Consider the following 56177-nt stretch of genomic DNA (forward strand, 5'->3'; position numbering starts at 1 on the left):
ACGAGGAAATCGCGGAGCTGCGTTCGGAGCTGCAGCGCCTCGGCCGCTTCGGCCGCATGCTCGGCAGCTCCCCCGCGATGCAGGCCGTGTACGACGCGATCGGTCGCGTCGCGCGTACCGAAGCGTCGGTGCTGCTCACCGGCGAATCGGGCACCGGCAAGGAGCTCGCCGCGCAGACGGTGCACGACCTCAGCCTGCGCCGCCGCGGGCCGTTCCTCGCGGTCAACTGCGGCGCGATCGCCGCGAACCTGGTCGAGAGCGAGATGTTCGGCCACGACCGCGGCAGCTTCACCGGCGCGGAACGCCAGCACAAGGGCTTCTTCGAACGCGCGGACGGCGGCACGCTGTTTCTCGACGAAATCACCGAAATGCCGGTCGAATCGCAGGTCAAGCTGCTGCGCGTGCTGGAAACCGGGCGCGTCACGCGGCTCGGCTCGACGCGCGAGATCGACGTCGACGTGCGCATCGTCGCCGCGACCAACCGCGACCCGGAAGCCGCGATGGCCGACGGCAAGCTGCGGCCCGACCTGTTCCACCGGATCAACGTGTTCCCGATTCCGCTGCCGGCGCTGCGCGAACGCGGCGACGACATCCCGATGCTCGCCGATGCGTTCCTGCAGCGCTACAACGAGGAGAGCGGCCGCAATCTGCGCTTCTCGCCGGCCGCGCGCGAAGCGCTGAAGACCTACGAATGGCCCGGCAACGTGCGCGAGCTGCGCAACTTCGTGCAGCGCGCGAGCATCTTCACCGATGCCGACGTGATCGACACGCTGCCGCCGCCGATCATGGACGAACTGTCGAGCATGGTCGATTCGCACGAGGATCGCGTGACGGTGCCGTTCGGCACGCCGCTCGAGGAAGTCGATCGCAAGCTGATCCTCGGCACGATCGCGCAATGCGGCGGCGTGAAGGCGCAGGCGGCCGAGGTGCTCGACGTCAGCCTGAAGACGATCTACAACCGGCTCGCGCAACTGGAAGACGAAGCGGAAAAGCCCGATTCCTGATGCCGCTACGCTCGCGTTCATGTTTCGGTTCCGGCCTCGCGGCGCGGGTCGCGCTCGAGGCGGCGACGCATGCGTTCGACGTGCGGCGGGATCGCGCGTCGTTCGCGCAGGATCCACGGCAGCCCGGCGAACGTGTGCACGATCGCGCGTTCACGGCGCAGCAGCGGCAGCATGCGCACCGTATGCAGGCACGCGGCGGCGGCCGGCCATCTGAGCCACGCGGTCCACACCGCGTTGCGGGCGGCGGTGCGCTCGCGCGTGGGCCGGTCGCGCTGCGTCGACGGGTAGTGATGGACGGTGAGGCGCGGCGCATACACGAGCCAGTGCCCCGCGCGAGTCAGGTCGAGCGCGAGCAGCGCTTCCTCGCCGCCGAGAAAGTAGCGCGGGTGGTAGCCGCCCGCGTGCACGAACGCGTCGCGCCGGAACGCGGTCGCGCCGGCCAGCAGCCCGAGAATCGGCCTGCCCGGCAGCGCGACGGGCGCGTCGAGCGGGCTGTCGGCCATCAGTCGGCAGGTCGGGTCTTCGCGCTCGCCGGGGCCGACCAGCACGCGCGCGGTGACGGCCGCGACGTGCGGATACGCGTCGAGCAGGTTCGCGGCTTCGGCGATCGAGCCGGGCGCCCACCACGTGTCGTCGTCGCAGAACGCGACGTAGCGCGTGCGGGCGACGTCGACGCCGAGATTGCGGCCGGCCGCGCCGAGGTTGCCCGGCGCATGCACGAGCGCGACATACGGAAAGCGCTCGCGGATCAGCATGGCCGTCTCGGCGTCGGCTCCGTTGTCGACGACGACGATCGCCGGCCGGTCCGGCAGCGCGCAAAGGTGGTCGAGCGTGCGTGCGAGTTCGGCGGTGCGTCGGCAGGTCAGCACGACGGCCGTCACGCGCGGCTCGGCCGGCGGCAGCGCGGCGCGCGCGGGCGTTACACGGACGGGACGTCGCATTCGAGTCGCCAGATCGTTTCGGGTTCGCGGAGCGCGGCGCGCATATGAGGCTCGAGCAGCGTCACCTGGCTGGCATACGCATCGACGGCGGCGGCTTTCGCGGCGACGCCGTCCGTCTTGCTGCCGGCCGGCGCGGCGACCGGATGCGCGATCCAGCCGCGTTCGCGCCAGCCGCTCACGCGCGTGGCCATCAGCCTTTCGATGCGGCGATAGGGCACGTCCTCGTAGAAGCGCCAGATGTGCGACGCATCGTCGTCACGCAGCAGCCACAGCATGGCTTCCTGCACCTGCAGATGATCGCGGTGGAACAGGCCGGCCGGCGCGAGCACGCCGAAGCCGGGGTGCGCGTCGATCACGTCGGCCACGCGCGCCGCGATCGCGGTCGACGTGGCCGGCACGCCGTACTGATCGTCGAGGAAGTCGAGCCACACGGGGCGTGCGTCGAGCAGCGCGAGCGCGCGGCGGTCTTCGTCGCGGCGCGCGCGCATGGCTTCGTCGGCGTGGCGAAACCCCGCGCGGCGATCCCACGGCGGCGCGGGCGTGCCGGGCGGCGGCACCCCCGCAAAGACCGTGACGACGATCGAGCCGGGCGCCTGCGCGAGCAGTTGCCCGCAACTGAAGACGGCATCGTCGAGATGCGGCGAGACGACGAGCCAGCGTGTCGGGTCGGGCATGGCGTGAAGATCTCCATCGTGAGCGGTGCCGATCGGTCAGCATGTGTCGTGCCCACTCGCGGCGCCCCCGCCGGCCGCCGTCGACTGTCCGCACAGGAGCATGTCCAATGATCGAAATTGCACGGCCGCAGGCCGGAAATTACGCAACGGCCGTGATGCTGGTCGCGATCGCGACCGTGCTGCAGACGCTCGCGATCCGGTTCGGCGGCGTGAATCTGCCGTTCGTGCTGTATTACCCGCTGCTCGCCGGCGCCGCATGGGCGACGTCGTTCGTGTTCGGCATCGTGTCCACGGTGGTCAGCGGGCTGCTCGTCTGGACGCTGTTCCTGTCCGACCCGGCCGCCTATACGGCGCCGCTGCCCGACCGGCTCGTGCAGCTGGGCACGTTCATGCTGATCGGCGCGCTGGTATGCGCGGTCGCGTCGCTGCTGCATCACACGCGGCTCACGAACGATCGCGCGCGCCGACGCGAGGCGGCCGCGCGCCGGCAGCTCGAAGCCGTGCTGCGCGCGCTGCCGCACGGCGTGATCGCGACCGATCCGAACGGGCGGCTCACCTATGTCAACGCGGCCGCGGCCGAACTCGTCGGCTGCCGGCCGGACGATGCGATCGGCCGGCCCGTGCGCGACGTGCTGCGGCTCGTCGATCGCGAAGGCCGCCGCGTGCAGACCACGCCGCTCGACCACGCGCTGGGCGGCGCCGACGCGACGTCCGACCGGCACTGGCTGCAGGCCGGCAGCGGCGATCCGGTGCCGATCGTCGCGGTCGCGTCGCCGATCGGCGATGGGGACGGCAACGTCGACGGCGCGGTGCTGCTGCTGCGCGAGGCCGGTGCGGAGCGCGCGCGCGTCGACGCGTCGCGGCTTCAGCATGCGGTCGTCGATGCGTTGCCGGACGCGATCGTCGGGATCGACGCGAGCGGCCGCATCGCCAGCTGGAACGCGGCGGCGCAACGGATCTTCGGCTACGACGAGGACGACGCGCGCGGCCGCCGGTTCGACACGCTGATCGCGCGGCGCTGGCTGCGGCTCAACCCGCTCGTCGAGTCGTTCGACACGATGCAGGAGCCGATCGGGCCGCTCGAACTGTTGTGCGTGCGACGCGACGGCCGACGTTTTCGGGCGACGGTATCGGCATGCCCGGTGCACGGCGATGCGCGGGCGTGGGTCGCGCTGTCGCTGACGCTGCGCGAAACCGGTGCGCAGCGCCGCCGCGACCTGCGGGCGCAGCGTTCGTTGCAGGGGGCGCGCGACGCGCGCGACCAGGCCGACACGTCGAACCGGCTGAAGGACGAGCTGCTGGCCACGGTATCGCACGAACTGCGCACGCCGCTGAACGTGATCTACGGGTGGATCGAGGTGCTGCGCAACACGGGCGACCACGCGTTGCAGCATCAGGCGATCGACGCGATCGATCGCAGCGCGCGCTCGCTCACGCGGATGGTCGGCGACATCCTCGACGCGTCGTCGCTCGCGACCGGCAAGCTGCGGCTCGATGCGATGCCGGTCGACGTCGTGCGGCTGTTCTCCGACCAGGTCGGCTCGTTCCAGACCGCCGCGTCGTCGGCCGGCATCCTGCTCGAATTCGACTGCGACGCGTCCGCGTGCATCGTGTCCGGCGACGCCGAGCGGTTGCGCCAGATGCTGTCGAACCTCATCTCGAATGCATTGAAATTCACGCCGACCGGCGGCAGCGTGACGGTCGCGCTCGCACGCGACGACAAGCATGCGGTGTTGACCGTCATCGATACGGGGCAGGGCATCGCGACGGAATTCGCGCCGTACGTGTTCGACATGTTCCGCCGCGCGGACGATTCGCCCGCGTCGCCGCGGCGAGGGCTCGGCCTCGGCCTGTCGATCGTGCGGCACATCGCGGAGCTGCACGGCGGCCGCGTGAGCGTCGCGAGCGCGGGCCGCGATCGCGGCACGACGTTCACGGTGACGCTGCCGGCCGGCTGGCAGCCGGGCGGTGCGATGGCGTGGAGCATCGCGCAGGCCGGCGGCCGGCGCGACGCGCTCGTGCTCGACACGCACCGCATCCTGATCGTCGACGACGATGCGACCACGCGGGCGAGCCTCACGGCCGCGCTGACCACGTTCGGCGCGGCCGTCGCGATCGCGTCGTCCGGCCGCGAGGCGCTCGCGATGATGGCCGACATCCGCCCGACGGTCGTCCTGTCCGATCTCGCGATGCCCGACGGCGACGGCTTCTGGCTGCTGGACGCATTGCGGCGCGGCGCGCTGAACGGCGACGGCGGCCCGCCCGACGTGCGCGTGCTGGCCGTCACCGCGCACGCGGGCCTCGCCGACGAACGCCGTGCGCTGGAGGCCGGTTTCGACGGCTACCTGTGCAAGCCGGTCGACGTGCGCGAACTGGCGTACAAGATCGCGCACGTGACGAAACGCGACGGCTGACGCGCGGCGCGTCGCGTCAAGTGGTCGGCGCCGGCCGGTTCTGCGTGTGGACCTGCGCGAGCAGATGCGACGCGATGCGCGTGCTGCGCACCAGGTCGCCGGGCGCGTGGTGCGTGACCTGGCGTTGAATGAAGTAGCGCGCGGTGTGCGCGAGCCCGTTCGCGAACGTCGTCGTCGCGCGCCAGCCGAGCCGCTTCTGCGCGGCGGCCAGATTCGGCCGCCGCTGGCGCGGATCGTCGGACGGCAGCGGCCGGAACTCGATCGGCACGTTCGCGCCGACGATCCGCACGACTTCGCGCGCGACGTCGATCATCGCGATCTCGACGTCGCTGCCGAGATTGACCGGCTCGCTCGCGTCGCCCGGTTCGTCCATCAGCCGGATCAGCGCGTCGATCATGTCGTCCACGTAGCAGAACGAGCGCGTCTGCTTGCCGTCGCCATAGACGGTCAGCGGCTGTTCCGCGAGCGCCTGCGTGACGAAGTTCGACACCACGCGCCCGTCGGCCGGGTGCATCCGCGGCCCGTAGGTATTGAAGATCCGCGCGATCCGCACGTCGACGCCGTACTGGCGGTGATAGTCCGAGAACAGCGTTTCCGCGCAGCGCTTGCCTTCGTCGTAGCACGCGCGAATGCCGGTCGGATTGACCCGGCCGCAATAGTGCTCGTCCTGCGGGTGGACGTCGGGGTCGCCGTACACTTCGCTCGTCGACGCCTGTAAAATCCGCGCCTTCACGCGTTTCGCGAGACCGAGCAGGTTGATCGCGCCGTGCACGCTGGTCTTCGTCGTCTGCACGGGGTCGCGCTGGTAGTGGACGGGCGACGCCGGACACGCGAGGTTGTAGATCTCGTCGACTTCGACGTAGAGCGGAAACGTCACGTCGTGCCGCATCAGCTCGAAGTTCGGCGCATCGAGCAGGTGCGCGATGTTGTCCTTCGCGCCCGTGTAGAAATTGTCGACGCACAGTACGTCGTGCCCGTCCGTCACCAGGCGCTCGCACAGATGCGAACCCAGAAAGCCGGCGCCGCCGGTGACGAGCACGCGTTTTCGATCGTAGCCCTTCATTACGTATTCTCCTTGCGGTGTGCGAGCACGCCTCGCGTGGTGGCGACCGGCGTGCGCCGGCCGGTGCCGGCCGACGTGCCGGCGCGCTGCGCGTGGCCGACGTCGCGGTAGATGTCGACGAGGCGGTCGGCGACGCCTTGCCACGTGTAGAAGCGATGCGCGCGCAGGTAGCCGGCACGGCCGAGCGCCGCGCACAGGTCCGGCTGCGCCCGCAGTTGCACGAGGCGCGTGGCCAGCGCGGCCGGGTCGCGCGGCGGCACGAGATAGCCGGTCGTGCCGTCGTCGACCGTCGTGCGGATGCCGCCGACGTCGCTGCCGATCACCGGCGCCGCGCAGGCCATCGCCTCGACCGGCGTGATGCCGAACGGCTCGTACCACGGCGTCGTCACGAACACGTCGGCCGCGCTGTAGTACAGGTGCAGCGCGTCGCGATCGCGCCGGCCGACGAAGGTCACGCGGTTCGCGATCCCGAGTTCGTGCGCGAAGGCGGCGAGGCGCGCGAGTTCCGGATCGCGCGCGGGGTCGGGCGTCGGCTGGCTGCCGCCGACGACGTACAGGTGCGTCGGCCGTTGCGGATCGCGCGGCATGCGCGCGAGCGCGTCGATCACGGTGTCGATGCCCTTGCGCGGCACGAGGCGGCCCAGTTGCAGTATGACGAATGCGTCCTGCGGCCAGCCCAGCCGCGCGCGCGCATCGACGCGCGGCACCGGCCGGAATTCCCGCGCATCGAAGCCGCACGGCACGATCTCGATGCGCGCGGTATCGGCGCGATAGTGCGTCGTCAGGTCGAGCGCATCCTGCGGGCATTCGGCGATCAGGCGGTCCGAGCGGCGCGCGAGCGTGTCCTCGATCGCGAAGCGCGCGTCGGGGAAGCCGTCGGCCGTGCCCTGGTGCAGCCGCCGCACGCGCCCGAGCGCATGGAACGTCGTGACGAGCGGGATGCCGAGCGCTTTTTTCACGCGCAGCCCGGCTTCGCCGGACATGAAGAAGTTCGCGTGCATCACGTCGACGGGGTCGGGCTCGCGCTGCATGCGCGCGATCATGTATTGCGCGAATGCGCCCATGTACGGCAGCAGCCGCTCCTTGGGCACGTCGGTCGGCGGCCCGGCCGGCACGTGGATCACACGCATGCGCGCGCCGATCGACACCACTTCCGGCAAATGGGGATTGTCGCAGCGCGTGTAGACGTCGACGTCGAGGCCGCGCTCCGCGAGCTGCTTCGCGACGTTAGCGACATAGATGTTCTGACCGCCGGCATCGATGCCGCCGATCATGCCCAGCGGCGATGCATGTTCACTGATCAACGCGATTCTCTGCATGGTATTGCTCCCGATATCGGGGCCGCGCACACGGGCCGCCGTTATCGGTCCCTCGGCAATCGGCATGCCCGCCGCATGGCGGGGAAAACCGCTTCTCCCTGTGCCGAAAAAATTACAACGCGTTGGATGAAAGGGCGTCTGATCGCGATGGCGCGCAGGCATGCGGCGCACGCGGCGCGGCACGCGATTTGCGCGACTTCCGTTCACTCGCCGGTTCGCCCGGCCCGATGAAAAGGAGGTCACGATGAAGGTATTCCAGCTGCAAGCCCACCCGCCGCGTATCCGTCGCCAGCGCGCGCTGCGCACCGGCATGGCGGTCGCGATCGCCGCGGCCACCGCGTGCATGGTGGTCGCGCCGAACGCGGTCGCCGCCGGCGACGACGGCACTGCATCGTCGTCGACGTCGTCGCATTCGAGCACCGGCACGAAGATCCGCGACGCGACGATCACCACCAAGGCGAAGGCCGAGCTGACCGGCACGAGCGGCCTGTCGACCGGCGACATCCACGTGAAGACGCGGCACGGCACCGTGACGCTCACCGGCAGCGTGCCCGACGAGCAGCAGCGCACGCAGGCCGTCAGCGTCGTGAAGCAGATCGACGGCGTGCAGGACGTGCGCGACCAGTTGACCATCCGGCCCAAATAATCGCGACGCGACCGTAACAGGAGTCCAGTGATGAACTGCATGCTCAAACCGGTCGGCGAACAGGCGATCGTGATCACCGGCGCGACGAGCGGCATCGGTCTCGTCACCGCGCGCAAGGCGGCACGGCGCGGCGCGAAGCTCGTGCTGTTCGCGCGCAACGAGGACGCGCTGAACACGCTGTGCGAGGAAATCCGCCAGCACGGCGGGCTCGCGGTGCCGGTCGCCGGCGACGTCGGCAACATCGAGGATCTGCAGCGCGCGGCCGCGGCGGCGGCCGACACGTACGGCGGCTTCGACACCTGGGTGAACAACGCGGGCGTGTCGATCTTCGGCACGGCCGCCCAGGTGCCGCTCGAGGATCAGCGCCGGCTGTTCGACACCAACTACTGGGGCGTCGTGCACGGCTCGCTCGTCGCGGCCGACCATTTCCGGCGCAAGAGCGATTTCCACGGCGGCGCCATCATCAACATGGGCAGCGAGGCGTCCGACGCGCCGCTGCCGCTGCAAAGCGCGTACGTCGCGTCGAAGCACGCGGTGAAGGGCTTCACCGATTCGCTGCGGCTCGAGATGGAAGCCGATCACCTGCCGGTGTCCGTCACGCTGATCAAGCCGGCCGCGATGGACACGATGTTCGTGATGCACGCGAAAAACTACATGAACGTCGAGGCGAAGCTGCCGCCGCCGATCTACGACCCCGATCTGGTCGCCGACGCGGTCCTGTTCTCGGCCGCGCATCCGCGCCGCACGCTGTTCGTCGGCGGCGCGGCCAAGTTCACGTCGGCGAGCGCGTATCACGCGCCGCGGCTGTTCGATCGCGTCGCGGCCACGCTGTTCTCGCGCGGCCAGCGCACGGTGCGGCCTGCGCGGCCGCGCGACGACAACGCGCTGTACGACTCGCGCCATGCGCTGCACGAGCGCGAAGGCATGGAAGGGCCGGTGCTGCGCAGCTGTGCGTACAACTCGGTGGTGCAGCGCCCGAAGGTCGCCGGCGCGGTCGCGCTCGGCGCGGCGGCGCTGGTGTTTGCCGCATTCGCGCGGGCGCGCCGGTCGTCCGCGTGATTTCGTTCATTTTCCAAGGAGGCTTTCATGACATCCCGACAACATACGGGCCACGAATACAGCCACTCGCGCGCGCACGAAGGCGAGCGCACGCAGCAGGACCACGACAAGGGCGGCCATCAGTCCGGCCACGGCAAGCCGCCGAGCCCGGTCGACGTGCAGAAGGCGCTGAAGGGGATGGACTATCCGGCGAGCAAGTCGGACGTCGTGCAGTGCGCGGAACGCTCGCATGCGGACCGCGAGGTGCTCGACATGCTGCGCCAGATTCCCGAGCGCGAATACGACACGCCGGCATCGGTATCGAAGGAACTCGGGCGGCTGATGTAAGCGTCGCCCCGTCGCGCCGCGTGCGTGCGCGCGCGGCGCACCCATCATGAGGAGCACGACCATGGCGATGATCGTCGCAGGCCGTTTCACGACGTTCGATGAAGCGGAAGGTGGGGCGCGTCACCTCTACGAGCGCGCATTCGGGCCCGACGACGTGTCGATCTTCTTCCTGAACCCCGGCGGCCAGCACGCGCGCTTCCCGATCGGCGGCGACGTGTACGCCGACACGGCGGCGAAGCCGGGCGGGCGCGGCGCGATGGTCGGCGCGATGCGTGGGCTGCTGATCGGCGTCGTGATCGGATTGATCGTGTATGCGCTCGGCCTGCGCTACTGGTTCGTGCCGGCCGCCGCCGCGCTGGCCGGCGCGTATCTCGGCGCATTCGGCGGCGCGCTCGGCCGGATGCGCGGCGAGCAGGCCGAAGGCAAGGGCACGCTCGCGCAGAGCGAAACGGGCGTGATCCTCGCCGCGCGCGTGACGCCCGACACCGCAACGGCCGCCGAAGACGTGCTGCGCGCGACCGGCGCGAAGTCGATCGAGCGCGTCGAAGGCGACTGGCGGGACGGCGAATGGCGCGATTTCGATCCGGTACGCCGGCCCGACGAAGCCGCGTCCCGCGTCCCGCGCTGAATACGCCCTTTTTTTCCAAACGCTTGCAACGCCAACCGCTCCCCCCGGCCGCCGCGTGCGGGCCGGCGTGCGCGGCACGTGGCACGCCGCTTGCGCTGCATCGGCGGCATCCGTTCAAGGAGGAATCCATGACCACCGCACAGACTCCACCGCCGCAGAAACAGGCGCAGCAGCCGGGCACCGAACGCGACATGCAGCCGAAGCCGCGCGACGAAGCGGCCGACTACGTCGGCAGCGGCAAGCTCGCGGGCAAGGTCGCGCTGGTGACGGGCGGCGACAGCGGGATCGGCCGCGCCGTCGCGATCGGTTTCGCGAAGGAGGGCGCGGACGTCGCGATCGTCTACCTGAGGGAATCCGACGACGCCGCGCATACGAAGCGATTGATCGAGCAGGCCGGCCGGCGCTGCGAGGCGATCGCCTGCGACGTCGGCGATCGCAAGCAGGCGCGCGACGCGGTCGCGCGCACGGTCGAGCGGCTCGGCCGGCTCGACGTGCTCGTCAACAATGCGGGCGAGCAGCATCCGCAGCCGGGCATCGAGGAGGTGTCCGAGGAGCAGCTCGAACGCACGTTCCGCACGAACGTGTACGGGATGTTCTTCTGCACGCAGGCCGCGCTGCCGCACATGAAGCAGGGCGGCCGCATCGTCAACACCGCGTCGGTCACCGCGTATCACGGCAGCCCGAAACTGCCCGACTACTCGGCGACCAAGGGCGCGATCGTCGCATTCACGCGGTCGCTGTCGATCGAGCTGGCCGAACGCGACATCCGCGTGAACGCGGTCGCGCCGGGGCCGATCTGGACGCCGCTGATTCCGTCGACGTTCACGCCCGAGCAGGTCGCGAAATTCGGCTCGAACGTGCCGCTCAAGCGGCCGGGCCAGCCGGACGAACTGATCGGCTGCTACGTGCTGCTCGCGTCGGAAGGCGCGAGTTACATGACCGGGCAGACACTGCATCCGAACGGCGGCTCGATCGTCGGCGGCTGATGGCCGTTTTCCACGCAAGCACAAGGAGAAAGCAATGAGACAACCCCACTGGACGATCGCGGCGTTCGCCGCCGGCGTGCTCGCCGTATCGGGGCTCGCCCGTGCGCAGATGCCGAGCGAGCCGCCCGCGTCGAATTCGCACGTGCCGGGCGGCGTGATCAACCCGTCGTCGGGCGCGGGCGGCGCAGGCGACCCCGGCATCGCCAAAGCGCCGAAGGGCGTCGACGCGGAGTTCGTCGACAAGGCCGCGATGGCCGGCAAGGCGGAAGTGCAGGCGAGCCAGCTCGCGCTGAAGCAGGCGCAGTCGGCGGACGTGCGGGCGTTCGCGAAGCGGATGGTCGCGGATCACGGCAAGGCGAACGCGAAGCTCACCGAACTCGCCGCGCGCAAGGGCATGAAGCCGCAGGTCGACCAGATCTCGGATCCGGACGTCGACGCGCTGCGCGGCAAGCGCGGGCACGACTTCGATACCGCGTATCTCGCGGCGGCCGGCCCCGATGCGCACAAGAAGGCGGTCGCGTTGTTCGAGGACGAAGCGCGCGACGGCAAGGACGCGCAGCTGCGCGCGTTCGCGAAGTCCACGCTGCCGACGCTCAGGCATCACCTGAGCATGGCGGAGACGCTCGCACGCAAGGTGGGCGCGCAATAACGCGCGCCCGGTTCCACCCCTGGGCCGCACGTGCGGCCCGCTTTTTCGGAGAAGCAGTCATGGCCCAACGGCAATCGAAGCACGAAGGTATCCTCGAACTGCTCTGCCAGGCATACGAAACCGAGCTTGGCGGCGCGAAGATCTACGAGGCCGCGCTCCAGTGCGCGACCGACGAGGACCTGCACAAGGAATGGGAGAAGTACCATCGCGAGACGATGCATCACCAGGAGGTGCTGCGCAAGGTATTCGCCACGCTCGGCCTCGATCCCGACGCGCAATCGCCGGGGCGCGCCGCGGTGGCGGCGACCGGCGAGTCGCTGGTGCGGGTGATCGAGCAGGCGAAGAAGCAGGCCGATCCGGCCGTCGCGCAGGTCGTCGCGGCCGAGTGCGTGGTGCTCGCCGAAACCAAGGACCACCTGAACTGGGAGCTGATCGGCTATGCGGCCGACCAACTGCCCGACAGCGACGCGGCGAAGGCGCTGAAGGCCGCGCACGACGAGGTGGAGGCCGACGAGGATCATCACCTGTATCACACGCGTGGCTGGGCGCGCGAGATGTGGATCGAGTCGATGGGCTTCAAGGCGGTGCTGCCGCCGCCGGAGGAAGTGAAGAAGGTGGAGTCCGCCGCCGATGCGGCGCGTGCCGAGCGTTCGCGCGGCAAGATGATGTAATGCCCGGGCGGGCGGTGTCGTGCGGCGCGGCCGCCCGCCTGCAGGCCAATCAGGTTGCGTACGCAACCGTCTGCACGTCCCCCGCTGCGATTCATCACGTCAGCACGTCGACGATCATCGTCATCACCGACACCGCCATCAGCGCGACCGCCAGCCAACCCAGCAGTTTCGATACCGGGCCGCTGCCGGGCTGGCCGGCCGCATCGCGCTTCTGCGACAGCAGCATCACGAACACGAGCATCGGCACCGCCGCGACGCCGTTGAGCACGGCGCTCCAGTACAGCGCGCGGATCGGGTCGATCGGACTGAAGCAGATCGCGATGCCGACGATCACGCACAGCGCCAGCACCGTGTAGAACGCGGGCGCGCGCCTCACCGGCTCGTTCAGCCCTTCGCGAAACCGCCACGCTTCCGCGCAACCGTAGGCGGCGCTGCCCGCGAATGCCGGAATCGCGAGCAGCCCGCAGCCGACGATGCCGAACGCGAACACCAGGAACGCGGCTTCGCCGGCGATCGGCCGCAGCGCCTCGGCGGCCTGCGCGGTGCTGCCGATGTCGTGCCGGCCGTGCGCGAAGAACACGGCCGCGCCGATCACCATGATGCAGAACGACACCGCGTTGGTGACGATCATGCCGCTCCACGTGTCGAACGTGATGCGCTGTTCGGTCTCGCGGCGCGCGCCCGGTGCGCACGACGCATCGCCGTTGCGGCGCTCCGCCTGGGTTTCCTCGACCTCGAGCGCGGCCTGCCACACGAACAGATAGGGGCTCAGCGTCGTGCCGAGCACCGCGACCGCGGTCGTCGCATAGTCGTGCGTGAACGAAATGTGCGGCAGCGCGATCGCATGCAGCAGGTTGCTCCAGTCGACGTGCACGAAGCCGAGTTCGATCACGTACGCGAGCAGGCCGAGCGTCATCCATTTGAGCCAGCGCGCGTAGCGCTCATACGACAGCAGCACCTGCAGCGCGAGCGACGCCAGGCCGTAGACCGGCGCATACCAGTAGCTGCGGCCGCCGACGACGAGCGCCGTCGCATCGCCCATCGCGGCGAGATCGGCGCCGACATTCACCACGTTGACGATCACGACCATCACGATCAGCCCTTTCGCGAGGCGCTCGGAGAACATTTCGCGGATGCCGGCCACGAGGCCTTCGCGATTGGTGCGCCCGATGAACGCCGCCGCGAGTTGCACGGCGACCATCATCGGCAGCGTGACGACGATCATCCACAGCATGTTGAAACCGAACTGGCTGCCGGCCTGCGCGTAGACGGCGACGTTGCTCGGATCGGCGTCGGACGCGCCCGCGAGCAGGCCGGGGCCGAGCCGCCGATACCACGGTTTCGCGGCGGTCGGCGGCGCGTCGGCTGCCGGCCGCGCGTCTTCGTCCAGTCCGCTCATCCGGCGTCCCCGTGCGACGGGCGAGCGCCGCCGTGCCGCCGCTCGCGTGCGAGGCGCGACGCGGTGCGCAACGCATCGACCAGCGTGCGGTACGCGTGTTCGCGGGAATCGGCGCCGCGCGTGCGCAGCACGTACGACGGGTGATAGGTCGCGACGACGAGCCGGCCGTCGGCGGTGCGCACCGGGGCGCGCGTGCGCTCCAGCGTCGCGTCGTTGTCCTGCAGCACCGCGCGCAGCGCCGTCGCGCCGAGCGCGACCACCACGCGCGGCTGGACGGCTTCGAGCTCGCGCTCGAGCCAGTAATGGCACGCGGCCACTTCGCGCTGCGCCGGCGTCTTGTGCAGCCGCCGCTTGCCGCGCGGTTCCCATTTGAAATGCTTGACCGCGTTCGTCAGGTAGACGTGCGAGCGTTCGATCCCGGCGTCGTCGAGTGCGCGGTCGAGCATGCGGCCGGCCGCGCCGACGAACGGCAGGCCCGTGCGGTCCTCCTGGTCGCCCGGCTGTTCGCCGACCAGCATGATCGGCGCGTCGACCGGGCCGGCACCCGGCACCGGTTGCGTCGCGTGTTCCCACAGCGCGCAGCGGCGGCACGCGTCGAGCGTGGCCGGCGCATCGTCGTCGGTTGGCGTCGCCGTCGCCGTCGGTTTCGGCGTCGGCGTCGACGTCGACTTCGGACGGTCGGGTGCCTTACGGGTCATGCGGCGCCTCCGGCGCAGGCCGAAACAGCGGCGCGCCGCGATCGCGCGGAACATGCCGGCGCGCGCGCGGTCGCACGCGCAGAGGGACGCAAACCGGACGCTTGAAGCCGCATCGCGCGCATGAAGGACTCCTGGGTCGACGATGCGAAAGATGCAGCAACCGGCATGCCGCATGCAGTCGGTATGGGCGCGCGCCTTGCGGGGCAAGCCGGTCCAACGACAGGAGAAGCACGATGCAACCCGACCCCGGCGACGATCCGGCCGCCGACGACGTGCTGCTGTGGCGCGCACCCGACAGCGTGCCGCGCCGTCCGCGCCGCGTGCTGGTCGTCGACGACTATCGCGATGCGGCGGATGCGCTGCGCCTGCTGCTGGAGGCGCGCGGCTTCGAGTGCCGCGTCGCCGACGATCCGTTCGCCGTGTGCGACGTCGCGCGCGACTGGCAGCCATTCGCGGTCGTGCTCGACATCGCGATGCCGGGCCTCGACGGGTTGCAGCTCGCGGCGCTGCTACGGCGCGATCCGCGAACGTCGGACATGCTGCTGGTCGCGTGCAGCGGGCTCGCGTCGCGGCGCGATTGCGAACGGGCGAAGGAAGCCGGCTTCGACGCGCACTGCGCGAAGCCGCTGACGCCGCACCGGCTGCTGGGCTACCTCGAATCGGCGAGCGGCGGCGCCGTGAGGCCCGACGAGGACGTTACACGCTCCTTGTAAAAAGGCTGGCGGGTGCCGGACGCGCCGCCCGCGCCGCGGCGCGAGGACAAAAAAACGCCCCGCGCGAGCGGGGCGTGTCGAATGAATGCGGAACGCAGGCGCCGGCGAACCGACGCGCGTCACGGGACGGTCAGTGACGGCCGCGCGTGCGCGGATCGTCGAGGTCCTCGGTCGGGTCGGTCAGCCCGAGTTCGTCGCCGGCGCTCCAATACGGCGTGCTCCCGTAGAACTCGTGCAGCGGCTCGGCCCATTGCGGATCGGCCATCGCCGGCCAGTGGTCCTTGTCGAACCCCGGCGCATTGCGAATCCGCTCGGACGAAACCGACAGCAGGAAGCACTTGCGTTCGGTGTCGAGCGTCAGCGCGCTCCACGGGATCGCGTGCAGCTTGTCGCCGATGCCGAGGATGCCGCCGCTCGACAGCACCGCGTACGCGATGCGGCCCGAGCGCACGTCGAGCATGATGTCCTTGATCTTGCCGACATCGTCGCCGTCGGTCGTGTAGACCTTGTCGCCTTCCAGCGTATCGGCCGCCATCACGTCGGGGCCGGGGCCGGCCGCCGTCGCGGCGCCCTTGCCGATGATGCGGGTCTGACCTTGATCGGAAGTCTGCATGGTTTCCTCCTGGCTGCGTGGGGCGCGACCGTGCCCGGGGGGCGGGCCCTGCGGGTCGCGCGGGTTGTCGAGGCGAAGCGGGAATCGCTCCGTCACGTCTGCTTCGGTTGCGACACGCCTTCCAGCGTGTTCGCGACGTCGTCGCGCTCGGGGCTGGCCGTGCGCGTCGCGATGTCGGCGAGCGACAGCATGCCGACCAGTCGCTTGTCGTGATCGACGACGGGCAGCCGGCGCAGTTGCGCGTCGGCCATGTAGTGCTGGATCTCGTCCAGCGGATCGTCGTCGAAGCACCATTCGATCGGGCCGGATGCGACCTCGTGGATTCGCGTCTCCGGCGGCTTGCCGGCCGAGATCGCGCGCACCGCGAGGTCGCGGTCCGTCACCATCCCGATCAGCCGGTTGTTGTCGCACACGGGCAGCGCGCCGATGTCGTAGCGCTCCATCAGTTGGGCGGCGTGACGGATCGAGTCGGTCGGGGCGATCCGCACGACGTCCTGCGACATGATTTCGTTGACGCGATGCATGAAATTCTCCTTGCGGGTGTTGAAGCAATGTGCCGATGCGGCTGTTGCGATCCAGCAAACCGCGTGCCGTGCACGCGGCTCGTCTCGTCACTTGTCGTCGCGTTTGCGCTTGTCGTCCCACGGCCCGCCGTCGTGCGTGCCGGGCGGCGTGTCGGGCTCGATGCGCGTGACGCCGCCGGTCGCGGGCGGGTCGCTGGCCGGAAACGTGTCCTCGAGCTGCTTGTCGATATGGCGCTCCGAATGGCGCGTGCGCGTGTGGTCCTGGTCCTTCAGCGGGGGTTGCGGGTCGGGCTGCCGCTCGCGCGCCGGTGCGTCTTGGCCGTGCCGGGTCGAATCCTTCATGGCGGTGCTCCGTATGGGTGACGAGGAGCCGCCTCTGGCGCAACCCGCGTTCCCGCTCCGCACGCACGGCACGCGACTTGCCGCTGCGACAGCGACGACCACGACGACGACCATGACGACACGGCGCAACAGGGTGCCTGCTGCGCGCACATCGAGCGGGAGGCACGATGACGATTCCGAAACGACGACCAGGGGTGCGCTACGAAATCAATGTATGCGGCGGCGGATTCGATTCGGTGAAAAGCCATTTCGATACGTGGAAACACGAACCGCTGATCTACCGGCCCGAGCGCCGGATGTTCGAAGGCAAGGCCGACGTGCGGCCGCTCGGCGACGAGACGTTCGGCGCGACCGAACCCGCGCGCTTCGCGCTGCAGCGCGCGTGCGAGCCGTCGGATCCGTATGCGCTTGCTGCGCGCGTGCGCGACGACGGCCGCGAGCTGTGGCTCGTGATGGCCGCGTACGACGCGTAGCGGCGTGCTTGCAAGATTTGCAGCGAGCGGTGTAGCGAAGGCACGGCGCGGCGCGCCGGACCGCGCGACTGCGTATCGATCCCCGCCGGCCCCCCCGCGTGCGGCCATCCGAACGGATGGCACGCGGCTTGCGAATCTTCGGTACGCGGCGCGTCGCGCCGATCCCGACCCGAACCCCGCAACGAGGGAATGAATGCCGATGACACACGAATCTGCGCAGTGGCTGCAACGGCCCGAACCGCCGTTGCCCGACATCGAGCCGGACCCCGCGCCGCCCGATCCCGACGACGTGCCGCCGGACATGCCCGAACCGTACCGGGAACCGGAGGGCGATCCGCCGGGGCATGCGCCGCCGGAACGCGATCCGCCGTCGCCGGAGCCCCCGGTGCGTGCAGGGCCGGCGGGCGCGATGCCGCCGAGACGAAGGGAGGGACTGCAATGAGCATCCGCGTGAAACCCGGCATGCTGCGCGACCTCGCCGAAACGCTCGGCCGCCATTTCGAGGCGCGCGCGATGCCGTTCCACGTCGAGGAGCACCCGGCCGGCGCATTGCATATCGGCTTTCGCGTCGACGGCCATCCGGCGTCGCTGACCGTGACGTTCGACGCCGATGCGTTCGGCGCGCTCGAACGGGCCGACATCGACCGGCAACGCGGCACGCTCACGCGCGTCGCGGCCGAATTCGACACGATGATGGCGCGCCGCGCACCGACCGCGTACGCGGGCGATTTCCATTTCAACCGGCTCTGAGCCGTGCCGCCACGGTGTAGCCCGGAGCCGTCGATTCCAGGGAGGAGGACTCGATGAACACGATCCAGACGATAGCCTGTGCGTTCGCCGCGGCGTGCGCGCTGGGCGCATGCACGCAACCGGCCAGCGGCCCGTACGGCACGCATGCGGCGCCGCCCGCGCCGCCCGACGGGCGCGGCGCGCAGTCGACCACGACGATGCCGGACGCGAACACGCGCTACGACACGCGTCCGTCGCCGGGCAACACGATGCCGCCGGGCACGACCGTCGACGTACCGGCAGACGTGCCGCCGCCGGGCCCGAACGGCACGCAGAGCGACCGGCCGCTGCCGGGCACGCCGCCGCCGATGCAGTACTGACGACACGACGCGTCACGGCATGCCGCACCGCGATGCGGCCGGAGGAACGCGATGGCGAATCAGCATGAGCACCTGGAGGACTGGCTGCGCGATGCGTACGCGATGGAGCGCCAGGCCGAGACGATGATCGATGCGCAGATGAAGCGGGTCGACCACTATCCGCAACTGCAGGACCGGCTGCGGCTGCATCTCGACGCCACGCTCGGCCAGCAGGCGCTCGTCGAAGCGTGCCTGATGCGGCTCGGCACGTCGCCGTCGGCGACCAAGGATCTCGCCGCGCGCGTCGCCGCGTACGGGCAGGTCGCGAGCGGCATGCTCGCGGACGACGAAGTCGTGAAGACGGCGCTCGCCGCTTACGCGTTCTCGCAGCTCGAGATCGCCGCCTACACGGCGCTCGTCGCGGCCGCGCAAGCTGCGGGCGAAGACGAAATCCGCGCGTGTTGCGAGCGGATCCTGCAGCAGGAGCGCGACATGACTGCGTGGCTGCTGCGCCATCTGCCCGAGTTGACGACCGCGTTTCTCGACCGTTCGGCGGTCGACCGCATCGACGCGAAACGATAGCCGCGCGGCCGCCGAGCCGCTTCCGGCGTGCGTCGTCTCCCGCGAGCGAAATACGTGCCCCCTAACTTGCCCCCGGCTTGTAAAAAAGCGGCTCTCGCACGCGGCGAAACGGGGCGCGAACCGGCGAGAGCCGCGTCGCAGCGCGCTTCGCGCGACTGGCATGGAAGCTGCATGACGTCCGGGAGAAGACATACCGCGAACCCGCGAACCCCACGTCAGGAGGCTTTCGATGCCCGTCTCGCTTGCGCTGCAGATGCGACAGCATCTGGCACTTACGCCGAGGCTCCAGCAGTCGCTGCGACTGCTTCAGTTGTCCTCGCTCGAGTTTCAACAGGAATTGCGCCAGGCGCTCGACATGAACCCGTTTCTGGAAGACGGCCAGAGCGACGACGAAACCGCTGCGGCGACCCCCGAGCAGCCGCCCGAAGCGGCGGCGCCCGACGCGGCGCCCGAGCGCGACGACATCCGGCCGCCGGACGGCGAGGTGCCGTTTACGGCCGCGCCCGCGCCGCGCGGCACGAGCCGTCAGGGCGACGACGCGGACGGCCTGTCGCCGGGCGAATGGATGGCCGCCGAGCCGTCGCTGCATCAGCAGCTGCACGATGCGCTGCGACTCTATCCGCTCAACCGGCGCGACCGCGAAGCCGCGCGCCTCGTGATCGATGCGCTGGACGACGACGGCTATCTGCGTCAGGAGCTGGCCGAACTGCTGGTCGCCGCCGATCCGGCCTTGCTGCTGTCGGAGCAGGATCTGGCGGTCGCGCTGCGGCTCGTGCAGATGCTCGACCGGCCGGGCATCGCGGCCCGCTCGTTGTCCGAGTGCCTGGTGCTGCAGCTCGACGCGATTCCGGCCGGCACGCCGGCGCTCGCGGAAGCGAAGGCGATCGCACGCGAGCATCTGGAGCGGCTCGCGCGCCGCGAGACGGCCGAGATCCAGCGGCGCCTCGGTTGCAACGCGCACACGCTGCAGGCGGCCTGCGCGCTGGTGCGCGGGCTCGATCCGCGCCCCGGCAATCACTACGGCAGCACGCGCGGCGACTACGTGGTGCCCGACGTGATCGTGCGCCAGGTGCGCGACGAATGGATCGTGACGATCAATCCAGCCGTGCTGCCGCGCGCCCGCTTGCACGAGCGCTATGCGACGCTGTTCGCGCAGTCGAGCGGCGAACGCGATTCGCCGCTCGGCCAGCAGTTGCAGGAAGCGCGCTGGCTGATCCGCAACGTGCAGAAGCGCTTCGACACGATCCAGCGCGTGGGCGAATGCATCGTCGCGCGTCAGCGCGATTTCTTCCGCTACGGCGAGATCGCGATGAAGCCGCTCGTGCTGCGCGACATCGCGGAAGAGCTCGACCTGCACGAATCGACCGTCTCGCGCGCGACCGGCAACAAGTACATGGCCACGCCGCACGGCACGTTCGAGTTCAAGCATTTCTTCCCGCGCAAGCTCGAGGCGGCCGGCAAGGGCGTGTGTTCGGCGTCGGCCGCGAAGGTGCTGATCCGCGACATGATCGCGGCCGAGCGGCATACCGACCCGCTGTCCGACGTCGCGCTCGCGGAGAACCTCGCGGGCCGCGGCATTCTTCTTGCGCGTCGCACGGTGACCAAGTATCGCCAGGCGATGAAGATTCCGCCGGCCGACCTGCGGCGTCGCGACGCCGCGTGACGGCCTCATTGTTCCAACCCGCGCGTGCCGCGCGTCGCGTCGGCTCGCGCGCCAACGAGAGGAGCGCAACCATGCCAGCCAAATCCCAGGCTCAGCAGCGCGCCGCCGGGGCCGCGCTGTCGGCCAAGCGCGGTGACACGAAAATGAAGGACCTGAAGCCGCCGTCGAAATCGATGGCCAAGTCGATGAGCGAGAAGGAGCTCGAGAAAATGGCTTCCACGCCCACGCACGGCAAACCGAAACACAAGCACGATGCGTGATCGGCGCCGACGTTTAGTGACGACTGCAGTCATCCAGGAGGGTTCCATGCTTCGATACGCCATCATCTTCTTCGTCATCGCGATCATTGCCGCCGTGTTCGGGTTCGGCGGCATCGCGGCCGGTGCGGCCGAGATCGCGAAGATCCTGTTCTACATCTTCGTCGTGATCTTCCTGGTCACGTTGCTGCTGGGCGTCGTGCGACGATGAACGTGATGCCCGACCGGTCGCAGCGCGTCGCGGAACTCGAGCACGCGTTCGCGATCGGTTTTCCGTCGCAGTCGACCGTCGTCGTGCATGCGGACGACGCGTCCGGGCGGCTGACGATCCACGTGTCGTGGGTGCGCGTGCCGTCCGACGAGGACGCGCGCGAATGGCGCTGCACGGTCGAGATGCGGTTCGACGCGGACGTGATCGAACGCTACGCGACGCTCGACACGGCCGACCGGCTGCGCGTGCGCACGCAGCTGTGCGACCGTGCGCGGCGCGCGGTGGACGAGCACAAGCCGCGCGTCGAGGACGCCGCGATCGAATGCAACGTCGCGCTCGACGTGACGGCCGCGGAATTCGACGCGGCGCTGCGCGCGCCCTGACGCCGCCACCGGCCCGCGGCCGTTCGCGGCACGCCGGGCCGGCTTTCCCTGCCGTCCGCACGCGCGCGCCGCGGCGCGGCGCCGTGCGGCAGCGGCTTCCTACCGAATTCCAAGAGGATACCTGACGATGACGACTCCCCCATCCGCCGGCAAGACGCCCCCGACGCAACCGCACGACAGCGCGAAGTCGCGTCAGCTCGACGAGCACCGTGCGCGGCCCGACGGCGAGGCGCTGCGGACCAACCAGGGCGTGCGGATCGCCGATAACCAGAACACGCTGCGCGGCGGCGCGCGCGGGCCGTCGCTGCTCGAAGACTTCATCATGCGCGAAAAGATCACGCATTTCGATCACGAGCGCATTCCGGAGCGGGTGGTGCATGCGCGCGGCTCGGCCGCGCATGGCGTGTTCCGCGTGTACGAACCGATGGCCGACTACACGAAGGCCGCGTTCCTGCAGGACCCGGCCGCCGAAACGCCGGTCTACGTGCGCTTCTCGACCGTGCAGGGGCCGCGCGGCTCGTCCGACACCGTGCGCGACGTGCGCGGCTTCGCGGTGAAGTTCTATACCGAGGAAGGCAACTACGACCTCGTCGGCAACAACATGCCGGTGTTCTTCATCCAGGACGCGATCAAGTTTCCCGACTTCGTGCACGCGGTGAAGCCCGAGGCGCCGAACGAGATGCCGACCGGCGCGTCCGCGCACGACACCTTTTGGGATTTCGTGTCGCTGGTGCCGGAAACGACGCACATGGTGCTGTGGCTGATGTCGGACCGTGCGCTGCCGGCCAGCTATCGCGCGATGGACGGCTTCGGCGTGCACACGTTCCGCTTCGTGAACGCGGCCGGCGTCGAGCGTTTCGTGAAATTTCACTGGCGGCCCGTGAGCGGCGCGTATTCGCTGCTGTGGGACGAGGCGCAGCGGATCGCCGGCCACGATCCGGATTTCAACCGGCGCGACCTGTGGACCGCGATCGAGCGCGGCGACTATCCGGAGTTCGAACTCGGCGTGCAGATGATCGACCCGGCCGATGCCGACAAATTCGACTTCGATCTGCTGGACCCGACCAAGCTCGTGCCGGAAGAACGCGTGCCGGTGCGGCCGATCGGCCGGATGACGCTGAACCGCAACCCCGACAACTTTTTCGCGGAGACCGAGCAGGTCGCGTTTCACCCGGGCCACGTGGTGCCGGGCATCGATTTCACGAACGACCCGCTGCTGCAGGGGCGGCTGTTCTCGTACACGGACACGCAGCTGAGCCGGCTCGGCGGTCCGAACTTCCACGAGATTCCGATCAACCGGCCGGTGTGCCCGTTCGCGAACAACCAGCGCGACGCGATGCATCGGCAGACGATCAACGTCGGGCAGGCGTCGTACGAGCCGAATTCGACGAGCGGCGGCTGGCCGCGCGAGACGCCGCCCGCGCCGTCCGGCGGCGGGTTCGAGACCGTGCCCGAGCCGCTCGAAGGCCACAAGGTGCGCGTGCGCAGCGAATCGTTCGCCGACCATTTCTCGCAGGCCGCGCTGTTCTACCAGAGCATGACCGACATCGAGCAGCGGCATATCCGCGACGCGTACTGCTTCGAGCTCGGCAAGGTGACGCAGCCGCACATTCGCGAGCGCGTGGTCAACGAGATCATCGCGCGCTTCGACGCGGGGCTCGCCGCGCAGGTCGCCGAACGGCTCGGGCTGCCTGCGCCGCAGGCGGGCGCGACGCCGGTCGTCGCGCAGCGTTCGCCGGCGCTGAGCCTGATCGGCCGCGCGAAGCCCGGCATCCGCTCGCGCAAGATCGCGCTGATCGCGACGCCCGGCGTGAATCAGGTGCTGGTCGAGCAGGTGCGCGACGCGTTGCTCGCCGCGCACGCGGTGCCGACGATCGTCGCGCCGACGCTCGCGCCGATCGGCGGCATCGTGCCGGAGGCGACACTGGTCGGCATGCCGTCGGTGATGTTCGACGCGGCATTCGTGTGCGGCGGCGACGGCGATGGCCGCGATCTCGCGCATAGCGCCGAGGCCCGCCATTTCGTGCGCGAGGCGTTCAAGCACCTGAAGCCGATCGCGGCCGTCGGCTCGGGGCGGCAACTGCTCAGCGCCGCGCACCTGCCGGACCCGGCCGAGGGCGTGTGCGTCGGGCAGCCCGTCGATATGGACAAGGTACTGAACACGCTGTCGGATCACCTCGGCCGGCATCGCGTCTGGGCGCGCGAACAGCAGGCGGCGGAGCTGCCGGCATAGGGCCGAAAGCGGCCCAAAGCGGCCAACAGCGGTTTGCGCCGTACCGCGCGCCTGCCTTCGGGCGGGCGCGCATTCGGCAAGGAGGAACACGCATGGCACCGCGGATGATATGGAAAGGCGCGATCAGCTTCGGGCTCGTGCACGTGCCCGTGCAGCTGTTTCCGGCGACGCGCACCGTGAAGCCGTCGTTCCGGATGCTCGACAAGCGCTCGATGGACCCGATCGGCTATCGGCAGATCAACAAGCGCACCGGCAAGGAAGTCACGCGCGAGGACATCGTGCGCGGCTACGAGTACGAGAAGGAGCGCTACGTCGTGCTCACCGACGACGAGATCCGCGCGGCGAATCCGGAATCGACGCAGACCGTCGACATCCTGACCTTCGTCGACGAGGACGCCGTGTCGTTCCTCTATCTCGACACGCCGTACTACCTGGTGCCGGACCGCAAGGGCGAGAAGGTCTATACGCTGCTGCGCGACGCGCTGAAGGACAGCGGCAAGATCGGCATCGCGCTCGTGGTGATGCGCGACCGCCAGCATCTGGGCGCACTGATTCCGGTCGGGCCGATACTCGCGCTCGACACGCTGCGCTGGCAGGAAGAACTGCGGCCGCTCGACGAACTGTCGGTGCCGGCCGGCGACGCGAAGGGCGCGGGCGTCACCGCGCGCGAGCTCGGGATGGCGAAGAAGCTGATCGACGACATGTCCGGCACCTGGACGCCCGACGAATATCACGACACGTTTCGCGACGACATCCTCGAACTGGTCGAGCGCAAGGTGCGTGCGGGCAAGATCGAGGAGATCGAGGATCGGCCCGCGCAGACCGGCCGCGCGGCGAGCAACGTCGTCGATCTCACCGAGTTGCTGAAGCGCAGCCTGAAGGGCGGCGCCGGTGCACGGGCGGCGGATCTGCGTGGCGAGCGCGACGAAGGGGAGGACGAGGCGCCGTCGTCATCGTCGCGGGGCGGCGCGCGCCGCAAGCCGCCTTCGAAATCCGCATCGAAAGGCACGACGACGAAAACCGCGGCAACCCAAACCGCGGCGAAGAAGACCGCCGCGAAACGCGGCGCCGCGAGCGACCATGCGACGAAGAAGACCGCCGCGCGCCGCAAGCACGCGGCGTGACGCCGATCATGCCGACTCCGATTTCGACTCCGATTCCGACGAGGTGACGCGATGGCGGGCAAGCTCGATCCGTATCGCCGCAAGCGCCATTTTGGCGCAACGCCCGAGCCCGAAGGCGCGCACGGGAAGCGGCGCACGAAGGCCGATGCGAAGGGCGACACGAAAGCGGGCACGAAGCCGAAGGCGAAGCCTGCCGCGCGCGCAAGCCATCCGCTGCGCTTCGTGATCCAGGAGCACCACGCGCGCCGGCTGCACTACGACTTCCGGCTCGAACTCGACGGCACGCTGAAGTCGTGGGCCGTGCCGAAGGGGCCGAGCTTCGATCCGCAGGTGAAGCGGCTCGCGGTGCACGTCGAGGACCATCCGCTCGAATACGCGTCGTTCGAAGGCGAGATTCCGGCCGGGCATTACGGTGCGGGGTCGGTCGTCGTCTGGGACGAGGGCACGTGGACGCCGGACGGCGGCGTTGCGCGGGCACGCGAAGGCTATCGGGCCGGCAAGCTGTCGTTCCGGCTCGACGGCGAGAAGCTGCACGGCGGCTGGGCGCTCGTGCGCAGCGGGCGGCAGGAAGGGCGCCAGGAGCAGTGGCTGCTGATCAAGGAGCGCGACGACGACGCCCGCAGCGCCGATGACTTCGACGTCGTCGGCGAGCGGCCGGGGAGTGTGCACGACGGCGCGTCGAACGGCGCGGCGCGCAAGCGCGCGGCTCGGCGCGGTCGATCGACGGGTGACGCCGGCGATGGACATGACGCGCGCCACGCCAGTGACGCCAGCCATGAAAGCCACGAAAGCCCGCGCCCCGCCGATCCGTCGCAGGTCGAAGGCGCGGTGCGTGCGCCGCTGCCGGAGCGCGTCGCCCCGCAACTGGCGACGCTGGTCGACGCGCCGCCGACCCACGGCGGCTGGTGCTACGAACTGAAGTTCGACGGCTATCGGATCCTCGCGCGCATCGCGGGGAAGGGCGCTCGCCGGCGCGTCACGCTGATGACGCGCGAAGGCCGCGACTGGACCGCGAAGCTGCGCGCGCAGCGCGACGCGCTCGCGGCGCTCGACGTCGACGACGCATGGCTCGACGGCGAGGCCGTCGTGCTCGGCGAAAACGGCTTGCCCGATTTCCAGGCGCTGCAGAACGCGTTCGGCGCGGACCGCTCGGACACGGTCACCTTCTTCGTATTCGATCTGCCTTATCTCGACGGCTACGACCTGCGCGACGCGCCGCTCACCGCGCGTCGCGCGCTGCTCGAACCGCTGCTCGCGAACAGCGACCCGGCGCGCGTGCGCTTTTCGCCCGATCTCGGCCAAGACGTCGCGTCGCTGATCGCGAGCGCGTGCGACACCGGCCTCGAAGGGCTGATCGGCAAGCGTGCGGACTCGCGCTACCGCGCCGGTCGTTCGCCTGCGTGGATCAAGCTCAAATGCCGGCGTCGGCAGGAGTTCGTGATCGGCGGCTTTACGGAGCCGTCCGGCAGCCGGCACGGCTTCGGCGCGCTGCTGCTCGGCGTGCACGAGCCGGCGCCGGCCGGCAAGCGGCGGCGCGGGCCGACGCCGCTGCGCTACGTCGGCCGCGTCGGCACCGGCTTCGACGCGCGGATGCTCGACCGTCTCGCCGCGATCCTGCGCAAGCACGAACGCGACACGATGCCGTTCGATGCGCCGCCGCGCGAACGCACGCGCACGCGCGTGCACTGGGTCGAGCCGACGCTCGTCGCCGAATGCGAATTCGCGGAATGGACCGGCGACGGGATCGTGCGACAGGCCGCGTTCATCGCGCTGCGCGACGACAAGCCGGCGGAGCAGATCGTCCGCGAAATGCCGAAACACACGGAAACGGAGGTGACGATGGATCAACGCCAGACCCCGCACGACGACACACGCAAGCGCGCATCGCCTGCCGCTCGCGACACCGCCGATCGCAAGCGCCCGTCACGTTCTCGTGCAGCCGCTCGCGCCGAAGGCGACGCGTCCGGCCCCGACACGCTCGGCCGCGTGCGCATCACGCATCCCGAGCGCGTGCTCGACCCGCAAAGCGGCACGCGCAAGATCGATCTCGCGCGTTACTGGCAGTGGGTCGCGCCGTGGCTGCTCGCCGACCTGAAAGGCCGGCCCGTATCGCTCGTGCGCGCGCCGGGCGACATCGCCGGCGAGCTGTTCTTCCAGAAGCACGCGGAGCGCCGCGAGATCCCGTTCGTCACGCAGCACGAAGGGCTCGATCCCGGCCACGGGCCGCTGCTGTCGATCGACAGCGTCGATGCGCTGCTCGGCGCCGCGCAGATGGGCACGGTCGAGCTGCACACGTGGAACGCGCACGCGTCGAACATCGAGCGGCCGGACCGCATCGTGTTCGACCTCGATCCCGACCCGGCGCTGCCATGGCGCACGATGATCGACGCCGCGCAACTCGTGCGCGGGCTGCTCGACGAGCTGGGGCTCGTGTCGTTCTGCAAGACGAGCGGCGGCAAGGGGCTGCACGTCGTCGTGCCGCTCACGCGGCATGCGGGCTGGGACGACGTGAAGGACTTTTCGCGCGCGGTCGCGCAGCACGTCGCCGGCACGCTGCCCGACCGTTTCACCGCGACGATGGGGCCGCGCCACCGGCGCGGCAAGATCTTCGTCGACTATCTGCGCAACGGGCGCGGCGCGAGCACGATCGCCGCGTATTCGGTGCGCGCGCGGCCCGGCATGGGCGTGTCGGTGCCGCTCGACTGGGACGAGGTGCCCGACACGACGGGCGGCGCGCAATGGACGATCGATACGCTGCACGAGCGGCTGGACACGCTGAAGCGCGATCCGTGGGAAGGCTATGCGAGCACGCGCCAGCGCATCACCGCGGCGATGCGGGCGCGGCTCGACGCCGGTGCGTGAAGCGTCAGCGCCGATGCTGCTGCAGCCGGTAATACCAGTTCATCAGCGGCGTCGCGGAGATCCCGTGCGCGACCACCGAAGCCGATACCACGGCCAGCACCGGCGCCGCGAGCGGGCGCACCACGTCGGACGGCCCGTGCTCGAGCGCGAACAGCAGGTAGTAGAACGAACCGATCCCGCGGATGCCGAACCACGCCATCAGCCGCCGCTGCGCATGCGTCGCGCGCGAGCCGGTGAGCGTGACCAGCACCGCGAGCGGACGCACGACGACGAACAGCGCGGCGGCCAGCGCGATGGCGCCCCACGTGAGCAGCGGGCCGGGCAACGTCGCGAGCACGCTGCCGATCATCGTCATCACGATCGCTTCGGCGATCCGTTCGAGCTCGATCGTGAAGCCGAGCACCGATTCGGCCATGAACGCATGCGCTTTGTCCGGATGCTTCTCGGTGGCGACCACGTCTTCCGAGTCGATCTGGCCGATTACTTCGCGCGGTGGCCGGTCGCCGCTCGCGCGATGCTCGACCCACCGCATCGCGACGCCGGCCGCGAACGTCGCGATGAAGCCGAACGTGTGCGCGAGCTGCGCGGCGCCGAACGACAGCACGATCAGCGCGAGCGCGAAGAAGCCTTCGAGGCCGAGCGCCTGGCCGTGGCGCGTGCGCAGCCACCCGATCGTCTTCGTCGTGACCCAGCCGAGCCCGCCGCCGATCGCGGCCGCACCGGCGATGCCCCACAGCGCGACGAGCGCGAACGTGCCGGACAGCGGCGGGATGCCGTGCGTGGCGCCCGGTGCGCCGCACAGCGCGAGCCCCGCGAGCGCGAACGGCAGCGCGATGCCGTCGTTCATCCCGCCTTCGCCGGACAACGCGAAGCGCACCAGGTCGCGATCGCCCGGATCGTGCACCTGCACGTCGTGCGCGAGCACCGGGTCGGTCGGCGCGAGGATCGCCGCGAGCAGCAGCGCGGGGCCCCAGCCGAGGGCCAGCGCGAGCACCGCGCATGCGGCGAGCAGCGGCACGGTGACGATCATCGCGAGCAGCCCGAGACGGCACGGCACGAGCCACAGCTTGTCGGACAGCGGCACGCGCAGCCGCAGCCCGATCGCGAACAGCGACACCAGCAGCGCGACTTCGACGATCTCGCGCAGCAGCGGCCCGTCGCGTTCGAGGTCGAGATGCAGCAGGCCGGCGCCGGCCGGGCCGAGCGCGACGCCGAGCACCAGGTAAATCATGGCCGAGCTGCATGGCAGGTGGCGCAGCGCCGACGTCACGACGCCCATGCCGAGCAGCACGGCGCCGATGATCAGGTACCAGAGGGTTTCGTGCATGCGTGTGAATCGCAGGGAGGGAGACGGGCGGCGTGCCAGCCGTCACGGCTTGCGGCCGAAGGCTTCGCGCAGTTTCCGCTTCGCGCGTTCGAGCGTCGTACGGCGCGTCTTCGGCAGGTTGCGGCCCGCGCGGTTCACGTAGAAGTTCAGCATCGACATCGCCGACTGGAACGGCGACGCCTTGCGGCGGCGGCTGTGCTCGGCCGAGTGCTTCAGCGACGCCGCGATCGCGGCCGGATCGTCGGATTTGAAGATGTCGGGCTCGATGTCGAGCGCATCGCTTTTTTGCGTGACTTCGCCGGACCAGCGCTTGCGGTGGGCCGGGTCGGCGCTGCGCGCGCGGCCCGGGCGGCGCGTGTGGCGCTTGCCGTGCGCATGGGAAGCAGAGGCGGAAGCGGAAGGCATCAGGCAGGGGCTCCGTATGAGGTGACAGAAAGGTCGTGTGGACAGAGGCGCCGCAAATCCCGTGCCGCGTCGCGAGCGCGGCCAGTGACGGCATGGGCCTTGCTGAGACGTCGGAGCAGGAATTTCCATCACGCGATCACCCATAGGGAGAAAACGCCATGAAATCAGCATTCGAATCGAAGTTTGTCGCGCGGCGCGTGCTGGCCTGCGCGGCCGTCGCGATCGTCGCGGCGGCGCCGGCCGCGTGGGCGCAGAATTCGCAGCGCTCGGACGAGGGCACCGGCGCGCCGAATCCGTCGATGGACATGTCGACGCCGAGCGCCAACGGCAATACGGCCGCGCCGCCTCCGCCGGCGGGCACGCAACGGCATGGCGCGAAGCACGGGATGCGTTCGCATAGCGGGGCGGCCGGCCACGTGAAGCCGGGCGGCGGCCCGAACGGCGCGGGCCAGGGCGGTAGCGGCGCCGCGGGCGGCGGTGTCGGCGGCGGCTCTGGCGGCGCCGGCGGGTCGGGCGGTATGGGCGGCTCGGGTGGAACGAGCGGCACGGGCGCCGGCAACGGCGGTTCGGCGGGCTCGACGGGCACGGGCGGCGGCGGGGCCGGCGGCACGGGCGGCGGGTCCAGCGGTTATTGACGGTGTCGTGCCGGCGCGGCCGGCACGGCGCGATGGCGGCGCGGTTTCCCGGGACGGGCGCGCCGCCACCACGCAGGAGGACATCATGCAATCGAATTCCCGGATTTTCCTGGAGCACGACGAGATCGACGGCGAGGCAAGCGACATGGACGATCTCGACACGACGGTCCACGTGGACGTCGAAACGGGCAGGGTCATGTTCCACGCAGCGTGGGCGAACGCCGTCGAGGCGCCGCCCGAGGCGGCCCGGCATTCGGTCGTGCTCGCACTCGAATGCTCGACGATGGAACGCTACGCGGATCTCGACGAAGGCGCGCGGATGCGCGTGCACGCGATGCTGCACGACGCCGTGCAGCAGACGCTCGAGCAATTGCCCGATACCGGCGAAAACCTGACGCTGACGGTCGAGCTGACCGACGCGATGCTCGACGCCGCCCGTCATCTTCAGTAATCGCATCGGATCGACGTGCGGCGTCGCCGCGACGTTGCGTTACATCCCGTTGAAATCTTTGCAGCCGGGCGCGGCGACGTGCAGCGGCGCCGATGCCGCCCGTTCGCGGGTGGCCGCCATCGATGGCGGGTCGTTCCCCTTTGTGCCGCGCTACGCACGGCGCGACGACGCACATGGGCAGCGGCTTCCGCGGCCGGAACGGCGATTGCTGCGCGACAGGCAACGGCACGACATGTGCCGACCTGTCTCTATCCCCATCCCATCCACGGAGGCATTCATGAGCGGCAGGCTGGATCATTGCAAGGTAGCGATTCTGGCGGTCGACGGCTTCGAGGAAGCCGAGCTCGTCGAACCGCAGCGCGCGCTTGCGGCCGAAGGCGCGCAGGTGGACGTGATTTCGCAGCAGCGCGGCGAGATCCAGGGTTTCCGGCACGTCGACAAGGGCGAGCGCGTGAAGGTCGACCGCACGTTCGACGATGCGCGCGAAGGCGACTACGACGCGGTCGTGCTGCCGGGCGGCGTCATCAACGGCGATGCGATCCGGATGGTGCCGGCCGCGCGCGAATTCGTGACGGCGGCCGTCGGCGCCGGCAAGCCGATCGCCGCGATCTGCCACGGCGGCTGGCTGCTGGTATCGGCCGGGCTCGTCGAAGGCAAGACGATGACGAGCTGGCCGAGCCTGCAGGACGACATCCGTCACGCGGGCGGCAAGTGGGTGGACGAGGAAGTCGTGCGCGACGGCAACCTGATCACGAGCCGCAAGCCGGACGATCTGCCCGCATTCAACGGCGCGCTGATCGAGCGCCTCGCGTCGCGGAGGGCCTGAGCCGATGCCGGCCGATTCCCCACGCCGCGTGACGCTGACCGACGAACCGCCCACGTTCGACGGCGCGGCGCTGCAGTTGCGCTTCGTCGTCGACGTCGACGGGGTGCCGCACGCCTGCGCGATCACCGTCGAGGCGCTGGAAGATCATTTCGGCGCGCACTCCGCGCTGGAGGCCGATTTGCGCGACGCGTTCGAGCGCGGCCGTGCGCGTATCGAAGCCGCGTGCGCGGACGTGCTGGCGAGCGGCAACCACGACGTGGTGCTGCACAGCGGGTATTTCCGTGCGCCGGCCGGGCGTGCGCGGGCTGGGTTGTTTGGCCCGCGGGGGTCGTGAGCGGCGGCGCAGTCCCCAGGTGTTGCGCCCGCTTTTACGCCGTCCGTGTGCGGCCCGCTGCCCTTACATGCCGTTGAAAACTTTGCAGCGGCTCGAACGCGCCGTGCGGTGCCACATCGCGCGGCGCGCGCATCGCACGGCCACCACTCGAATAACACCGATTGGCACGTTCCCTGCATGCCCGTAACGTCGCCGGCGCACGATTCGCGCCGCTGCCGATGCGACGCCGGTGTCGCGTCGCGCATCGCCGCCAACGGGGAAACGAGCATGCTGACCGCACACGAATTTGCCGCGCTGTTCCTGGCGCATCACGCGCCGGAACAGATCCAGATCGACCGCGACGACATCGTCGCGCTCGTCGAACAACACCTGATCGTGATGGAGCGCGACGCTGCGTCCGGCCAACACCGGCCCGCGCTGACTGCCGACGGCCTGTCGGTCCTGCGCTGCGTGCAGCGGCAGGACGGGGCCCGGTTCGACGCCACGGAAGCGTGACGCACCGGGCCGCGCGCGGCGCTCACCGCGCGATCGCGACGGGCGCATTGACCTGCACGACCGGCGGCTGGCCTTCGAACGGCGGCGCGTACAGGAAGCGGTCGATCACGCCGGCCTCGAACAGCAGACAGTAGGTCGAGCCGCCGAACTGGAAATAGCCGATCTCGTCGCCCTTGTCGACGCGCTGCCCCGGCATGACCTCGATCACGCACGACGACACGTCGCCCATCCCGACGAACACGGCGGCCACCGTGCCGATGCCGGGATCGTCGCTCGAGATCGCGACCACCGCGCGCGCGGCGACCGCCGTCATGTAGCCCTGCGAGTCGTTGAGCCCGGCCGGGTCCGGGCCTTCCGCTTCGGCGACCGAGTAATAGGCGCCGTCCACCCGATACGCGTGGGTGACTACCCCACGCACCGGCGCATGCCAGCGATGGTAGTTGTACGCGCTGAGGTAGGCCTGGTAGACGTCGCCGCCGACGAAGCGCTCGGCGAGCGACAGCCACGCGGGCGTGAAGAGGTCGCGCAGCGAGTACGGCTGCGACTTGATCCAGAACGTGTCGCGCAGCTTCACGTTCGTTTCGGTGTGATACGGCGACGCTTCGCACGCGCTGACGATCACGTGCGGATCGTCGGGCGCCGCGACGGGCCGCGCGCCGTCGCGAAAGCGCCGCGTGAAGAAGTCGTTCCACGAATCGAAGCCCCAGTGCGGCTGGTCTTCGCGATACTGGAACTGCGACAGCGCGAGGCGCTTGCGCGCTTCGTCGCAGAACCAGCCGTCGGGCGGCGACGTGTCGAGATGCGCGCGCGAATGCGGGCCGCCGAGGAAGTCGCACCACGCATTCAATACGCGCTTCAACTGCGCATTGACCGACGCGTCGCGAAACACCGCGTGACCCGACGGCATGCACATCGGCCAGTCGAGGAAGGCGTTCAGCGGGCACACGATCAGGCTTTCCTCGCTGAACGGCGGCGTGTAGGTCATCAGATGGTCGAGCACCGTCATCAGCTCGCCGATCGATGCGTAGCCGAGCCGGTATCCCGCTTCGAGCGCTTCGTCGATCGCGCGCGTCAGGCTCATGTGCAGCACCGCGTTGTCGTCGAACAGCCGCGCGAGTTCCTGGACGGCCGGCGTGCGCAGCCGGTCGCCGGCATGCGCGCGCGCTTCGTTCGCCATTTTTTCGCGGAACGCGGCCATGTGCGATTCCTCGGTGGCCATCCATCCGCCGAGGCGGCGGCGTGTGGCGGGCGGCGCGTTGCGATTCGTCATCGTCACCTCCGGAACGGTTAGGGGGCGAAGCGATGGAGCAAGACGCTTGCCCGGCGCGCGGCACCGAAATTGCTGCGTTCGGGCGACCGGTTTTTTCGATGACTCACGGCTGGCACGAACCGGGCGTCGGCTTCAACCACCATTCCGCCCCGCGACCAGCACCGCCACAGGCAACTCGGCCAGACAGCGATCGAGCGCCAGCACCCCTTCCGGCGCATCGAGCGCGTCCCCCGCATTCAACCCGTCGACCCACGGCCCTTCGACGGCGCGCGGCAGCACGACCGCCGTATCGCCCCATTGCGCAGGCTCCACCCGCGGCAACGCAGGCGCTTCGCCGAGCAACCGGCACGCGAGCCGAGTCGCGATCACCACCACGGTCGCCGCGTCATCGCAGCGTGCGAACGCCACCGCGTGCCGCGCGAGCGTGCCACGCACCCGCAACGGAACGTATGCGCCGTCCGCAAATGTCGTCGGCCATCGCGCACGCAGCGCCAGCATCCGCCCGATCAGCGCACGCTTCACGCGCGCATCGGGCCATGTCGATAGATACGACGCAACCGGCCCGTCGACCGCTTCGGTCGCCAGCGTCGCGAACGGCACGTCGCGCCGGTTATCCGGATCGACGAGCGAGTGATCCCATGACTCGCTACCTTGATAGAGATCGGGTACGCCGGGCGACGCGATTCGCAGCGCCGTTTGCGTCAGGCTGTTGACGACGCCGGCCGGCGCGATCCGTGCGACGAACGCATGCAGCCGATGCGCAAAATCGCCCGCGCCGCGCGGCGTCAGGATCGCGCGGACGAACGCTTCGCAGCTTTGCTCGTAGTCCGGCTCGGGCGCGAGCCAGTCGGTGTACTGCTTCGCTTCGCGCAGCGCCTTCGTCTGCCATTGCACGACGCGCGGCGCGAGCGCGTCGAGGCCGGCCGCGTCGTCGGGGGCGAGCGCAGGCGGCCAGCAGCCGACGAGCGTCTGGACCAGCATCGCCTCGGCGGCCGGCCCGGGCGTCCACGCGAGGTCGCGGTGCGCGCCGCCGCGATGCGGCTGATTCAGCGCCGACCAGTCGAGCGACACCGCGCGCCACGCATCGGGCACCTCGCTCAGCACCGCGAGCCGCGCCCGCGCGTCCTCGCCGCGCTTGTGATCGTGCGTGGCCGTCGCGACGAGCCCGTGCGGCGCGGTGCGCGCGCGGCGCCGGTTGCGTGCATGGAACGCGCCGCGCGACAGGCTGAAGTCGCCGGCATCGGCGCCGACCTCGTTGCGCGACAGCAGCCGGCCGTAGCGATAGTTGGCCGTGTCCTCGACGCCCTTCGCGGCCAGCGGCGCGGTGAGCTGCGCGAACGCGACACGCGCGGCGACCAGCGCATCGGCGTCCACGCGCGGCACGCGCACGACCGGCAAGCCGAGCCACGCGGCGACGCGCTCGAGCGCGAAGCGGTCGGTCGGATCGACCGTCGCGTAAGCACCGTCGTACGCGTGCGCGAGCACGCGGCGGTCGGCGTCGGCCGGTTCGGCGCCCCGCGCCGGATACATCCGGTACACGGGCAGCCGTATCGCGAGTTCGCCGAGCACGCGCCGGATCGCGATCAGGCTGATGTCGCGCGTCGCGGGCGACGCCCGCGCAATCCCGTGCAGCAGCCGCGCGACGCGCGCATGCTCGCCGGCGAGCTGGCGCATCAGCACGCGCCGCTTGCCGTCGAGCGCTTCCTGCGCGAACGTGCGCGCGGAACCCGATACGGCCGCCCAGTGCGCGGCGAGCGGTTCGGCGCCGGCCGGGTCGTGCAGCAGCGCGCCAACGTCGTTCATGAAGTCGTAGCCGGTGGTGCCGTCGACGGCCCAGTCGGTGCGCAGTGCTTCGCCGGGCGCGAGGATCTTCTCGACGACGATATAGGGCCGCGCGTCGCGCTGCGCGGCGAGCCGTGCGTGCAGCCGACGGCAATACGCGCGCGGATCGGCGAGGCCGTCGACGTGATCGACGCGCACGCCGTCGACGAGCCCGGCCGCATGCAGGCGCAGCGGCAGCGCATGCACGGCGTCGAATACCGCCTCGTCTTCGACGCGCACGGCCGCGAGCGTCGCGATGTCGAAGAAGCGCCGCCAGTTCAGCTCGTCGGCGGCCGTGCGCCACCACGCGAGCCGGTAGTGCTGGCGTTCGAGCAAGTGATGCAGGCACGCGCGCGAGCGTGCGCGGCGCGGATCGGCGCCGCGCAATACCGCATCGAGCGCATGCGGGCCGTGCGCGGCCGCATGGTCGCGCAGCGCCGCATGGGCGGCGGCCAGCCGCGCGCTGTCGCGGATCGGCGCGACGTCGAAGCGCTCGGCGAGCGCGTTCAGGTCCGCGCGATTCGCGATGCGCAGGATCTCCGCGTAGGTGGCGGCGGCGACCGGCAGCCGCCGCCCCGGGCATGCCATATAGAAGCGGCCCGCGGCCGGATCGGCGCGCAGCGTGATGTCGCCGGCCGCGAGCGCGTCGCCGTACGGCGCGCCGAGGCACGGCAACAGCACCTTGCCGTCGAGTGCCGGGTCGGGCGGATGCCAGTCGATGTCGAAATAGCGCGCGTACGGGCTCGCCGACCCCCATTCGAGCACGTCGTTCCACCAGCCGTTCGACGACCCGCCGACGCCCATGTGGTTCGGCACGATATCGATGATGATGCCGAGGCCGCGAGCGCGCAGCGCGTCGACGAGCCGCATGAAACCGGCTTCGCCGCCGCGTTCCGCGCTGAGCGCGCCGTGGTCGACGGTGTCGTAGCCGTGCAGCGAGCCGGGCTCGGCCGTCGACACCGGCGACAGGTACAGGTGGCTGACGCCGAGCCGCGCGAAGTAGTCGGCGTGTGCGGCCGCGTCGTCGAACGTGAAGCCCGCATGCAGCTGCAGTCGCAGCGTCGCGCGTGGGGTCATGGGCCGTGCCTCCGCGCGCGGCGCGCCTGCACGACCGCGGCGATGCGCGTGCGTACGTCGGCGTCGAACAGCGTGTCGATCGGGCGCGGCAGCCGCTGCCGCCAGTTCGGATGGCCGCACGGCGGCCCCGGCAGGTTCGGCTGCGCGTCGAGCGCGAGCAGATCCTCGAGCGGCAGCAGCGCGAGCGGCGACGGGCTGCTCGCGACGTAGGCCAGGATCGCGTTCACCGGCGGCATGTCGGCCGGCGGCACCGCGGCGCCGGCCGGCGCGCAGCCGGCGTGCTGCAGCGCGTGCCACAGCGCCGCGCGCTCGGTCGCGCGTTCCGCATGCGCGGCGAGCAGGTCGGGCGGCGGCGGGGGCGTCGCGCGATTCGAATCGGGGCGCTGCACGGTATCGTGTCCGAACGCCATGCTTTGCACGATTTCGTCCGAATCGTGCGCGCTCGCATCGTCCGGCGCCGGAGCGGCGACGCCTCGCGATTGCGCTTCGTCGCGTCGCTTAGCGGCCTCGGCCTCGGCCGCGACGCGCCGCCACCCGAGATCGACGCCGCGCCACCAGCCGGCCACGGTCGGCAAATCGTGCGTCGACGTCATCGCGATCGCGTCGCGATCCCACGCGGACGGCGGCCGGAACGCGCCATTCGCATCGCGCTCGAACCACAGCACGCGCATGCCCGCGACACCCTGCGCGCCGAGCCGTTCGCGCAATCCGGCCGGCACGGTGCCCAGATCCTCGCCGATCGCGATCGCGCGATGACGCGCCGCTTCCAGCGCGACAAGCCGCACCAGATCGTCGAGCGGATAGCGCAGGTACGCGCCGCTGCGCGGCGAGCCGCCGTCCGGCACGATCCACATCCGCGCGAAGCCGAGCACGTGATCGATGCGGATGCCGCCCGCGTGCGCGAACGCCGCGCGCAGCAGCGCGATGAACGGCATGAAGCCGTCCGCGCGCAGCGCGTCGGGCGTCCACGTCGTCACGCCCCACGCCTGGCCGGCCGCATTGAACAGGTCGGGCGGCGCGCCGAGCGACACGCCGCGCAGCAGCGTCGTGCCGTGCGCCCACGCGTCGCTGCCGGCCCGATCGGAGCCGACCGCGAGATCGGCGATCAGCCCGGTCGCCATCCCCGCGCCGCGCGCCGCGTGCTGCGCGTCGCCGAGCGCACGCGACGCGCACCATTGCAGGAACGTGTGGAACGCGATCGTGTCGGCATGCGCGTGCGCGAATGCATCGACTTCCGCCGATCCCGGGATGCGCCATTGCGCGGGCCACTGCCGCCAGTCCGCGCCGATCCCGTGCTCGATGCAGAACGCCTGCAGCGCATCGAAGCGCGCATGCGCGTCGAGCGCCGCGCCGCCCGCCGCACGAAAACGCTGGAACGTATCGCGCGACGGGTCGTCGCTGGCGCGCCATGCGTCGAAGCACGCACGCAGACGGCGCAGCTTCGCCGGCATCACGCGCGGCCAGTCGATCAGCGCGGCATCGGCCGGGCCGTCGGGTGCCCGACGCGCGACATCGGCGCCCGGCACCGCATCGCAGTCGAGATACGCGACGTTGTGCCAGCGTCGCGACGACGGCGAATACGGGCTGTCGTGCGCGGGGAGCGCCGGATAGCCGGCGTGCGTCGGGCTGATCGCCACCGCCTGCGCGCCGTGGCGCGCGGCCTGTGCGGCCAGCCGCGCGAGCGCCGTGTAGTCGCCCGCGCCGTCGTCGCCGGTGCGGCGCAGGCTGTAGAGCTGCGCCGCGATGCCCCAGCGGCGGCCCGCGTCGTGGGCGCGGGCGAGCGCGTCGAACGGCCGCGCCCGCGGCGGCGCGATCGCGAGCCCGATACGCTGCTCGCCGATGTCGAGCGCGTGATAGCCGGGCATCGCGAGCGGCGGCAGCGTGCCATGTTCGCCCGTGCCGCCCACGCGGCCATCCACGTGCCCGCCGGTTTCGAGCGAGATCCGGAAGCGCGCGCCCGGCGCCGCGACGGTCGCGGGCAGCGTCACCGGCAGGCCGGCGTCACCGGTCACGACGCGCGGCGGCGCCGCGTTCGCATCGGCGAGCGCCGCCGCGCTGTCGACCCGCTGGATCGCTGTGCCGCACGGCCAGCCGAGCGCATCGACGAGCGCGACGAGCGCATCGTCGTCCACGCGTCGCGCGACGCCGCCCGAGTCGGTCCAGTCGGGTTCCAGGCCGGCCGCCCGGGCGAGCGCCGCGATCGGGACGTCGGTCGTCATGACGGGCTCCGTCCGTTCGCGCGGTGCTGCCGCGCATCGTGGTTGACCGCGCCGTCGCGCCACGCGATGCACGCGCGCGGCGGCACATGCCCGCCGGGCAGCCGGTCGCGCGCACGCGGCGGCGTCTCGAACACGATCTTGCCGACCGGCAGCGCGGGCAGCGTCGCGTCGTGCGAGCCGAGATTCAGCGCGATCGTCAGCGTGCTGCCATCGCCGAGGCGCCAGCGCGCGACCAGCGCGGGCGGGTCGCCGTCGCCCGCGAGCTGGTCGACGCCGAGCGCGCGCGCATCGGCCAGGTGCGGCGTCACGAGCGCCGCGCGCACGGCCAGCGCGCTGCGGTAGAAGCGCCGCCACGCGGCCGCGTCGGGCCACGACTCGTCGGGCGGATGGTGCGACGACGAGCGCACGAACGTCGCGATGTCGTTCGGGTCGGGAATCGCGTCGCGATGCGCGGCGTCGGCGAATGCGGGAAACGCGGCGAATTCGCGGCGCCGCCCTTCGCGCACCGCGTCGGCGAGCGCGCCGCGATAGTCGGTGAAGAACTGGAACGGCTGCGTGCTGCCGTCTTCCTCGCCCATGAACAGCAGCGGAATCGACGGCGCGAGCAGCATCAGCGCGGTGGCCGCGCGCACCGCGTCGTCGTTCGCGAGCGCGCGCAGCCGTTCGCCGAACGCGCGGTTGCCGATCTGGTCGTGGTTCTGCAGGAACGCGACGAACGCGGTCGGCGGCAGGTGCGCGCTCGGCTCGCCGCGCGCGGCGCCGTCGTGCAGCGGCGACGGTTCGCCCTGATACGCGAAGCCTTCGCCGAGCGTGCGCGCGAAATGACGCAGCGGCGCATCCGCGTATGCGCGGTAGTAACCGTCGCGTTCGCCGGTCAGCAGCACGTGCGCGCTGTTGTGGAAGTCGTCGTTCCATTGCGCGTCGAAGCCGCCGGGGCCGAGCAGGCTCGCGGTATTGCGCTCGTTCTCCAGCACGAGATGCACGTGGCGCGCGTCGCCCGCGTAGGCGCGCACGCGGCGCCCGAGTTCGCGCAGCCACACGTCGTCGTCGATCGCATGCGCGGCGTCGATGCGCAGCCCGTCGAAACGGTATTCGTCGAGCCAGTACAGCGCGTTGTCGATGAAGAACGCGCTCGTCTGCGGGCGGGAGAAGTCGATCGCCGGCCCCCACGCGGTCTGCCGGTCCGCGCGGAAGAAGTCGGGCGCGTAGCGCGGCAGCAGGTTGCCTTCGGGGCCGAAGTGGTTGTACACGACGTCGAGGAACACTTGCAGCCCGAGCCCGTGCGCGGTGTCGACCAGCGATTTCAGTTCCTCGGGCCGCCCGTACGACGCGTCGGGCGCGAACGGCAGCACGCCGTCGTAGCCCCAGTTGCGCGCGCCGGGGAACGCATTGACGGGCATCAGCTCGACCGCGGTCACGCCGAGTTCGGCGATCGCCGGCAGCCGCCGCTCGACGGCCGCGTAGCCGCCGCATGCGCCGACGTGCAGCTCGTACAGCACCGTCTCGTGCCACGGACGGCCGCGCCACGCGTCGTGACGCCAGCGGTACGCGGCCGGATCGACGACCTGGCTCGGGCCCAGCACGTCATACGGCTGGAAGCGCGACGCGGGATCGGCCACCGCGAGCGCGTCGTCGAGCAGGTAGCGGTACAGCGTGCCGGGGCCGCACGGCGCGATCGTCTCGAACCAGCCGTCGCCGGCCGGCGCCATCGGGAGCGCGCGGCCGCCCGCGTCCTGCAGTTCGACGGCGGCCGTGCGGCTCGCGGGCGCCCACAGCCGGAAGCGCGTGCGGTCCGCATCGAGGCAGGTCGCGCCGAACGACGACGCGTATGCGTGCGTGCCGGGCGAATGGGCGGAACGGGACGTCATGGCGGCTCCTCACGAAGACAGGTCGGGTGGCACGGCCGCGACCGCGATCACGGCCGCATGCGCGGCGACGTCGAGCCCGGCTTGCGGCCACGAGCGCGGGCCCGAGTCGGGCGTCGCGGTGTCGAGCAGGATCCGGTAATCGAGCACGGGCGCGGGCGGCAGGAACGTGATGGTCTCGGCCGATGCGTTCAGCATCACGAGCAACGCCTCGGTGCGTCCGGTGCGGCCGGTGCCGACGCGCCGCATCGTCAGCGCGCGGCGTTCGCCGTCTTCCCACGCGGGGACGGTCAGCGCGTCGCCGCGTTCGTCGAACCAGCCGATCTCGCGCATGCCGGGCGCGCCGTCGCGGTCGCCGTTCGGATAGCGCGGCGCCGACATCACCGGATACATGCGCCGCAGCGCGGCGAGCCGCGACACGAAGCGCGTCATCTGTACGCCTTCGTCGCTGTGCGCCAGGTCCCAGTCGAGCCACGACAGTTCGTTATCCTGGCAATACGCGTTGTTGTTGCCCTGCTGCGTGCGGCCGAATTCGTCGCCGGCCACGAGCATCGGCGTGCCGAGCGCGGTAAACAGCGTCGCGAGCATCGAGCGCGCGACGCGCGAGCGCACGTCGCGGATCTTCGCGTCGTCGGTCGGCCCTTCGACGCCCCAGTTCGCGCTGCAGTTGTCGTCGCGGCCGTCGCGGTTGTCTTCGCCGTTCGCGTCGTTGTGCTTGCCCGCATACGACACGAGGTCGGCCAGCGTGAAGCCGTCGTGCGCGGTGACGAAATTGATCGATGCCCACGTGCGGCGCCGCCCGTGATTGAACAGGTCGGCCGAGCCCGACAGGCGCGCGGCCAGTTCCGGGCGCTGCCCCGCGTCGCCGCGCCAGAAGCGCCGCACGGTGTCGCGAAACCGGTCGTTCCATTCGGCGAAGCCGGGCGGATGGCGGCCGAGCTGATAGCCGCCGGGGCCGAGATCCCACGGCTCGGTGATCAGCTTGCGCTGCGCGAGCACCGGGTCCTGCCGCAACGCGTCGAAGAATCCCGCGCCGGGTTCGAAGCCGTGATCCTCGCGGCCGAGCGTCACGCCGAGATCGAAGCGGAAGCCGTCGATGTTGAACGCGGTCGCCCAGTAGCGCAGCGAATCCATCACCATCTGCACGACGCGCGGATGCGACAGGTTCAGCGTGTTGCCGCAGCCGGTTTCGTCGACGTGGTAGCGCGGATCGTCGGGCAGCAGCCGGTAATAGCTGGCGTTGTCGAGGCCGCGCCACGACAGCGTCGGCCCGAGCTGGTTGCCTTCGCACGTGTGGTTGTAGACGACGTCGAGCACGACCTCGATGCCGGCCGCGTGCAACTGGCGGACCGCGATGCGCATCTCGTCGAGCCTGCGGGTCGTCAGATACGACGGCTCCGGCGCGAAGAACGCGGCCGTGTCGTAGCCCCAGTAGTTGCGCAGCCCGCGTTTCACGAGCTCGCGCTGCTGCAGGAACGCATGGATCGGCAGCAGCTCGACCGTCGTCACGCCGATCGACAGCAGGTGATCGACGAACGCCGGATGCGCGAGCGACGCGAACGTGCCGCGCTCCGGCGGGCGCAGCCCGGCGCGGCGCATCGACGCGCCGCGCACGTGGGTCTCGTAGATCACGGTGCTGCGCCACGGCACGTTCGGTCGGCGGTCGGTGCTCCAGTCGAACGCTTCGTCGACGACCACGGCTTTCGGCATCGCGGGCGCCGAATCGCGGCGGTCCATCGACAGGTCGGCCCGGTTCGAATGCACGCGATAGCCGAACAGCGCGTCCGACCAGCGGAACTGGCCGACCAGCTTGCGCGCGTACGGGTCGAGCAGCAGCTTGGTCGGATTGAAGCGGTGGCCGTGCTGCGGCTGGTACGGGCCGTCCGCGCGGAACCCGTACACGGTGCCCGGATGCGCGTTCGGCAGATAGCCGTGCCACACCTCGTCGGTGCATTCGGGCAGATCGAGGCGCGCGAGTTCCTTGCGGCCGGTCGGATCGAACACGCACAGCTGAATCCGGTGCGCGTGCGCGGAAAACACCGCGAAGTTGGTCCCGAGGCCGTCCCAGGTTGCGCCGAGCGGGTAGCTGCGGCCGGGTTCGAGACGGTCGGGCAGGGCGGTCGGCATGGGGCGTATCTCCGTGTCGAGGGCGGGAGCAATCAGGCAGGTGTCAACCACAGCGTCGCGAGCGGCGGCAGGCGCAACGTCGCCGACCACGCCTCGCCGTGCGCGGGCACGGCTTCGGCCCATACGGCGCCGTCGTTGCCGGCGTTGGTGCCGCCATACGTCGCGGCATCGGTGTTCATCAGTTCGCGCCAGTGGCCGGGCGCGGGCAGCCCGAGCCGATAACCGGCGCGCGGCACGGGCGTGAAGTTGCAGACGGCGACGACCAGATGCCCCGCATCGTCACGGCGCGCGAACGCGAACACGCTGTTGTCGCGGTCGTCGCCGATCAGCCAGGAGAACCCGGCCGCGTGGCAGTCGAGCGCATGCAGCGCCGGTTCGGCCGCATACGCGCGGTTGAGATCGCGCACCAGCCGCTGCACGCCGCGATGCGCGGGCGCGTCGAGCAAGTCCCAATGCGGCGTCGCATCGTGCGCGAACTCCGCCCATTGCGCGAATTCGCTGCCCATGAACAGCAGCTTCTTGCCGGGATGCGCCCACATGAAGCCGAAATACGCGCGCAGCGTCGCGAGCCGCTGCCACGCGTCGCCGGGCATCTTCGCGACGAGCGAGCCCTTGCCGTGCACGACCTCGTCGTGCGACAGCGGCAGCACGAAGCGTTCGGAGAACGCGTATACGAGCCCGAACGTCATCCGGTCGTGGTGATAGCGGCGGTGGATCGGGTCTTCGTGCAGATACGCGAGCGTGTCGTGCATCCAGCCCATGTTCCACTTGAAGTCGAAGCCGAGCCCGCCGTCGGCGGTCGGCGCGGTGACGCCCGGCCACGCGGTCGATTCCTCCGCGACGGTGACGACGCCGGCCGGCGCGGCGTCGCCGTGCAGCGTGTCGTTCAGCCGGCGCAGGAACGCGACCGATTCGAGGTTCTCGCGGCCGCCGTACACGTTCGGCACCCATTCGCCTGCCTTGCGCGAATAGTCGCGGTACAGCATCGACGCGACCGCGTCGACGCGGATGCCGTCGACGTGATAGCGGCGCGCCCACGCGAGCGCCGATGCGACCAGGAACGCGCTGACCTCGGTGCGCCCGACGTTGAACACGCAGGTGTTCCAGTCGGGATGCATCCCCTCGCGCGGATCGGCATGCTCGTACAGCGCGCTGCCGTCGAATTGCGCGAGCCCGTGCGCATCGTTCGGAAAATGCGCGGGCACCCAGTCGACCAGCACGCCGATGCCGGCCGCGTGCGCGCGATCGACGAAGCGCGCGAAGCCGTCGACCGGCCCGAAGCGCGCGGACGGCGCGAACTGCGCGAGCGGCTGGTAGCCCCACGAGCCGCCGAACGGGTATTCGGCGATCGGCATGAACTCGACGTGCGTGAAGCCCATGCCCTTCACGTACGGAATCAGCCGCTCGGCGAGTTCGTCCCACGTCGCGCTGCGCTCCATCTGTTCGGGGATGCGCAGCCACGATTCCGGATGCACCTCGTAGATCGACCACGGCACGCGGTAGCGATCGTTGCGCGGCCGCGCGTGCATCCAGCCGTCGTCGTGCCACGCGAACGCGTGGAGCGCCGCGACGTCCGCGACCACCGACGCCGTGCGCGGCGGCGCCTCGGTCGCCCGCGCGCACGGATCGGCCTTGTGCGGCAGCACGCGCCCGTCGGGTGCGCGCAGTTCGTACTTGTAGCGTTCGCCCGGGCCGATGCCCGGCACGAACAGCTCCCACACGCCGGACGGCCGCCGCAGTCGCATCGGATGGCGGCGCCCGTCCCATGCATTGAAATCGCCGACCACCGATACGCGCTGCGCGTTCGGCGCCCACACCGCGAAACGCACGCCGTCGGTATCGTCGATGCGCACCGGTGTCGCGCCGAGGCAGTCGAGCACGGCTTCGGGATCGCCGGCCGAGAAGCGCGCAAGCGCCGCTTCGTCGAGCAGCGTGCCGAACGCGTATGCGTCGTCGGTCACCTGATGCGCGTTCGGCCAGTCGATCGCGAGCAAATAGTGTGGCGAGCCGCCGTCGCGCGCGATCGTCCCCGCGAAGCAGCCGGCGCGATCGACGCACGCGAGCGCGCCGAGTTCGGCGCCGTCCGGCGACAGCGCACGCACGCGCTCGGCGCCGGGCAACAGTGCCCGCACGACGACCTGGTCAGCCTGTTCGTGCGGGCCGAGGCACGCGAACGGGTCGGGGTGGCGGCCGGCGAGCAGCGCGTCGATATCGGCGCGTTCGAACAGCGTGTCGGTCATGGGTTGCCTCCGTCGTCGGGCAGCACGCCGTCGCCGAGCAGCCGGTCGACCAGCGCCGCGAGCCCGCCGACCGGCACGCTCAGCCAGTCGGGCCGGTTCGAGGCTTCATAGCACAGCTCGTACGACGCCTTGTCGATCAGGAACAGCGCCAGCAGGCGGTCCGCGTAGTGCGGATCGACGAAGCGCGCGGGCGCGTGGTCGGCGGCCGCGCGATAGCATTCGACGAAGCGGTCGGCCGCGGCCTGCCCGAAGCGGTCGAACAGCGCGCGCTTGCGGCCGGCCGCCTGCGGCGGCGCTTTTTCGATCGCGAACTGCGCGGTCGCGCTCACGTACGACAGCGAGCGCAGCAGGCCGGCCACGTCGCGCAGCGGATGCGATTTCGCGCGACGCCGTTCGAGCGCGCGCGCCGGTTCGCCTTCGAAGTCGATCAGCAGCGCGTCGCCCTGCACGTCGAGCACCTGGCCCAGATGGAAATCGCCGTGAATCCGCGTGCATTGCGCGTCGAGCGTGCGCGGCACGAGTTCGCCGAGCGCCTCGACGGCCGCGTCGCGCGACGCGAGCAGCGCGTCGGCCGACGCACGGGTGGCCGGATCGAGCGCATCGAGCCGCGTGCGCAGCACGTCGAGCGCGCGCTCGAACGACGCGATCGCGTCCACGCACCAGCCGTCGACGTGATCGGGCGTGGCGCGTTCCGGCGCGAACGCCGGATCGTCGGACGGCTGCGCGAGCGCGACGTGCAACTGGCCGAGCCGCGTGCCGATGATGCCCGCGAACGCCGCGTAGCCGAGCAGCGCGTCGGGCTCCTCGTCCGTTTCGGCGGCCTCGCCTTCGTCCGCGGCCGGCAGCGCGAGCTCGTCGATCGCGCGCCGCAGGAAATCGAACGAACGCGTCCACGCGTCGCCCTGGTTGTCGACATAGCGCTGCAGGATCGCGACCGTATGCGGCGTGCCGTCCGGATCGACGTGCACGACTTCTCCGGCCAGCGTCGCGGTGTTCGCATAGCCGATGCGCGTCAGGTGCCGGCTCATTTCGGCTTCCGGATGAATGCCGTGCGCGACCTTGCGCACCAGCTTCAGCACGATCGCGTCGCCGATCACGAGCGAGCTGTTGCTCTGCTCGGCCGCGAGCCAGCGCACTTCCGCGTCGTCGCCCGGGTCGAGCCCGGCGAGCGCGTCTTCCGGCAGAAAGGTGAGCCGGCCGCCGTCGGACATCGGCACCGTCGCGCCGTCGCGCAGCTTGCGCAGCATGCCGCGCGCGAACGCCGGCAGCGCGAACGCGTCGGTCAGGTAGCCGACCGTATGGCCGCGCCGCACGCGCGCGAGCGCCAGTTGCGCGAACAGCGGATGGGACGTCTCGCCGCCCCACGCGGCCGCGAGCGGCACCACGTAGCGTTCGACGCGGCCGTCGCTTGCGGACACCCACGCCTCCGCGTACTGGAACGGCTCGTCCGGAATCGGGGTGACGACGTTCAGCCACGCGTCGCCGATCTTGCGATCCTTCGATGCGAACCAGCGCCGCCGCGCGAGCCACGACGCGAGCGCGTCGTGCGCGAGCGCATGCAGTTGCGAGACGTCCGGCCGCGTATCGCCGCGCCGCATCACGAGCGTCACGTATTCGGGCAGCGGCTCCGCATGCGGCTGCCGCCACGACGGCTCGCGGCCATGCTCGGCGAGCACGAACCACAGGAACCCGTACGGCGGGAAGGTGAGGAGATACGGGAGCTGGCCGATCGGCGGGAACGGCGAATCGGACGTCATCTCGATCGGCACGCGGCCCGCGAATTCGGACAGGTCGAGTTCGACGGCCTGCGACGCGCGCGACAGGTTCGCGACGCACAGCACCGGTTCGTGGCCGTCCAGCTCGCGCAGGTACGCGAGCACCTTGCGGTTCTCCGGGCGCAGGAAGCGGATCGTGCCGCGCCCGAACGCCTGCGACGCGCGGCGCGTCGCGAGGATGCGCCGCGTCCAGTTCAGCAGCGAATGCGGGTCGCGCGTCTGCGCCTCGACGTTGATCGCGTCATAGCCGTACAGCGAGCCCATGACCGGCGGCAGCACCAGCAGTTCGGGATCGGCGCGCGAGAAGCCGCCGTTGCGGTCCGACGACCACTGCATCGGCGTGCGCACGCCGTCGCGATCGCCGAGGTGGATGTTGTCGCCCATCCCGAGCTCGTCGCCGTAGTAGATCACCGGCGTGCCGGGCATCGACAGCAGCAGCGAATTGATCAGCTCGATGCGGCGCCGGTCGCGCTCCATCAGCGGCGCGAGCCGGCGCCGGATGCCGAGGTTCAGCCGCGCGCGGCGGTCGCTCGCATAGGTTTGCCACAGCAGGTCGCGTTCCGAATCGGTGACCATCTCGAGCGTCAGCTCGTCGTGGTTGCGCAGGAACACCGCCCACTGGTTGCTCGGCGCGAGCGCCGGCGTCTGCCGCATGATGTCGAGGATCGGGAAGCGATCCTCGCTCGCGATCGACATGTAGATGCGCGGCATCAGCGGGAAGTGGAACGCCATGTGGCATTCGTCCTCGTTGCCGAAGTATTCCTGCACGTCTTCCGGCCACTGGTTCGCTTCCGCGAGCAGCATCCGGTTCGGATACTCGGCGTCGATCGTCGCGCGGATCCGCTTCAGGATCGCGTGCGTCTCCGGCAGGTTCTCGTTGTTGGTGCCTTCGCGCTCGACCAGGTACGGCACCGCGTCGAGCCGCAGCCCGTCGATGCCGAGATCGAGCCAGAAGCGCATCACCTGGATCACCTCGCGCACGACGGCCGGGTTGTCGAAGTTCAGGTCCGGCTGGTGCGAATAGAAGCGGTGCCAGTAATACTGGCCGGCCACCGGATCGTGCGTCCAGTTGGATGTTTCGGTATCCAGAAAGATGATCCGCGTGCCCGCGTATTTCGTGTCGGTGTCGGACCACACGTAGTAGTCGCGATGCGCGGAGCCCGGCTTCGCGCGGCGCGCGCGCTGGAACCACGGGTGCTGGTCCGACGTGTGGTTGATCACGAGCTCGGCGATCACGCGAATGCCGCGCGCATGCGCTTCGCGGATGAAGCGCCGCACGTCGGCCAGCGTGCCGTAGTCGGGATGCACGTCGCGGTAGTCGGCGATGTCGTAGCCGTCGTCGCGGCGCGGCGACGGATAGAACGGCAGCAGCCAGATCGTGTCGACGCCGAGTTCGGCGATGTAGTCGAGCTTCGCGATCAGGCCGGGGAAATCGCCGATGCCGTCGTTGTTCGAGTCGAAGAACGACTTCACGTGCACCTGGTAGATGATCGCGTCCTTGTACCACAGCGGATCGTCCGCACCGAGCGCGGGTTCGCGGCGGCGCGCGCGGCGCCGGCGCGGCGTGCCGGCCGGCGCGAGCGACGGGAATTGCGCGCGGCGCACGTCGTCGAGGGAATCTTCGCGTTTCATCATGCATGCGCTCCCGAAGGGCGGCGGGCGGGATCCGGTTCGGGCGCGGCCGCCCGCGCGGCGCCCGGAGACGGCGCGAGCCGCCAGATTGCGTACGGCCGCACGTGCGGATCGAGCGACACGTACTGGCGATGGCCGCGCCAGGTTAGCGCGTGCGCGGCGTCCTGTTCGAGCGCATCGAGCGGTTCGCCGTCGGCCAGCCCGAGGCCGCGCCACAGCGCCGCATCGAGCGTGAAGTTCGCGGCCTGCGGATGCCACGGGTCGAGACTGATCGCGACGATCACCACGCTGTCGAACGCGGGCGTCGCCTTCATGAACACGAGCACCGAGTCGTTGTCGGCGTCGACGAACGTGAGACCGAGATGCGTCTGCAGTGCGGGGTGATCGCGGCGCGCGCGGTTCAGCCGCGCGATTTCCGTGCCGATATGCGCGGCCTTGCTCCAGTCGCGCGCGCGCAGCTCGTATTTCTCGGCATCCGCGTATTCCTCGCTGTCCGGCAGCGGCGCCGATTCGCCGAGCTCGAAGCCCGAGTACAGGCCCCACGAGCCGGCCAGCGTCGCCGCGAGCGCCGCGCGGATCACGAACTGCGAGCGCGGCGCGTTCTGCAGGTGGCGCGGGTTGATGTCGGGCGTGTTGACGAAGAAGTTCGGCCGGAAGAATTCGCGCGCGGGCCCGGCCGTCAGCTCGGTCAAGTAGTCGATGAAGTCGCGCTTCGACTCGCGCCACGTGAAGTACGTGTACGACTGCGAGAAGCCGACTTTCGCGAGGCGATACATCATCCCCGGCCGCGTGAACGCCTCGGACAGGAATACGACGTCCGGATGCCGGCCGCGCACCTCGTCGATCATCCACGCCCAGAACGGCAGCGGCTTCGTGTGCGGGTTGTCGACGCGGAAGATCCGCACGCCCGCATCGACCCAGAACAGCACCGCGTCGCGCAGCGCGAGCCACAGGTCGGGCAGCGCGTCCGGCGCGTAGAAATCGGGGTTCACGATGTCCTGGTAGCGCTTCGGCGGATTTTCCGCGAAGCGCAGCGAGCCGTCGGGCCGCCACGCGAACCAGCCGGGATGCGCGGCGAGCCACGGGTGATCGGGCGAGCACTGGATCGCGAAATCGAGCGCGATCTCGAGCCCGTGCCCGCGCGCGGCGTCGACCAGCACACGGAACGAGTCGAGCGTGCCGAGCTGCGGATGCACGGCCGTGTGGCCGCCGTCGGGCGAGCCGATCGCGTACGGGCTGCCGACATCGTCGGGGCCGGCGGTCAGGCTGTTGTTGCGGCCCTTGCGCGCGGACGTGCCGATCGGGTGGATCGGCGGGAAATACAGCACGTCGAAACCCATGTCGCGGATGCGCGGCAAATGCGCGATCACGTCGTCGAACGTGCCGTGCCGGTGCGGATCGTCGCTGGCCGAGCGCGGAAACATCTCGTACCAGCTCGAAAAGCGCGCCTTGCGGCGTTCGACGTCGACCGGGTAGATCGTCGCGTCGTGCGTGACGAACGGGCGGTAGCGCAGCGCCGCGAATGCATCGGCGAGCGCGGGGCCGCCAATCAGCGCGAGGCGGTCGTCGGGCGACGCGTCCTTGAGCTCCGCGACGAACTGTTTCATCCGCGTGACCGCGCGCGGGTCGGCCGGCTCGGCGAGCTTCAGCGCGGTCGCGAGCAGCAGTTGCGCTTCGCGCACCTCCAGCGTCACGTCCTGGCCGGCCGCGCGCTTCTTCGCGATGTCGGTGACGAGCGACGCCCAGTCGTCGCGCCATGCGACCACGCGGAATTCATGGCGACCGAGCCGGTCGAGCGTGACGCACGCGTGCCAGCGATCGTTCGGCTCGGCTTCGAACGACACTTCGCGCCATTCGTCGTCGCCCGCGGCGCGCCACTGCAGCACGGCCGCCAGATGCGCGTGCCCGTCGGTGAAGATCGATGAGCTCACGACGAGCGGCTCGCCGATCACGCGCTTGATCGCGAAGCGGCCGTCGTCGACCGACGGCTCGACGCGCTCGATCGCGATCCGGTCGGCCGCGAGCGCCGCCGACAGCGCGGTGCGCTCGCGGGCGGCGTCGGCGCGCGTCGTGACGGGCGGCGCCCGCCATGCATGCAGCAACGCATACGCGCCGGGCGCGAGCGTGAACGACTCGAGCGCGGCCGGCGGCTGCGTGTGCGCGCCGGCCTGCGTGGCGACGCGCGTGAAGCCGCCCGGCACGCCGGGCAGGATCGTCGCGGGGTCGACCGTGGCGGGTGCGTCGAGATCGGGATTCAACGCGATCAGCAATGCCGCGTCATCGTGTTCGAGCGACGGCCCGGTGCCGCGCAGCAGCGCGGTCGCGTTTGCGCCCGGCGCGCTCAGTTGCACGATTTCGCCGCGCGCCGCCGCGACGGGCGTCGCGCGGCGCCATGCGTTCGCATCGGCGAGCGCGCCCGACAGGTCGAAACGCGCGTGCTCGAATGCGGCGCGGTAGCGCGCGGCATCCGCGTCGCGCGCCATCAGCGGCACCGTCACGCCGCGCTCGAAACCCATCGGCACGAGCCAGCCGGTGCCGACGGCCGCCGCTGTCCACAGCGCGCGGCGATACGCGCGGGCGACGGTGTCGTCCGGCGCGTCGGGCCAGTCGTCGGCGAGACGCGGGCCGTCGGGCGCATCGGGAAACGCGATCGGCGCGCCGATGCGCCGCAGCAGCCGGTGTTCGTCCGCGAACCACGGCGCGCACAGGTCCCACCAGCGCACCGACGAAAACACCGCGTCGAACCCGGCCGCTTCGAGCTGCGCGAGCGCGTCGCGCGCATGGCCGGGCACGCCCGCGAGCACCGCGACGTCCGGGCGCGCCCGGCGCAGCGCCGCGCGCCAGCCGGGCCACCAGTCGGCCGGCAGATGATGCGGCGCGTCGATCAGGAAGCCGGCCGCGCCCGCGTCGGCGAACGTCGCGAGATGCGCGCACCACCATGCCGACAGCGCGCCGCGCACCGTTTCGTCGCCGGCGTTCGCATGCGCGAGGTCCAGCGCGTGCGCGGCGCCGCGCGGGTCGATCAACGCGTCGTCGTACGCGCGCTCGACGTACCAGTCCGGATGCTCGGCGCGCAGTGGGTTCTCGCGCGCGATGCGATCGGGGACGACTTCGAGCAGCACGCGCAGCCCATGACCCTTCGCCAGGTGCGCGAGCCGCGAGAAGGTTTCGAGCGCGCTCGCGCGTGTCGCGAACGACTGGGCCGGCCGCCGGAAATCGGCCACGTGGCGCGGAAAGCCGGCGACGCTCGCGGCCCAGAACGCACCGACCAGCACGTGATCGAAGCCCATCCCCGCGATATGCGCGAAGGTCTGCGGCCAGGCGTCGAGCGGCCCGACGAGGCGGGCGTCGCAGAAGTAGAGGTGCGGAGCGAACGGCGGTGTGGAGTCCATGGCGTGGCGTGAGCGGGTGGCGCGAGCGGTAAAGCCGGTGCGTCGCAATCTGCGTGCCTGCTGCGCGATTCCCTGCGGGCACGGCGTGTGCGGAAAGCCGGCCTGAAAGGGCCTGTCGTTTTTACATGACCGCCGGACTCGCGCATGGTCTACATGCGTGGCACCGAGCGGATGTCCGAACTGTCCCCCGTCGCCGCATCGTCGTCCGAAGTCGGAATCGGCACGCCGGGGTCATACCGCACCACCTTGCCGTGTTCGATCCGGTGCGGAAACGACGGCGGCGCGTCCACCTCGTCGCCGAAGCGCGCACGCACGAACGCGCGCAGCAGCGCCACGCGTGCATCGCGGCCGCGCGCGCCGCAGGTCGACGGGCCGTCGACGAAGGTCGCGTCGCATTCGACGTCGTCGCCGTGGCGGGCGATTCGCAGGTCCTCCACGCGATCGAGCACCGCGCCCGCGTCGGCCCACGATGCCGACGGCGCGAACGGCGCGTCGAGATGCCGGAACGCGTCGCACGCGGCCGTCACGACGACGGTCGGCGCGACGGCCGTGAAGCGCAGCGTGTCTTCGTCGTCGACGCACAACGCGCGTGCGCACCAGTAGTCGAGATCCTTTCCGTCGAGTACGTCGGTTCGCATGAGCTGCCTCCGTCGGATCGAAAAAAGGCTCAGCGCGCAAGCGACGTGCCCGTTGCCGGCGTCGTGCGCATCCGTGCAACGAGCGGATAGTGATCCGACGCGTGCCGCGCCCGCGCGCTGCGATGCACGACCACGTCGACCAGCAGCTCGCCCGGATGAATCCAGATCCGGTCCAGCGAGAACACCGGCCACACGGTCGGAAACGTGCGCGGCGCCGGCGCGCGCCGGAACCGCGTGACGAGCGCCTGCAGCGCGCGGCCGCGCACGAACCATTCGTTGATGTCGCCGAGCAGGATCACCGGCATCGCGCCCGTGTCGAACGCCGCGAGCAGCCGCTGCACCTGCGCGCTGCGTTCGCTCGCCGACAGCCCGAGATGCGTCGCGACCACGCGGATCGGGCCCGCGCTGCAATCGATGTCGGCGTCGAGCGCGCCGCGCGGCTCGCGCGGGTGGAACGACAGGTCGAGCGTGCGCGCCGCGCGGATCGGGCAGCGCGACAGCACCGCGTTGCCGTAGCGGCGCTCCGGCGTATCGATCGTCGGGCCGGCCACCGCGTGCATGCCGGTCGCGTCGCGCAGGTGCGCGAGCACGTCCGGCACACGCGTGCCGCCGAGCGGCACTTCCTGCAGCGCGATCACGTCCGCGTCGAGTTCGTCGATCACGGCCGCGATCCGGTCGACCGCGCGCGCCGGCCACGCGCCGTGGCCGCCGTGAATGTTGTAGGTCGCGATCCGCAGGTCGCGCCCGCCCGGCGCGGCGGCGGGCGCCGCGTCGGCGGTGACGACGTGCGGCGGCGGGGCCGGGTCTTGGCTCAGCGCCATCGTCGCAGCACCCTCACCAGCAGGATCGACACGCCGACCAGCGCGAGGCCGATCGCCGCGAGCCACGCGAACGCGCCGGGCCCCGGATGGCTGAGCGCGGCGGTCAGCTGATGCGCGAACGTGACGGTCAGCACGATGCCGGGCAGCATCCCGAGCGCGGTGCCGATCAGGTAGTCGCGCAGCCCGATGTGCGATGCGCCGGCGACGAGGTTCACGACGGTGAACGGCGCGATCGGCAGCAGCCGCAGCACGGCCATCGCGACCACGCCGCGCCGGCCGATGTGCTCGCTCAGCCGGTTCGCGCGCGCGCCGGCGAGCCGGCGCACCGCGTCGCGCCCGAGCCAGCGGCCGAGCGCGTAGGTCGCGGCGGCGGCCGCCATCGAGCCGACGCCCGCATACGCGAAGCCCGGCCACGCGCCGAACACGAGCCCCGTCGCGGCGATCAGCAGCGTGATCGGCACCGCGAAGGTCGCGGCGATCACGTAGGCCGCGAGCAGCAGCACCGGCGCGCCCGGCAGCCGCGCGATGCCGGCCACCGCGTGCGACAGCGACGCGACGTTCAGGTGCGCGCCCAGCGGCGTGAAACGCCACGCGAGCGCGAGCGCGGCGATCGCGAGCACCACCGCGCCCAGCACGAAAAAGCGCGCGGTCAGCGTGCGATGCTGCTCGTGCGGCACGAATTCGCGGACGAACCGGTCCGGCTCGATCGGCTGCTCGGGATCGAGCCGCGCGCTGACCGGCACGAGCGCCTCGAACTGCGGCGACACGGCCGGGTCGAGCGTGCGCAGCGTGCGGCCCGGTTTCGCGCGCAGCCGGTCGAGCACGACGTTCGGCCGTTCTCCGCCCGCGAACGCGTCGGCCACCGCCGCGGGCGTCGTACCGAGGTGCTCGGCCAGCAGCCGCTCGCGCATGCCGGCGATCGCCGCGCGAACGCGGGCATCGCCGGCCGCGACCAGCGCGATGCAGCATTCGGTGTCGAGCACCATGGAGCGGTTATTGAGGTTCGCGCTGCCGATCACGATGCATTCGTCGTCGACGATCGCGACCTTGCTGTGCACGTTCACGCACCCGTCGCCGAGCCCGTCGACGTGCGGATACAGCAGCCGGTAGCGGTCGAAGCGGTCGGCCGACGCGAGCGTCGCGTGCAGCCGCGCGCGCAGCACGCCCATCGTCGCTTCCTGCAGCCAGCCGCTCTGCACGCGCGGCGCGACGACCGTCACGTCCGGCCCGTGCGCGTCGGCGAGGCGCGCGGACAACGCTTCGCGCACCACCGCCGCGGTGAAGTACTGGTTCTCGACATACAGGTGCCGCTGCGCGGCGCGGATCGTGTCCTCGACGAGCGCGCGCACCTGGGTGACCGGCTCGCGGCCGCCGTGACGCGGCGCCGTATACGCGATGCCGAGCCGCACGTCGCGTACGTCGACGCGCGCGTCGGGCGGCCACGGATCGGGGTCGTCCGGCCGGTCGAGATGCCGCTGCGCGCGGATCGCGATCGGACGCCCGCACGCCTGCAGCCAGCGGGCACGTGCCTGTTCGCCGATCGCGGCGGCCGCGTCGCCGTCGAACATCGCGTGCACGTCGTGGAACGGCCCGTACGGCATGCCGTGCTCGTCGCGGCGGCGCGGGTCGTCGGCCGCATGCGCGGGCGTGTCCCAGCGGGCGCGCGTCAGGTCGAGGCCGCCGACGAACGCGAGCCGGTCGTCGATCACGACGAGCTTCTGGTGATGCGACGCGCCGCGCGGGTGCGCATCGTCGAGCCGGAACCGGATGCCGCGATGCGCGCGCCAGCCCGCCCGATACACGGGCGGCCAGTCGCGCTCCAGCGCGTAGATCATCGCGAAATCCCACGCGAGCACGTAGATGCGCAGGTTGTGGCGGGCGGACGCGAGCGCGTGCAGGAAGGCCGCGAGCGTATCGGGCAGCGTGTCGTCGGCGCCGCCCGGCGCGAGCCGCATCCGGCTGTCCACGTCCCAGCCGACGATGAACACCGTATGGCGCGCGCGCAGCAGCGCGGCGCGCAGCGTCGAGAAGTACGCGTCGCCGTCGACCAGCATCGCGAAGCGGCCCGCGTGGCGGATCGTGTCGCAGTTGCGCCCGCGTTCGAGCAGGCCGTGCCGCGAAGGGGCGTTCGCCGGCGCGGGGGCGACGCGCCGGTCGTCGGCGCGGGTCACGCGGTCCGCCACGATCATCGTGCGCCGACGTCCCGGTCGCCGTCGATCCGCTGCAACAGCGCGTCGCAGCGCGCGCGCAGCGCCTGCAATTCCGGCGAATGCGCGTCGAGCCGCACGCGTTCGCCGCTCTGCGGGTCGCCGTGCGTGATCGCGATGTCGTAGATCTCCTGCGCGATCGTCGCCGACGCGTGCGCGATCCTGATCCGGTCGAGCCACTCGCAGTCGGCGTGCCGGCACGCGAGCCACGCGCGCAACGCGCCGACCAGCTGGCTGGTCGTGAGCCACGCGCCGCCGCGCATGCGGGCAGCGAGCTGGCTCGTCACGAGATAGGAGAGCAGGTCGGTCTGGGTCACACGAAACTCCTTGACGAGGTGTCGGGTTGACAGGTCCGTACGCACGCGATGTTTTGCAGCGTTTCGCAGATCGCCGCGAATTCCGGCCCGCTCGTGCGCGAGAACGAGACGGAGATGTCGTCGGTGTCCGGATCGTCGTCCGACTGCTGGACGATGAACCGTTTCACGCGCACGCGGCCGGGGCCGAGCGCCTCGTGCAGCGTGCCGAGCGTCAGGCCGCCGCGTTCCGCCACGAGCAGCAGCGTGCGCTGCTGGCGCTGCGCGATGAAGCGGCGCTCGAGCGGCTTCACGCCCGCGAGGATCGCGAGCACGATCGCCGTCGCGCCGACCGACGCAACCACCATGCCGCCGCCCGCGGCGAGCCCGACGCCGGCCACCGCCCACAGGCTCGCGGCCGTCGTCAGCCCGCGCACCACTTCGCCGCGCAGCAGGATCGAGCCCGCGCCGAGAAAGCCGATGCCGGACACGACCTGCGCGGCGACCCGCGACGGATCGACCACGACGCCGTTTTGCCCGCGCACGTCCTCGAAGCCGAACGTCGACACCAGCATCACGAGCGCGGAGCCCACGCATACGAGCATGTGCGTGCGCAGCCCGGCGGCCCAGTTCAGGCGTTCGCGTTCGAGCCCGATCACGCTGCCGAGCAGCGCGGCCAGCAGCAGGCGTCCCAGCAATTCGAGGTGGCCGATCATGATGTGCATCCCATCCGGCCCTGCGTGAGGCGGGCGCGGTAATAGTTCGATGCGGAAAAGGGACG

The 56177-nt window shown here is 70.8% G+C and carries 51 protein-coding genes (1 of these 51 cut by a window edge); 27 read left to right on the forward strand and 24 right to left on the reverse strand.

Going from position 1 to position 56177, the window contains the following annotated elements; all coding sequences use genetic code 11:
- Window positions 1–1004: the 3' portion of a sigma-54 dependent transcriptional regulator gene (locus J8I33_RS19610; protein ID WP_209938786.1), read on the forward strand. The gene continues 364 nt to the left of window position 1, outside the view; 1004 of the gene's 1368 nt are visible here — the last part of the coding sequence; the start codon falls outside the window, past its left edge; its stop codon occupies window positions 1002–1004.
- A gap of 17 nt (window positions 1005–1021) precedes the next feature.
- Here the strand turns inward: J8I33_RS19610 and J8I33_RS19615 are convergent, their stop codons facing one another.
- Together J8I33_RS19615 and J8I33_RS19620 are read right to left on the reverse strand one after the other, a co-directional pair.
- Window positions 1022–1945, reverse strand: coding sequence for a glycosyltransferase (locus J8I33_RS19615; protein ID WP_209938789.1), 924 nt, complete (start codon window positions 1943–1945; stop codon window positions 1022–1024).
- Window positions 1924–2619, reverse strand: coding sequence for a PIG-L family deacetylase (locus tag J8I33_RS19620; protein WP_050014001.1), 696 nt, complete (start codon window positions 2617–2619; stop codon window positions 1924–1926). The genes J8I33_RS19615 and J8I33_RS19620 overlap by 22 nt, the downstream gene beginning before the upstream one ends.
- Window positions 2620–2726: 107 nt before the next feature.
- Here J8I33_RS19620 and J8I33_RS19625 point away from each other — a divergent pair, with 107 nt between their 5' ends.
- A complete protein-coding gene (locus J8I33_RS19625; RefSeq protein ID WP_209938791.1) occupies window positions 2727–5033 on the forward strand; it encodes an ATP-binding protein in 2307 nt (768 codons plus the stop codon).
- A gap of 16 nt (window positions 5034–5049) precedes the next feature.
- Here the strand turns inward: J8I33_RS19625 and J8I33_RS19630 are convergent, their stop codons facing one another.
- On the reverse strand, window positions 5050–6096 hold the full coding sequence (locus J8I33_RS19630) for a UDP-glucuronic acid decarboxylase family protein (RefSeq protein WP_089490328.1): 1047 nt from the start codon (window positions 6094–6096) through the stop codon (window positions 5050–5052).
- A complete protein-coding gene (locus J8I33_RS19635; RefSeq protein WP_209938793.1) occupies window positions 6096–7415 on the reverse strand; it encodes a glycosyltransferase family 1 protein in 1320 nt (439 codons plus the stop codon). Before J8I33_RS19635 ends, J8I33_RS19630 begins: the two co-directional genes overlap by 1 nt.
- 244 nt (window positions 7416–7659) lie before the next feature.
- Here J8I33_RS19635 and J8I33_RS19640 point away from each other — a divergent pair, with 244 nt between their 5' ends.
- From J8I33_RS19640 to J8I33_RS19670, 7 genes are all read left to right on the forward strand, one after another.
- Entirely contained in the window at window positions 7660–8061 is a 402-nt protein-coding gene (locus J8I33_RS19640; RefSeq protein WP_089490472.1) for a BON domain-containing protein, read from the forward strand.
- A 30-nt stretch (window positions 8062–8091) separates the two neighbouring features.
- Window positions 8092–9120, forward strand: a complete 1029-nt coding sequence (locus J8I33_RS19645) for an SDR family oxidoreductase (RefSeq protein WP_209924463.1) — start codon at window positions 8092–8094, stop codon at window positions 9118–9120.
- 27 nt (window positions 9121–9147) lie between these two features.
- A complete protein-coding gene (locus J8I33_RS19650) occupies window positions 9148–9447 on the forward strand; it encodes a DUF2795 domain-containing protein (RefSeq protein ID WP_089490329.1) in 300 nt (99 codons plus the stop codon).
- A 61-nt stretch (window positions 9448–9508) separates the two neighbouring features.
- Window positions 9509–10075: a hypothetical protein gene (locus J8I33_RS19655; RefSeq protein ID WP_050013995.1), complete on the forward strand. Its 567-nt coding sequence runs from the start codon at window positions 9509–9511 to the stop codon at window positions 10073–10075.
- Between the two features lie 128 nt (window positions 10076–10203).
- Entirely contained in the window at window positions 10204–11061 is an 858-nt protein-coding gene (locus J8I33_RS19660; RefSeq protein WP_209938794.1) for an SDR family oxidoreductase, read from the forward strand.
- A gap of 34 nt (window positions 11062–11095) precedes the next feature.
- Complete coding sequence (locus J8I33_RS19665) at window positions 11096–11710, forward strand: DUF4142 domain-containing protein (RefSeq protein ID WP_209938796.1); 615 nt, start codon at window positions 11096–11098, stop codon at window positions 11708–11710.
- A gap of 59 nt (window positions 11711–11769) precedes the next feature.
- On the forward strand, window positions 11770–12381 hold the full coding sequence (locus J8I33_RS19670; protein ID WP_050013992.1) for a DUF892 family protein: 612 nt from the start codon (window positions 11770–11772) through the stop codon (window positions 12379–12381).
- Between the two features lie 94 nt (window positions 12382–12475).
- Here the strand turns inward: J8I33_RS19670 and J8I33_RS19675 are convergent, their stop codons facing one another.
- A complete protein-coding gene (locus J8I33_RS19675) occupies window positions 12476–13780 on the reverse strand; it encodes a divalent metal cation transporter (RefSeq protein ID WP_209938797.1) in 1305 nt (434 codons plus the stop codon).
- Entirely contained in the window at window positions 13777–14478 is a 702-nt protein-coding gene (locus J8I33_RS19680; protein WP_245170058.1) for a UdgX family uracil-DNA binding protein, read from the reverse strand. Before J8I33_RS19680 ends, J8I33_RS19675 begins: the two co-directional genes overlap by 4 nt.
- A gap of 233 nt (window positions 14479–14711) precedes the next feature.
- Between J8I33_RS19680 and J8I33_RS19685 the strand changes: the two genes are divergently transcribed.
- Window positions 14712–15191: a response regulator gene (locus J8I33_RS19685; protein ID WP_209924458.1), complete on the forward strand. Its 480-nt coding sequence runs from the start codon at window positions 14712–14714 to the stop codon at window positions 15189–15191.
- A 130-nt stretch (window positions 15192–15321) separates the two neighbouring features.
- On the opposite strand, the gene J8I33_RS19690 is transcribed toward J8I33_RS19685, so the two are convergent.
- The 3 genes from J8I33_RS19690 to J8I33_RS19700 form a co-directional block, all read right to left on the reverse strand.
- Window positions 15322–15804 carry a PRC-barrel domain-containing protein gene (locus tag J8I33_RS19690; RefSeq protein ID WP_050013988.1) on the reverse strand — a complete coding sequence of 161 codons (483 nt, stop codon included), beginning with the start codon at window positions 15802–15804 and terminating at the stop codon, window positions 15322–15324.
- Between the two features lie 92 nt (window positions 15805–15896).
- Window positions 15897–16328 carry a CBS domain-containing protein gene (locus tag J8I33_RS19695; protein WP_050013987.1) on the reverse strand — a complete coding sequence of 144 codons (432 nt, stop codon included), beginning with the start codon at window positions 16326–16328 and terminating at the stop codon, window positions 15897–15899.
- An 87-nt stretch (window positions 16329–16415) separates the two neighbouring features.
- Window positions 16416–16670 carry a hypothetical protein gene (locus J8I33_RS19700; protein ID WP_050013986.1) on the reverse strand — a complete coding sequence of 85 codons (255 nt, stop codon included), beginning with the start codon at window positions 16668–16670 and terminating at the stop codon, window positions 16416–16418.
- Window positions 16671–16837: 167 nt separating this feature from the next.
- Between J8I33_RS19700 and J8I33_RS19705 the strand changes: the two genes are divergently transcribed.
- The 12 genes from J8I33_RS19705 (at window position 16838) to ligD (ending at window position 27546) form a co-directional block, all read left to right on the forward strand.
- The gene (locus J8I33_RS19705) at window positions 16838–17143 is read left to right on the forward strand and encodes a hypothetical protein (RefSeq protein ID WP_027805702.1); all 306 of its coding nucleotides are present in this window, start codon (window positions 16838–16840) and stop codon (window positions 17141–17143) included.
- Between the two features lie 193 nt (window positions 17144–17336).
- On the forward strand, window positions 17337–17585 hold the full coding sequence (locus J8I33_RS19710) for a hypothetical protein (RefSeq protein WP_209924456.1): 249 nt from the start codon (window positions 17337–17339) through the stop codon (window positions 17583–17585).
- Window positions 17582–17893: a hypothetical protein gene (locus tag J8I33_RS19715; protein WP_089490336.1), complete on the forward strand. Its 312-nt coding sequence runs from the start codon at window positions 17582–17584 to the stop codon at window positions 17891–17893. The genes J8I33_RS19710 and J8I33_RS19715 overlap by 4 nt, the downstream gene beginning before the upstream one ends.
- 53 nt (window positions 17894–17946) lie before the next feature.
- A complete protein-coding gene (locus J8I33_RS19720) occupies window positions 17947–18252 on the forward strand; it encodes a hypothetical protein (protein WP_089490337.1) in 306 nt (101 codons plus the stop codon).
- 51 nt (window positions 18253–18303) lie between these two features.
- The gene (locus tag J8I33_RS19725) at window positions 18304–18813 is read left to right on the forward strand and encodes a DUF892 family protein (RefSeq protein WP_209938798.1); all 510 of its coding nucleotides are present in this window, start codon (window positions 18304–18306) and stop codon (window positions 18811–18813) included.
- A gap of 229 nt (window positions 18814–19042) precedes the next feature.
- Window positions 19043–20476 carry an RNA polymerase factor sigma-54 gene (locus tag J8I33_RS19730; protein WP_124555903.1) on the forward strand — a complete coding sequence of 478 codons (1434 nt, stop codon included), beginning with the start codon at window positions 19043–19045 and terminating at the stop codon, window positions 20474–20476.
- Window positions 20477–20547: 71 nt separating this feature from the next.
- A complete protein-coding gene (locus J8I33_RS19735) occupies window positions 20548–20736 on the forward strand; it encodes a DUF3008 family protein (RefSeq protein WP_006498333.1) in 189 nt (62 codons plus the stop codon).
- Window positions 20737–20782: 46 nt separating this feature from the next.
- Window positions 20783–20944 (forward strand): DUF1328 family protein, encoded by a 162-nt coding sequence (locus tag J8I33_RS19740; protein WP_006498332.1) that lies wholly within the window; start codon window positions 20783–20785, stop codon window positions 20942–20944.
- Entirely contained in the window at window positions 20941–21327 is a 387-nt protein-coding gene (locus tag J8I33_RS19745) for a DUF3022 domain-containing protein (RefSeq protein ID WP_209924455.1), read from the forward strand. Before J8I33_RS19740 ends, J8I33_RS19745 begins: the two co-directional genes overlap by 4 nt.
- A 127-nt stretch (window positions 21328–21454) precedes the next feature.
- Complete coding sequence (gene katE / locus J8I33_RS19750) at window positions 21455–23560, forward strand: catalase HPII (protein ID WP_209938800.1); 2106 nt, start codon at window positions 21455–21457, stop codon at window positions 23558–23560.
- A 92-nt stretch (window positions 23561–23652) separates the two neighbouring features.
- Window positions 23653–24684, forward strand: coding sequence for a Ku protein (locus J8I33_RS19755; protein ID WP_209938803.1), 1032 nt, complete (start codon window positions 23653–23655; stop codon window positions 24682–24684).
- Window positions 24685–24735: 51 nt separating this feature from the next.
- Window positions 24736–27546 (forward strand): DNA ligase D, encoded by a 2811-nt coding sequence (gene ligD, locus J8I33_RS19760; RefSeq protein ID WP_209938805.1) that lies wholly within the window; start codon window positions 24736–24738, stop codon window positions 27544–27546.
- Window positions 27547–27550: 4 nt separating this feature from the next.
- On the opposite strand, the gene J8I33_RS19765 is transcribed toward ligD, so the two are convergent.
- The gene (locus J8I33_RS19765) at window positions 27551–28873 is read right to left on the reverse strand and encodes a cation:proton antiporter (protein WP_089490344.1); all 1323 of its coding nucleotides are present in this window, start codon (window positions 28871–28873) and stop codon (window positions 27551–27553) included.
- 42 nt (window positions 28874–28915) lie between these two features.
- Complete coding sequence (locus J8I33_RS19770; protein ID WP_050013976.1) at window positions 28916–29278, reverse strand: DUF3175 domain-containing protein; 363 nt, start codon at window positions 29276–29278, stop codon at window positions 28916–28918.
- Window positions 29279–29436: 158 nt separating this feature from the next.
- Here J8I33_RS19770 and J8I33_RS19775 point away from each other — a divergent pair, with 158 nt between their 5' ends.
- The 5 genes from J8I33_RS19775 to J8I33_RS19795 all read left to right on the forward strand — a co-directional run bounded on the left by J8I33_RS19775 (window position 29437) and on the right by J8I33_RS19795 (window position 32019).
- Window positions 29437–29913: a hypothetical protein gene (locus tag J8I33_RS19775; protein ID WP_209938806.1), complete on the forward strand. Its 477-nt coding sequence runs from the start codon at window positions 29437–29439 to the stop codon at window positions 29911–29913.
- Window positions 29914–29998: 85 nt separating this feature from the next.
- Complete coding sequence (locus J8I33_RS19780; protein ID WP_050013974.1) at window positions 29999–30364, forward strand: DUF3022 domain-containing protein; 366 nt, start codon at window positions 29999–30001, stop codon at window positions 30362–30364.
- A gap of 277 nt (window positions 30365–30641) precedes the next feature.
- Complete coding sequence (locus J8I33_RS19785) at window positions 30642–31190, forward strand: type 1 glutamine amidotransferase domain-containing protein (protein WP_209924449.1); 549 nt, start codon at window positions 30642–30644, stop codon at window positions 31188–31190.
- Window positions 31191–31194: 4 nt separating this feature from the next.
- Complete coding sequence (locus J8I33_RS19790; RefSeq protein ID WP_209924448.1) at window positions 31195–31524, forward strand: DUF1488 domain-containing protein; 330 nt, start codon at window positions 31195–31197, stop codon at window positions 31522–31524.
- Window positions 31525–31791: 267 nt separating this feature from the next.
- Window positions 31792–32019: a hypothetical protein gene (locus tag J8I33_RS19795; protein ID WP_050014053.1), complete on the forward strand. Its 228-nt coding sequence runs from the start codon at window positions 31792–31794 to the stop codon at window positions 32017–32019.
- A gap of 22 nt (window positions 32020–32041) precedes the next feature.
- Here J8I33_RS19795 and J8I33_RS19800 read toward each other — a convergent pair whose 3' ends face one another.
- The 13 genes from J8I33_RS19800 to J8I33_RS19860 form a co-directional block, all read right to left on the reverse strand.
- Complete coding sequence (locus J8I33_RS19800; RefSeq protein ID WP_209938808.1) at window positions 32042–33289, reverse strand: phosphatidylserine decarboxylase family protein; 1248 nt, start codon at window positions 33287–33289, stop codon at window positions 32042–32044.
- 132 nt (window positions 33290–33421) lie between these two features.
- On the reverse strand, window positions 33422–36187 hold the full coding sequence (gene treY, locus J8I33_RS19805) for a malto-oligosyltrehalose synthase (protein ID WP_209938810.1): 2766 nt from the start codon (window positions 36185–36187) through the stop codon (window positions 33422–33424).
- Window positions 36184–38406 (reverse strand): 4-alpha-glucanotransferase, encoded by a 2223-nt coding sequence (gene malQ, locus J8I33_RS19810; protein ID WP_209938813.1) that lies wholly within the window; start codon window positions 38404–38406, stop codon window positions 36184–36186. The genes treY and malQ overlap by 4 nt, the downstream gene beginning before the upstream one ends.
- Window positions 38403–40274 (reverse strand): malto-oligosyltrehalose trehalohydrolase, encoded by a 1872-nt coding sequence (gene treZ, locus J8I33_RS19815; protein WP_209924444.1) that lies wholly within the window; start codon window positions 40272–40274, stop codon window positions 38403–38405. The genes malQ and treZ overlap by 4 nt, the downstream gene beginning before the upstream one ends.
- Window positions 40275–40283: 9 nt before the next feature.
- On the reverse strand, window positions 40284–42398 hold the full coding sequence (gene glgX, locus J8I33_RS19820; protein ID WP_209938819.1) for a glycogen debranching protein GlgX: 2115 nt from the start codon (window positions 42396–42398) through the stop codon (window positions 40284–40286).
- A 32-nt stretch (window positions 42399–42430) separates the two neighbouring features.
- Complete coding sequence (glgB, locus tag J8I33_RS19825) at window positions 42431–44638, reverse strand: 1,4-alpha-glucan branching protein GlgB (RefSeq protein ID WP_124555890.1); 2208 nt, start codon at window positions 44636–44638, stop codon at window positions 42431–42433.
- Window positions 44635–48045, reverse strand: coding sequence for a maltose alpha-D-glucosyltransferase (treS, locus tag J8I33_RS19830; RefSeq protein ID WP_209938976.1), 3411 nt, complete (start codon window positions 48043–48045; stop codon window positions 44635–44637). The genes glgB and treS overlap by 4 nt, the downstream gene beginning before the upstream one ends.
- A complete protein-coding gene (locus J8I33_RS19835; protein WP_209938823.1) occupies window positions 48045–51437 on the reverse strand; it encodes a maltotransferase domain-containing protein in 3393 nt (1130 codons plus the stop codon). The genes treS and J8I33_RS19835 overlap by 1 nt, the downstream gene beginning before the upstream one ends.
- Window positions 51438–51586: 149 nt before the next feature.
- Window positions 51587–52075 carry a phage protein NinX family protein gene (locus J8I33_RS19840; protein WP_209938825.1) on the reverse strand — a complete coding sequence of 163 codons (489 nt, stop codon included), beginning with the start codon at window positions 52073–52075 and terminating at the stop codon, window positions 51587–51589.
- A gap of 29 nt (window positions 52076–52104) precedes the next feature.
- Window positions 52105–52896, reverse strand: coding sequence for an endonuclease/exonuclease/phosphatase family protein (locus J8I33_RS19845; protein WP_209938827.1), 792 nt, complete (start codon window positions 52894–52896; stop codon window positions 52105–52107).
- A complete protein-coding gene (locus J8I33_RS19850; RefSeq protein WP_209938833.1) occupies window positions 52887–55085 on the reverse strand; it encodes a VTT domain-containing protein in 2199 nt (732 codons plus the stop codon). Before J8I33_RS19850 ends, J8I33_RS19845 begins: the two co-directional genes overlap by 10 nt.
- Entirely contained in the window at window positions 55082–55420 is a 339-nt protein-coding gene (locus J8I33_RS19855; protein WP_050013961.1) for a hypothetical protein, read from the reverse strand. The genes J8I33_RS19850 and J8I33_RS19855 overlap by 4 nt, the downstream gene beginning before the upstream one ends.
- The gene (locus tag J8I33_RS19860; RefSeq protein WP_209924436.1) at window positions 55417–56112 is read right to left on the reverse strand and encodes an MgtC/SapB family protein; all 696 of its coding nucleotides are present in this window, start codon (window positions 56110–56112) and stop codon (window positions 55417–55419) included. Before J8I33_RS19860 ends, J8I33_RS19855 begins: the two co-directional genes overlap by 4 nt.
- Window positions 56113–56177: the final 65 nt, after the last annotated feature.

The organism is Burkholderia sp. AcTa6-5 (assembly GCF_017815075.1).
GTDB classification, from domain to species: domain Bacteria; phylum Pseudomonadota; class Gammaproteobacteria; order Burkholderiales; family Burkholderiaceae; genus Burkholderia; species Burkholderia sola.

Excerpts from the sequence above, each read along its gene's own strand:
- J8I33_RS19615 (WP_209938789.1), bottom strand. The coding sequence starts at position 1,945 with ATGCGACGTCCCGTCCGTGTAACGCCCGCGCGCGCCGCGCTGCCGCCG.
- J8I33_RS19620 (WP_050014001.1), bottom strand. The coding sequence starts at position 2,619 with ATGCCCGACCCGACACGCTGGCTCGTCGTCTCGCCGCATCTCGACGAT.
- J8I33_RS19625 (WP_209938791.1), top strand. The coding sequence starts at position 2,727 with ATGATCGAAATTGCACGGCCGCAGGCCGGAAATTACGCAACGGCCGTG.
- J8I33_RS19630 (WP_089490328.1), bottom strand. The coding sequence starts at position 6,096 with ATGAAGGGCTACGATCGAAAACGCGTGCTCGTCACCGGCGGCGCCGGC.
- J8I33_RS19635 (WP_209938793.1), bottom strand. The coding sequence starts at position 7,415 with ATGCAGAGAATCGCGTTGATCAGTGAACATGCATCGCCGCTGGGCATG.
- J8I33_RS19640 (WP_089490472.1), top strand. The coding sequence starts at position 7,660 with ATGAAGGTATTCCAGCTGCAAGCCCACCCGCCGCGTATCCGTCGCCAG.
- J8I33_RS19645 (WP_209924463.1), top strand. The coding sequence starts at position 8,092 with ATGAACTGCATGCTCAAACCGGTCGGCGAACAGGCGATCGTGATCACC.
- J8I33_RS19650 (WP_089490329.1), top strand. The coding sequence starts at position 9,148 with ATGACATCCCGACAACATACGGGCCACGAATACAGCCACTCGCGCGCG.
- J8I33_RS19655 (WP_050013995.1), top strand. The coding sequence starts at position 9,509 with ATGGCGATGATCGTCGCAGGCCGTTTCACGACGTTCGATGAAGCGGAA.
- J8I33_RS19660 (WP_209938794.1), top strand. The coding sequence starts at position 10,204 with ATGACCACCGCACAGACTCCACCGCCGCAGAAACAGGCGCAGCAGCCG.
- J8I33_RS19665 (WP_209938796.1), top strand. The coding sequence starts at position 11,096 with ATGAGACAACCCCACTGGACGATCGCGGCGTTCGCCGCCGGCGTGCTC.
- J8I33_RS19670 (WP_050013992.1), top strand. The coding sequence starts at position 11,770 with ATGGCCCAACGGCAATCGAAGCACGAAGGTATCCTCGAACTGCTCTGC.
- J8I33_RS19675 (WP_209938797.1), bottom strand. The coding sequence starts at position 13,780 with ATGAGCGGACTGGACGAAGACGCGCGGCCGGCAGCCGACGCGCCGCCG.
- J8I33_RS19680 (WP_245170058.1), bottom strand. The coding sequence starts at position 14,478 with ATGACCCGTAAGGCACCCGACCGTCCGAAGTCGACGTCGACGCCGACG.
- J8I33_RS19685 (WP_209924458.1), top strand. The coding sequence starts at position 14,712 with ATGCAACCCGACCCCGGCGACGATCCGGCCGCCGACGACGTGCTGCTG.
- J8I33_RS19690 (WP_050013988.1), bottom strand. The coding sequence starts at position 15,804 with ATGCAGACTTCCGATCAAGGTCAGACCCGCATCATCGGCAAGGGCGCC.
- J8I33_RS19695 (WP_050013987.1), bottom strand. The coding sequence starts at position 16,328 with ATGCATCGCGTCAACGAAATCATGTCGCAGGACGTCGTGCGGATCGCC.
- J8I33_RS19700 (WP_050013986.1), bottom strand. The coding sequence starts at position 16,670 with ATGAAGGATTCGACCCGGCACGGCCAAGACGCACCGGCGCGCGAGCGG.
- J8I33_RS19705 (WP_027805702.1), top strand. The coding sequence starts at position 16,838 with ATGACGATTCCGAAACGACGACCAGGGGTGCGCTACGAAATCAATGTA.
- J8I33_RS19710 (WP_209924456.1), top strand. The coding sequence starts at position 17,337 with ATGCCGATGACACACGAATCTGCGCAGTGGCTGCAACGGCCCGAACCG.
- J8I33_RS19715 (WP_089490336.1), top strand. The coding sequence starts at position 17,582 with ATGAGCATCCGCGTGAAACCCGGCATGCTGCGCGACCTCGCCGAAACG.
- J8I33_RS19720 (WP_089490337.1), top strand. The coding sequence starts at position 17,947 with ATGAACACGATCCAGACGATAGCCTGTGCGTTCGCCGCGGCGTGCGCG.
- J8I33_RS19725 (WP_209938798.1), top strand. The coding sequence starts at position 18,304 with ATGGCGAATCAGCATGAGCACCTGGAGGACTGGCTGCGCGATGCGTAC.
- J8I33_RS19730 (WP_124555903.1), top strand. The coding sequence starts at position 19,043 with ATGCCCGTCTCGCTTGCGCTGCAGATGCGACAGCATCTGGCACTTACG.
- J8I33_RS19735 (WP_006498333.1), top strand. The coding sequence starts at position 20,548 with ATGCCAGCCAAATCCCAGGCTCAGCAGCGCGCCGCCGGGGCCGCGCTG.
- J8I33_RS19740 (WP_006498332.1), top strand. The coding sequence starts at position 20,783 with ATGCTTCGATACGCCATCATCTTCTTCGTCATCGCGATCATTGCCGCC.
- J8I33_RS19745 (WP_209924455.1), top strand. The coding sequence starts at position 20,941 with ATGAACGTGATGCCCGACCGGTCGCAGCGCGTCGCGGAACTCGAGCAC.
- katE (WP_209938800.1), top strand. The coding sequence starts at position 21,455 with ATGACGACTCCCCCATCCGCCGGCAAGACGCCCCCGACGCAACCGCAC.
- J8I33_RS19755 (WP_209938803.1), top strand. The coding sequence starts at position 23,653 with ATGGCACCGCGGATGATATGGAAAGGCGCGATCAGCTTCGGGCTCGTG.
- ligD (WP_209938805.1), top strand. The coding sequence starts at position 24,736 with ATGGCGGGCAAGCTCGATCCGTATCGCCGCAAGCGCCATTTTGGCGCA.
- J8I33_RS19765 (WP_089490344.1), bottom strand. The coding sequence starts at position 28,873 with ATGCACGAAACCCTCTGGTACCTGATCATCGGCGCCGTGCTGCTCGGC.
- J8I33_RS19770 (WP_050013976.1), bottom strand. The coding sequence starts at position 29,278 with ATGCCTTCCGCTTCCGCCTCTGCTTCCCATGCGCACGGCAAGCGCCAC.
- J8I33_RS19775 (WP_209938806.1), top strand. The coding sequence starts at position 29,437 with ATGAAATCAGCATTCGAATCGAAGTTTGTCGCGCGGCGCGTGCTGGCC.
- J8I33_RS19780 (WP_050013974.1), top strand. The coding sequence starts at position 29,999 with ATGCAATCGAATTCCCGGATTTTCCTGGAGCACGACGAGATCGACGGC.
- J8I33_RS19785 (WP_209924449.1), top strand. The coding sequence starts at position 30,642 with ATGAGCGGCAGGCTGGATCATTGCAAGGTAGCGATTCTGGCGGTCGAC.
- J8I33_RS19790 (WP_209924448.1), top strand. The coding sequence starts at position 31,195 with ATGCCGGCCGATTCCCCACGCCGCGTGACGCTGACCGACGAACCGCCC.
- J8I33_RS19795 (WP_050014053.1), top strand. The coding sequence starts at position 31,792 with ATGCTGACCGCACACGAATTTGCCGCGCTGTTCCTGGCGCATCACGCG.
- J8I33_RS19800 (WP_209938808.1), bottom strand. The coding sequence starts at position 33,289 with ATGACGAATCGCAACGCGCCGCCCGCCACACGCCGCCGCCTCGGCGGA.
- treY (WP_209938810.1), bottom strand. The coding sequence starts at position 36,187 with ATGACCCCACGCGCGACGCTGCGACTGCAGCTGCATGCGGGCTTCACG.
- malQ (WP_209938813.1), bottom strand. The coding sequence starts at position 38,406 with ATGACGACCGACGTCCCGATCGCGGCGCTCGCCCGGGCGGCCGGCCTG.
- treZ (WP_209924444.1), bottom strand. The coding sequence starts at position 40,274 with ATGACGTCCCGTTCCGCCCATTCGCCCGGCACGCACGCATACGCGTCG.
- glgX (WP_209938819.1), bottom strand. The coding sequence starts at position 42,398 with ATGCCGACCGCCCTGCCCGACCGTCTCGAACCCGGCCGCAGCTACCCG.
- glgB (WP_124555890.1), bottom strand. The coding sequence starts at position 44,638 with ATGACCGACACGCTGTTCGAACGCGCCGATATCGACGCGCTGCTCGCC.
- treS (WP_209938976.1), bottom strand. The coding sequence starts at position 48,045 with ATGAAACGCGAAGATTCCCTCGACGACGTGCGCCGCGCGCAATTCCCG.
- J8I33_RS19835 (WP_209938823.1), bottom strand. The coding sequence starts at position 51,437 with ATGGACTCCACACCGCCGTTCGCTCCGCACCTCTACTTCTGCGACGCC.
- J8I33_RS19840 (WP_209938825.1), bottom strand. The coding sequence starts at position 52,075 with ATGCGAACCGACGTACTCGACGGAAAGGATCTCGACTACTGGTGCGCA.
- J8I33_RS19845 (WP_209938827.1), bottom strand. The coding sequence starts at position 52,896 with ATGGCGCTGAGCCAAGACCCGGCCCCGCCGCCGCACGTCGTCACCGCC.
- J8I33_RS19850 (WP_209938833.1), bottom strand. The coding sequence starts at position 55,085 with ATGATCGTGGCGGACCGCGTGACCCGCGCCGACGACCGGCGCGTCGCC.
- J8I33_RS19860 (WP_209924436.1), bottom strand. The coding sequence starts at position 56,112 with ATGATCGGCCACCTCGAATTGCTGGGACGCCTGCTGCTGGCCGCGCTG.